Annotated in this window: 54 protein-coding genes and 5 tRNA genes (1 of these 59 running past the window's edge); 19 read left to right on the forward strand and 40 right to left on the reverse strand. The window is 72.8% G+C overall.

The annotated features are described in order from the left end of the window. Positions 1-101 precede the first annotated feature (101 nt). The 3 genes from ACZ6Y1_RS32845 to ACZ6Y1_RS32855 are packed head-to-tail and all read right to left on the reverse strand — an operon-like array spanning position 102 to position 2,881. Positions 102-944 (reverse strand): GNAT family N-acetyltransferase, encoded by an 843-nt coding sequence (locus ACZ6Y1_RS32845; RefSeq protein WP_469638509.1) that lies wholly within the window; start codon positions 942-944, stop codon positions 102-104. Positions 945-987: 43 nt separating this feature from the next. After that, the gene (locus ACZ6Y1_RS32850; RefSeq protein WP_469638512.1) at positions 988-1,809 is read right to left on the reverse strand and encodes an aminotransferase class IV; all 822 of its coding nucleotides are present in this window, start codon (positions 1,807-1,809) and stop codon (positions 988-990) included. Positions 1,810-1,822: 13 nt separating this feature from the next. Further along, positions 1,823-2,881 (reverse strand): chorismate-binding protein, encoded by a 1,059-nt coding sequence (locus ACZ6Y1_RS32855; protein ID WP_469638516.1) that lies wholly within the window; start codon positions 2,879-2,881, stop codon positions 1,823-1,825. A gap of 180 nt (positions 2,882-3,061) precedes the next feature. Between ACZ6Y1_RS32855 and ACZ6Y1_RS32860 the strand changes: the two genes are divergently transcribed. From ACZ6Y1_RS32860 to ACZ6Y1_RS32880, 5 genes are all read left to right on the forward strand, one after another. Next, a tRNA-Gly gene (locus tag ACZ6Y1_RS32860) sits at positions 3,062-3,134 on the forward strand. 41 nt (positions 3,135-3,175) lie between these two features. After that, positions 3,176-3,249: transfer RNA gene (locus tag ACZ6Y1_RS32865), tRNA-Cys, on the forward strand. Position 3,250: 1 nt separating this feature from the next. Further along, positions 3,251-3,322, forward strand: a tRNA-Val gene (locus ACZ6Y1_RS32870). A 34-nt stretch (positions 3,323-3,356) separates the two neighbouring features. After that, positions 3,357-3,428, forward strand: a tRNA-Val gene (locus ACZ6Y1_RS32875). Between the two features lie 52 nt (positions 3,429-3,480). Next, a tRNA-Val gene (locus ACZ6Y1_RS32880) sits at positions 3,481-3,552 on the forward strand. Positions 3,553-3,609: 57 nt separating this feature from the next. Here the strand turns inward: ACZ6Y1_RS32880 and ACZ6Y1_RS32885 are convergent. The 3 genes from ACZ6Y1_RS32885 to ACZ6Y1_RS32895 form a co-directional block, all read right to left on the reverse strand. Next, positions 3,610-3,915: a TFIIB-type zinc ribbon-containing protein gene (locus ACZ6Y1_RS32885; RefSeq protein ID WP_469638518.1), complete on the reverse strand. Its 306-nt coding sequence runs from the start codon at positions 3,913-3,915 to the stop codon at positions 3,610-3,612. Between the two features lie 73 nt (positions 3,916-3,988). Then, on the reverse strand, positions 3,989-4,930 hold the full coding sequence (locus ACZ6Y1_RS32890) for an aminoglycoside phosphotransferase family protein (RefSeq protein ID WP_469638520.1): 942 nt from the start codon (positions 4,928-4,930) through the stop codon (positions 3,989-3,991). A gap of 224 nt (positions 4,931-5,154) precedes the next feature. Continuing rightward, on the reverse strand, positions 5,155-5,340 hold the full coding sequence (locus ACZ6Y1_RS32895; protein WP_037797219.1) for a hypothetical protein: 186 nt from the start codon (positions 5,338-5,340) through the stop codon (positions 5,155-5,157). A gap of 565 nt (positions 5,341-5,905) precedes the next feature. Between ACZ6Y1_RS32895 and ACZ6Y1_RS32900 the strand changes: the two genes are divergently transcribed. Then, positions 5,906-7,105, forward strand: a complete 1,200-nt coding sequence (locus tag ACZ6Y1_RS32900; protein ID WP_469638523.1) for a serine/threonine-protein kinase — start codon at positions 5,906-5,908, stop codon at positions 7,103-7,105. 10 nt (positions 7,106-7,115) lie between these two features. On the opposite strand, the gene ACZ6Y1_RS32905 is transcribed toward ACZ6Y1_RS32900, so the two are convergent. The 8 genes from ACZ6Y1_RS32905 to ACZ6Y1_RS32940 form a co-directional block, all read right to left on the reverse strand. After that, positions 7,116-7,928 (reverse strand): TrmH family RNA methyltransferase, encoded by an 813-nt coding sequence (locus tag ACZ6Y1_RS32905; RefSeq protein ID WP_469638526.1) that lies wholly within the window; start codon positions 7,926-7,928, stop codon positions 7,116-7,118. A 42-nt stretch (positions 7,929-7,970) separates the two neighbouring features. After that, on the reverse strand, positions 7,971-9,203 hold the full coding sequence (gene cobA / locus ACZ6Y1_RS32910; protein WP_469638528.1) for a uroporphyrinogen-III C-methyltransferase: 1,233 nt from the start codon (positions 9,201-9,203) through the stop codon (positions 7,971-7,973). A 349-nt stretch (positions 9,204-9,552) separates the two neighbouring features. Further along, positions 9,553-12,714: a nicotinate-nucleotide--dimethylbenzimidazole phosphoribosyltransferase gene (gene cobT / locus ACZ6Y1_RS32915; protein ID WP_469638531.1), complete on the reverse strand. Its 3,162-nt coding sequence runs from the start codon at positions 12,712-12,714 to the stop codon at positions 9,553-9,555. A 228-nt stretch (positions 12,715-12,942) separates the two neighbouring features. Then, positions 12,943-14,145: a precorrin-6y C5,15-methyltransferase (decarboxylating) subunit CbiE gene (gene cbiE / locus ACZ6Y1_RS32920; protein ID WP_469638534.1), complete on the reverse strand. Its 1,203-nt coding sequence runs from the start codon at positions 14,143-14,145 to the stop codon at positions 12,943-12,945. A 100-nt stretch (positions 14,146-14,245) separates the two neighbouring features. Then, a complete protein-coding gene (locus ACZ6Y1_RS32925) occupies positions 14,246-14,926 on the reverse strand; it encodes a GNAT family N-acetyltransferase (RefSeq protein WP_469638537.1) in 681 nt (226 codons plus the stop codon). A gap of 158 nt (positions 14,927-15,084) precedes the next feature. After that, on the reverse strand, positions 15,085-15,948 hold the full coding sequence (locus tag ACZ6Y1_RS32930) for a MetQ/NlpA family ABC transporter substrate-binding protein (protein WP_469638540.1): 864 nt from the start codon (positions 15,946-15,948) through the stop codon (positions 15,085-15,087). Between the two features lie 92 nt (positions 15,949-16,040). After that, positions 16,041-16,709 carry a methionine ABC transporter permease gene (locus ACZ6Y1_RS32935; RefSeq protein WP_469638543.1) on the reverse strand — a complete coding sequence of 223 codons (669 nt, stop codon included), beginning with the start codon at positions 16,707-16,709 and terminating at the stop codon, positions 16,041-16,043. After that, positions 16,706-17,770: a methionine ABC transporter ATP-binding protein gene (locus tag ACZ6Y1_RS32940; RefSeq protein ID WP_469638546.1), complete on the reverse strand. Its 1,065-nt coding sequence runs from the start codon at positions 17,768-17,770 to the stop codon at positions 16,706-16,708. Before ACZ6Y1_RS32940 ends, ACZ6Y1_RS32935 begins: the two co-directional genes overlap by 4 nt. A gap of 691 nt (positions 17,771-18,461) precedes the next feature. Here ACZ6Y1_RS32940 and ACZ6Y1_RS32945 point away from each other — a divergent pair. Next, entirely contained in the window at positions 18,462-18,830 is a 369-nt protein-coding gene (locus ACZ6Y1_RS32945; RefSeq protein WP_384587812.1) for a hypothetical protein, read from the forward strand. Next, positions 18,802-19,239: a hypothetical protein gene (locus tag ACZ6Y1_RS32950; protein WP_469638549.1), complete on the forward strand. Its 438-nt coding sequence runs from the start codon at positions 18,802-18,804 to the stop codon at positions 19,237-19,239. The genes ACZ6Y1_RS32945 and ACZ6Y1_RS32950 overlap by 29 nt, the downstream gene beginning before the upstream one ends. Positions 19,240-19,254: 15 nt before the next feature. Here ACZ6Y1_RS32950 and ACZ6Y1_RS32955 read toward each other — a convergent pair whose 3' ends face one another. From ACZ6Y1_RS32955 to ACZ6Y1_RS32965, 3 genes are all read right to left on the reverse strand, one after another. Beyond that, positions 19,255-19,761 carry a GNAT family N-acetyltransferase gene (locus ACZ6Y1_RS32955; RefSeq protein WP_469638551.1) on the reverse strand — a complete coding sequence of 169 codons (507 nt, stop codon included), beginning with the start codon at positions 19,759-19,761 and terminating at the stop codon, positions 19,255-19,257. 37 nt (positions 19,762-19,798) lie between these two features. Beyond that, positions 19,799-20,308, reverse strand: coding sequence for an RNA polymerase sigma factor (locus ACZ6Y1_RS32960; protein ID WP_469638556.1), 510 nt, complete (start codon positions 20,306-20,308; stop codon positions 19,799-19,801). Positions 20,309-20,381: 73 nt separating this feature from the next. Continuing rightward, the gene (locus ACZ6Y1_RS32965) at positions 20,382-21,539 is read right to left on the reverse strand and encodes a glycerophosphodiester phosphodiesterase (protein ID WP_469638559.1); all 1,158 of its coding nucleotides are present in this window, start codon (positions 21,537-21,539) and stop codon (positions 20,382-20,384) included. Positions 21,540-21,815: 276 nt separating this feature from the next. Here ACZ6Y1_RS32965 and ACZ6Y1_RS32970 point away from each other — a divergent pair, with 276 nt between their 5' ends. Then, positions 21,816-22,445, forward strand: a complete 630-nt coding sequence (locus tag ACZ6Y1_RS32970) for a lysophospholipid acyltransferase family protein (RefSeq protein ID WP_385363911.1) — start codon at positions 21,816-21,818, stop codon at positions 22,443-22,445. Positions 22,446-22,448: 3 nt separating this feature from the next. Here the strand turns inward: ACZ6Y1_RS32970 and ACZ6Y1_RS32975 are convergent, their stop codons facing one another. The 3 genes from ACZ6Y1_RS32975 to ACZ6Y1_RS32985 form a co-directional block, all read right to left on the reverse strand. Then, positions 22,449-23,924: a membrane-associated oxidoreductase gene (locus ACZ6Y1_RS32975; protein WP_469638564.1), complete on the reverse strand. Its 1,476-nt coding sequence runs from the start codon at positions 23,922-23,924 to the stop codon at positions 22,449-22,451. Positions 23,925-23,993: 69 nt separating this feature from the next. Further along, positions 23,994-25,544, reverse strand: a complete 1,551-nt coding sequence (locus tag ACZ6Y1_RS32980) for an MFS transporter (RefSeq protein ID WP_469638566.1) — start codon at positions 25,542-25,544, stop codon at positions 23,994-23,996. After that, positions 25,544-26,092, reverse strand: a complete 549-nt coding sequence (locus ACZ6Y1_RS32985; protein ID WP_469638569.1) for a TetR/AcrR family transcriptional regulator — start codon at positions 26,090-26,092, stop codon at positions 25,544-25,546. Before ACZ6Y1_RS32985 ends, ACZ6Y1_RS32980 begins: the two co-directional genes overlap by 1 nt. Before the next feature lie 90 nt (positions 26,093-26,182). On the opposite strand from ACZ6Y1_RS32985, the gene ACZ6Y1_RS32990 reads away from it, so the two are divergent. Continuing rightward, the gene (locus tag ACZ6Y1_RS32990; RefSeq protein WP_469638572.1) at positions 26,183-26,692 is read left to right on the forward strand and encodes an HAD domain-containing protein; all 510 of its coding nucleotides are present in this window, start codon (positions 26,183-26,185) and stop codon (positions 26,690-26,692) included. A gap of 55 nt (positions 26,693-26,747) precedes the next feature. Here the strand turns inward: ACZ6Y1_RS32990 and argH are convergent, their stop codons facing one another. Continuing rightward, on the reverse strand, positions 26,748-28,175 hold the full coding sequence (gene argH / locus ACZ6Y1_RS32995; protein ID WP_469638575.1) for an argininosuccinate lyase: 1,428 nt from the start codon (positions 28,173-28,175) through the stop codon (positions 26,748-26,750). Positions 28,176-28,466: 291 nt separating this feature from the next. On the opposite strand from argH, the gene ACZ6Y1_RS33000 reads away from it, so the two are divergent. Genes ACZ6Y1_RS33000 through ACZ6Y1_RS33010 form a run of 3 tightly spaced genes read left to right on the forward strand, consistent with a single transcriptional unit; the run spans position 28,467 to position 31,175 of the window. After that, complete coding sequence (locus tag ACZ6Y1_RS33000) at positions 28,467-29,843, forward strand: hypothetical protein (RefSeq protein ID WP_469638577.1); 1,377 nt, start codon at positions 28,467-28,469, stop codon at positions 29,841-29,843. 48 nt (positions 29,844-29,891) lie between these two features. Beyond that, positions 29,892-30,473 (forward strand): pyridoxamine 5'-phosphate oxidase family protein, encoded by a 582-nt coding sequence (locus tag ACZ6Y1_RS33005; protein WP_469638580.1) that lies wholly within the window; start codon positions 29,892-29,894, stop codon positions 30,471-30,473. A 6-nt stretch (positions 30,474-30,479) separates the two neighbouring features. Beyond that, on the forward strand, positions 30,480-31,175 hold the full coding sequence (locus ACZ6Y1_RS33010; RefSeq protein WP_469638779.1) for a L,D-transpeptidase family protein: 696 nt from the start codon (positions 30,480-30,482) through the stop codon (positions 31,173-31,175). 33 nt (positions 31,176-31,208) lie between these two features. Here ACZ6Y1_RS33010 and ACZ6Y1_RS33015 read toward each other — a convergent pair whose 3' ends face one another. From ACZ6Y1_RS33015 to argC, 5 genes are read right to left on the reverse strand one after another with little or no spacing between them, the layout of a single operon-like run. Continuing rightward, complete coding sequence (locus tag ACZ6Y1_RS33015) at positions 31,209-31,772, reverse strand: arginine repressor (protein WP_469638583.1); 564 nt, start codon at positions 31,770-31,772, stop codon at positions 31,209-31,211. Positions 31,773-31,779: 7 nt separating this feature from the next. Then, the gene (locus ACZ6Y1_RS33020; RefSeq protein WP_469638586.1) at positions 31,780-32,976 is read right to left on the reverse strand and encodes an acetylornithine transaminase; all 1,197 of its coding nucleotides are present in this window, start codon (positions 32,974-32,976) and stop codon (positions 31,780-31,782) included. After that, complete coding sequence (gene argB / locus ACZ6Y1_RS33025; protein WP_469638589.1) at positions 32,973-33,881, reverse strand: acetylglutamate kinase; 909 nt, start codon at positions 33,879-33,881, stop codon at positions 32,973-32,975. Before argB ends, ACZ6Y1_RS33020 begins: the two co-directional genes overlap by 4 nt. Then, positions 33,878-35,050, reverse strand: coding sequence for a bifunctional glutamate N-acetyltransferase/amino-acid acetyltransferase ArgJ (argJ, locus tag ACZ6Y1_RS33030; RefSeq protein WP_469638593.1), 1,173 nt, complete (start codon positions 35,048-35,050; stop codon positions 33,878-33,880). The genes argB and argJ overlap by 4 nt, the downstream gene beginning before the upstream one ends. Then, entirely contained in the window at positions 35,047-36,075 is a 1,029-nt protein-coding gene (gene argC, locus ACZ6Y1_RS33035; RefSeq protein ID WP_469638596.1) for an N-acetyl-gamma-glutamyl-phosphate reductase, read from the reverse strand. Before argC ends, argJ begins: the two co-directional genes overlap by 4 nt. An 85-nt stretch (positions 36,076-36,160) precedes the next feature. On the opposite strand from argC, the gene ACZ6Y1_RS33040 reads away from it, so the two are divergent. Both ACZ6Y1_RS33040 and ACZ6Y1_RS33045 read left to right on the forward strand, forming a co-directional pair. After that, on the forward strand, positions 36,161-36,607 hold the full coding sequence (locus ACZ6Y1_RS33040) for a helix-turn-helix transcriptional regulator (protein WP_469638599.1): 447 nt from the start codon (positions 36,161-36,163) through the stop codon (positions 36,605-36,607). Positions 36,608-36,617: 10 nt separating this feature from the next. Next, on the forward strand, positions 36,618-37,037 hold the full coding sequence (locus ACZ6Y1_RS33045) for a VOC family protein (protein WP_469638602.1): 420 nt from the start codon (positions 36,618-36,620) through the stop codon (positions 37,035-37,037). 3 nt (positions 37,038-37,040) lie between these two features. Here the strand turns inward: ACZ6Y1_RS33045 and ACZ6Y1_RS33050 are convergent, their stop codons facing one another. Genes ACZ6Y1_RS33050 through ACZ6Y1_RS33060 form a run of 3 tightly spaced genes read right to left on the reverse strand, consistent with a single transcriptional unit; the run spans position 37,041 to position 39,889 of the window. Next, complete coding sequence (locus tag ACZ6Y1_RS33050; protein WP_469638605.1) at positions 37,041-37,793, reverse strand: N-acetyltransferase; 753 nt, start codon at positions 37,791-37,793, stop codon at positions 37,041-37,043. Between the two features lie 31 nt (positions 37,794-37,824). Continuing rightward, entirely contained in the window at positions 37,825-38,409 is a 585-nt protein-coding gene (locus ACZ6Y1_RS33055) for a histidine phosphatase family protein (protein WP_469638608.1), read from the reverse strand. Positions 38,410-38,440: 31 nt separating this feature from the next. Continuing rightward, on the reverse strand, positions 38,441-39,889 hold the full coding sequence (locus tag ACZ6Y1_RS33060; RefSeq protein ID WP_469638611.1) for an aminotransferase-like domain-containing protein: 1,449 nt from the start codon (positions 39,887-39,889) through the stop codon (positions 38,441-38,443). Between ACZ6Y1_RS33060 and ACZ6Y1_RS33065 the strand changes: the two genes are divergently transcribed. Beyond that, positions 39,888-40,805 (forward strand): DMT family transporter, encoded by a 918-nt coding sequence (locus ACZ6Y1_RS33065; RefSeq protein WP_469638614.1) that lies wholly within the window; start codon positions 39,888-39,890, stop codon positions 40,803-40,805. The two genes, ACZ6Y1_RS33060 and ACZ6Y1_RS33065, sit on opposite strands and share 2 nt — an antisense overlap. A 57-nt stretch (positions 40,806-40,862) precedes the next feature. Next, positions 40,863-41,060 (forward strand): DUF1918 domain-containing protein, encoded by a 198-nt coding sequence (locus ACZ6Y1_RS33070; protein WP_376659210.1) that lies wholly within the window; start codon positions 40,863-40,865, stop codon positions 41,058-41,060. 1 nt (position 41,061) lies between these two features. Here the strand turns inward: ACZ6Y1_RS33070 and ACZ6Y1_RS33075 are convergent, their stop codons facing one another. Then, the gene (locus ACZ6Y1_RS33075; RefSeq protein ID WP_469638619.1) at positions 41,062-42,318 is read right to left on the reverse strand and encodes a glycoside hydrolase family 10-like protein; all 1,257 of its coding nucleotides are present in this window, start codon (positions 42,316-42,318) and stop codon (positions 41,062-41,064) included. Positions 42,319-42,456: 138 nt separating this feature from the next. Here ACZ6Y1_RS33075 and ACZ6Y1_RS33080 point away from each other — a divergent pair, with 138 nt between their 5' ends. Continuing rightward, on the forward strand, positions 42,457-43,350 hold the full coding sequence (locus ACZ6Y1_RS33080; RefSeq protein WP_376659208.1) for a 3-hydroxybutyryl-CoA dehydrogenase: 894 nt from the start codon (positions 42,457-42,459) through the stop codon (positions 43,348-43,350). A 12-nt stretch (positions 43,351-43,362) separates the two neighbouring features. Here the strand turns inward: ACZ6Y1_RS33080 and ACZ6Y1_RS33085 are convergent, their stop codons facing one another. From ACZ6Y1_RS33085 to infC, 9 genes are all read right to left on the reverse strand, one after another. Beyond that, entirely contained in the window at positions 43,363-43,902 is a 540-nt protein-coding gene (locus ACZ6Y1_RS33085; RefSeq protein WP_376659207.1) for an NUDIX hydrolase, read from the reverse strand. A gap of 54 nt (positions 43,903-43,956) precedes the next feature. Further along, the gene (locus ACZ6Y1_RS33090) at positions 43,957-45,297 is read right to left on the reverse strand and encodes a transcriptional regulator (RefSeq protein WP_469638624.1); all 1,341 of its coding nucleotides are present in this window, start codon (positions 45,295-45,297) and stop codon (positions 43,957-43,959) included. A gap of 566 nt (positions 45,298-45,863) precedes the next feature. Next, positions 45,864-48,392 (reverse strand): phenylalanine--tRNA ligase subunit beta, encoded by a 2,529-nt coding sequence (pheT, locus tag ACZ6Y1_RS33095; RefSeq protein ID WP_469638627.1) that lies wholly within the window; start codon positions 48,390-48,392, stop codon positions 45,864-45,866. Next, positions 48,392-49,519: a phenylalanine--tRNA ligase subunit alpha gene (pheS, locus tag ACZ6Y1_RS33100; protein WP_469638630.1), complete on the reverse strand. Its 1,128-nt coding sequence runs from the start codon at positions 49,517-49,519 to the stop codon at positions 48,392-48,394. Before pheS ends, pheT begins: the two co-directional genes overlap by 1 nt. Positions 49,520-49,666: 147 nt before the next feature. Next, positions 49,667-50,848 carry a sensor histidine kinase gene (locus tag ACZ6Y1_RS33105; RefSeq protein WP_469638782.1) on the reverse strand — a complete coding sequence of 394 codons (1,182 nt, stop codon included), beginning with the start codon at positions 50,846-50,848 and terminating at the stop codon, positions 49,667-49,669. A gap of 244 nt (positions 50,849-51,092) precedes the next feature. Further along, positions 51,093-51,953, reverse strand: coding sequence for a TrmH family RNA methyltransferase (locus ACZ6Y1_RS33110; RefSeq protein ID WP_469638633.1), 861 nt, complete (start codon positions 51,951-51,953; stop codon positions 51,093-51,095). A 120-nt stretch (positions 51,954-52,073) separates the two neighbouring features. After that, the gene (gene rplT / locus ACZ6Y1_RS33115) at positions 52,074-52,460 is read right to left on the reverse strand and encodes a 50S ribosomal protein L20 (RefSeq protein WP_030157251.1); all 387 of its coding nucleotides are present in this window, start codon (positions 52,458-52,460) and stop codon (positions 52,074-52,076) included. Between the two features lie 104 nt (positions 52,461-52,564). Beyond that, positions 52,565-52,759: a 50S ribosomal protein L35 gene (gene rpmI / locus ACZ6Y1_RS33120; RefSeq protein WP_030012385.1), complete on the reverse strand. Its 195-nt coding sequence runs from the start codon at positions 52,757-52,759 to the stop codon at positions 52,565-52,567. 105 nt (positions 52,760-52,864) lie between these two features. Further along, the gene (infC, locus tag ACZ6Y1_RS33125; RefSeq protein WP_469638638.1) at positions 52,865-53,578 is read right to left on the reverse strand and encodes a translation initiation factor IF-3; all 714 of its coding nucleotides are present in this window, start codon (positions 53,576-53,578) and stop codon (positions 52,865-52,867) included. Between the two features lie 327 nt (positions 53,579-53,905). Between infC and ACZ6Y1_RS33130 the strand changes: the two genes are divergently transcribed. Next, complete coding sequence (locus tag ACZ6Y1_RS33130; protein WP_376662463.1) at positions 53,906-54,268, forward strand: DUF1844 domain-containing protein; 363 nt, start codon at positions 53,906-53,908, stop codon at positions 54,266-54,268. A gap of 94 nt (positions 54,269-54,362) precedes the next feature. Here ACZ6Y1_RS33130 and ACZ6Y1_RS33135 read toward each other — a convergent pair whose 3' ends face one another. Beyond that, on the reverse strand, positions 54,363-54,473 hold the 3' end of the coding sequence (locus tag ACZ6Y1_RS33135) for an SseB family protein (RefSeq protein WP_469638785.1). It continues 630 nt past the right edge of the window; 111 of the gene's 741 nt are visible here — the last part of the coding sequence; its start codon lies beyond the right edge, outside the window; the stop codon is at positions 54,363-54,365.

Below are 54,473 nucleotides of genomic sequence, written 5' to 3' on the forward strand. Positions count from 1 at the left end.
CTCGTACTGGGCGTACTCGGGGCTTCGGCCGGTGCGGCGAGAGTGCGTGCCGGGCGCCGTGGGCGCCGTGCGGGACTTTCGCAACACCCCCTAGCCCGGTCCTAGATCAGTTCCTTCCTGGCGTTCACGGTGCTGTCCCGGTAGCCGAGCGACGCGTAGAGGCCCCTCGCCGCGGTGTTGTCCTCGTGGACGTGCAGTCCCAGCAGGCGGGCGCCCGAGGCCAGCGCGGCGCGCTCGGCCAGCAGCATGAGGGTCCGGCCGTGTCCGCGCCCGCGGTGCTCGGGGGCCACGGCCACGTCCCACACGTACGGAACGGGCCCCACGCCGGGCAGGTCCCGCTCGCCCAGCCACAGGGTGCCGAGGACGGTGCCGTCGGGTGCCTGGAGGACGAGGAAGGCCGTGCCGGGGGTGTCCCGCCCGGCCGGGAGCAGCTCGGTGTGTTCGGCGCGGGAGGCGGCGAGGGCCTGCTCGGCGGTGACGCCGGGGCCGGTGAGGTGGTGGCTGTATTCCACGACGGCCCGCTCCTGCCAGGCGTCGTACTCGGCCTGGGTCATCGGACGTCCGGAGGCGCCCGGCGGGAGCGCGGGCGGCAGCTCCGGCAGCTCCTTGACCTGGACGCGGCCGGTCACCCGGTAGCCCAGGGTCTCGGCCATCCGCAGCGCGGGCCCCGCGTCGGCGGGCACCGACACGGCGATGCCCGTGCAGCCCCAGGACCGCAGCACTTCCTCGGCGGCGAGCACGGCGACCGTGCCGCGGCCGCGCCGCCGGTCGGGCTCGTCGATCCACAGCCCCCGGATCACGCCGGTCCCGGCCTGGGCGGCCGCACGCGTGGCCAGCTCGACGCTGCCCACGCGCCGGCTGTTCACCCGCACCTCGTAGGCCCGGGAGCGGGTGCCGTCACTGTTGCGCTGGAGCGGCTGCGCGGGCCGCAGGGTAGTGGTCATCACTTGGTGTTCTACCTGTCCCGCGGCCCCGCGTCACCGGGATTCACGGATCGAGATCCGCACCGGCCTTCGCGTCGAAGATCCGCATGGCCTCGGCCGTGACGGGGCCGGGGCCCGTGCCCAGCTCGCGCCCGTCGATCCGTACGACCGCCTGGACGTCGCGCAGCGAGGAGGTCAGGAAGACCTCCTCGGCCTGTTCCAGGACCTCGAACGGCAGGTCGGTCTCCTTGGCGCCGGCCCATTCGACGACGAGGGCGCGGGTGATCCCGGCCAGGCAGCCGGAGGCCAGGGGCGGGGTGTGCAGCTGCCCGTCGAGGACGGCGAAGACGTTGGAGCCGGTGCCCTCGCAGAGCCGGCCGACGGTGTTGGCCAGGAGGGCCTCGGAGGCCCCGGCCCGGTGGGCGGCGGCCAGCGCCACCACGTTCTCGGCGTACGAGGTGCTCTTCAGGCCGGCGACCGCGGAGCGCTCGTTGCGGACCCAGGGCACCGTGACGACGGCCGTGGTGTCGGGGCGGCGCGCGGACGCGGCGAGGGCCACGATCAGGGTGGGGCCGCCGTCGCCGCGGTCGGAGCCGAGCGGGGAGACGCCCCCGGTGTAGGTGACGCGCAGCCGCCCGTGTTCCACCGGGTTCGCCCCGAGCACGGCGGCGCAGGCGCGGCGCACCTCGTCGTGGTCGGGGTCCGGCAGGCCGAGGCCCCGGGCCGAGCGGGTCAGCCGCTCCAGGTGGCGGGTGAGCGCGAAGGCGCTGCCCCGCTCCGCCTTGAGCGTCTCGAAGACCCCGTCCCCCACGGTCAGCCCGTGGTCGAAGACGGACACCCTCGCGCTGTCCACGTCCCGAAGTGCTCCGTCGAGCCAGATGCTCACCGTGCGGCTCCTCTCACGATCCCGTTCGGCCTGTCGCCTGATGCGTCCCCGACGCTACCCGGAGCAGCCGGACGGCCTTGAGCTCGGTCTCCGCCCATTCGCGGTCGGGGTCGGAGCCCCAGGTGATGCCCGCGCCGGTGCCGAAGAGGAGGCGGGGGCCGCCGGGGGCTTCGCGGTCGATCCAGAAGGTGCGGATGCCGACGGCGAGCTCGGCGGTGCCCCGGTCGGCGTCGACCCAGCCGATCCCGCCGCAGTACGGACCCCTGGGGGCGGTCTCCAGGGCCTCGATGATGCGCAGGGCGGAGGACTTGGGGGCTCCGGTGACGGAGCCGGGCGGGAAGGTGGCCGCGAGGAGCTCGGGCCAGCCCGCGCCGTCGGCGAGTTCTCCGCTGACGGTGGAGACGAGGTGGACCAGGCCCGGGTGCTCCTCGACGGCGCACAGCTCGGGGACGGTGACCGAGCCGGTGGCGCAGACCCGGCCGAGATCGTTGCGTACGAGGTCCACGATCATCACGTTCTCGGCGTGGTCCTTGGGGAGCAGGTCGGCCGCGGTGCGTCCGGTGCCCTTGATGGGGCCGGATTCGATGTGGCGGCCGGCCCGGCGCAGGAACAGCTCCGGGGAGGCGGTGGCGATCTCCACGCCGTGCGCGGGCAGCCGAATCGTTCCTGCGTAGGGAGCGGGGTTGCCGCGCGCCAGGAGTGCCGTGAGGGCGTCGACGTCCGCGCCCGCGGGGTCGGGCAGCGGAGCGGACATCACGCGGCAGAGGTTGGCCTGGTAGACCTCGCCGGCCGCGATGTGCTCGCGGATCCGGCGGACGCCGGCCACGTACGCGGTCCGGTCCAGGGAGGAGGTCCACCGGTCGGCGTCGGGGCCCTGCCAGGCGCCGGGGACGGGCGGGGGAACGGGGTCGGGGCGTATGTCCCCGAAGCGCGCGCAGACGAGCCGCCCTTCGAAGTCGGCGGACACCGCCCAGAAGCCGGTGGAGTCGAGGGCACCGGGGTCGCTGGTGACGTCTCGGAGGTCGGTCGCGAGGAGGCCGCCGAAGCGGGCCATGGGAGGCAGGTCGTGCACGGCTGCGAGTCTATGACCGGTGACGCGACGGCGCCGGGGAGGTGACGGCCGCGTGACCGCTGGTGATCGAGCGGCAGCACGCTGCGGAAACGCGTTTTTGAGCTGGCCCGGGAATCCGCTAGAGTTCAACACGTCGCCAGGGAGCGAAGGGGAAAAACCCCGGAGCGAACACGGTGACCTGCGGACGTAGCTCAGTTGGTAGAGCACCACCTTGCCAAGGTGGATGTCGCGAGTTCGAGTCTCGTCGTCCGCTCGAAGTGGGGGTCTTCTTCCCGAGAACCCCTGCAGCTCCATGGTGGAGTGGCCGAGAGGCGAGGCAACGGCCTGCAAAGCCGTCTACACGGGTTCAAATCCCGTCTCCACCTCCAAGGACGATTAGCTCAGCGGGAGAGCGCTTCCCTGACACGGAAGAGGTCACTGGTTCAATCCCAGTATCGTCCACTGGTCCGCAAGGACCTGGTCCGCAAGGATCCCCGCGCGATTAGCTCAGCGGGAGAGCGCTTCCCTGACACGGAAGAGGTCACTGGTTCAATCCCAGTATCGCGCACGCAGTACCACGCACCACCTGCTTGACCTGCGGCTTACCAGCCGTGGTTCCCGCGCGATTAGCTCAGCGGGAGAGCGCTTCCCTGACACGGAAGAGGTCACTGGTTCAATCCCAGTATCGCGCACAGTCCGAAAGCCCCGGCCGTCTCGACGGCCGGGGCTTTCGCGTTGTCCGGAGGGCCTCAGGAGGAGAACAGCATCCGGCCGAATCCGCCGCGGTGGTGGTGGCCGTGGCCGTGGTGGCCTCCGTGGTGCGGGGCGCCCCAGGCGGGGGCGGCGGCCACGTGCTGGGGCGGGTACGGGGCGGGCGGCGCCGCGGGCGGCGGGACCTGGCCGTACTGCTGGGCGGTGTACTGGGACTCCAGGCGGGTCAGCGCCTCCAGTTCGCCGTAGTCGAGGAAGATGCCGCGACAGCCGCTGCACTGCTCTATCTGGACACCGTTGCGGTTGTAGGTGTGCATCATCGCGTGACACTTCGGACACTGCATGGGCGGTTCAACTCCTCGGCGTAGACCTGGCCACCGGATGACCGGATGCGTGCCCGGTGGCGCGGAGCCCACCCTACGACGGAGGCTGTCGTTCCAAACCGGCCCGGAGCGCCGCTATTCGGCCGCAGGCGTCCACCATCAGCCGCTCCCCCTCGTCGAGCCCGCGCCGCCCCTCCGCGGCCTTGGCCAGCGCGAGGGCCGCCGTCTGGACGGTGAGCGCACGGGCGGCCAGGTCGAGTTCCGGCCAGGGATCGGTGCCGGGCGGGCCCGCGGCCGGGCCGCCGGCGGCCCGGTATGCGTCGAGGAAGCGCTGCCAGGCCCCGGAGTCGAGCAGCCCGGCGGCGAACCAGGCGGCCGGGCGGCCCAGGTCCCAGGAGGGGGTGCCGAGGCCGAGGTCGTCCACGTCGATGAGGAACCAGGGGCCCTGCGGGGCGGGGTAGCGGACCAGCTGCCCCAGGTGCAGGTCGCCGTGGCACAGCGTCCCGCCGGGCGGCGCCTGCGCCTCCCCGCGCGCCCAGGCCGGCAGCGTTCCCGCGGCGGCCCGTACGGAGCGCACCTCGCCCGGGTCCGGGCCCGCGGGCAGCTGCTCGGCCCTCCGCAGCCGGTCCAGGGCGCGGGCGAGCTTGGCGGGGCCGCGCATCGGCGGCAGGGGGCCGGGGAGCGCGGCGAGGGGCGTCCGGTGCAGGGCGGCCAGGAGTGCGGCGGTGGCCTCCCAGGGCGCCTCGTGGGGGCGCTGCGGGTCGACGGGGGCCCCGTACGGCCACAGGGAGACGGGCCGGTCCTGCACCCGGCCGGGGACGGGGAGCAGCGGGGGCAGCAGTACGCCGCCCAGTGACTGGTGGCCGGCGATCCGAAGGCGTACGGCGAGGGCCTCGTGGTCGGCGTCACCGGCGTGGGCCTTGGCCACGACCTCCCCGCAGCGGACCACGGTGCCGTCGTCCCGGTCCGCGAGGAGGGCGTACGGGAGCGGCTGGGCGGTGCAGGCGGCGAGTGCCTCGGGCAGCGAGTCGGTCATGGGAACCCCGGGGTGGCTGGTGCAACAGCGGCCTCGTGGGGATCGTACGCCGGACCGGCCGGGACGGGGCGGGACGAACGGAATGAAAAGGGTGCTGCCCGTCCGACTCCCCAGTCGTACGGGCAGCACCCTTCACCTGCCGTCCGCCGCCGCTCCCCCGTCCCCACGGGGTTCGACAGGCCGATGTCCCGGTCCGGGCCGCTCTCCCGGACCCGGGGCGCCGCTCAGCGCCCCAGCATCACGCCAACGGACGACGCCTGTGCCGCCACCTGGTCGAAGCCTCCGAAGAGGAAGAGCAGGAGGGCGGCCAGGGGGAGGACCATGGCCGCGGCCACCAGAGGGTGGCGGGTACCGGACTCATGGCCGTTGAACGCGAATGCCTTGCGTCCCTGCCGTGCGATGTCCGCCATGGTCCTCTCCCTGTCGATTCGGGCAGCGGCGGGCTTTCGACCTCGGGGGACGAGAGCACCTGCCCGCCGCTTGACCTCAACCCTAGGCGCGCGGAGGGTCCGTGGCCTCATGCCCTCGTACCCTTTGGCGGGCCTCCAGGAGGATGACGGGCCGTGCCCGGCGTACTCCCCTGGGTGGAGACCGTCCCCCGTGAGTGGGGGTCTTCCCGGAGGGGATGACCGGAGCGTAGTGACTTCGCTCACTTCCGTCACTCCTTGCACACGGATGTCCCTCCACCGGCCGTAGGCAAGATCGACTCGGTGCGGGGACCGCTCGCGTGCGCCCCGGCGGGGCGGGGTGGCACCGAATGGCGGGTCGGCCACCTCAATCCCGTTGGCCCGCAAGCGCTTTGGGGACGGGCCGGAACGGGCGGGCGAGCCGGGGCCGGCTCCCTGAGGATCCCTCAAGTGTGGTGCGCCGCACTGACGATCGAATCCCTCGGCGAGGGCGCGGCCTCTGAGCGCGCATGCCGGATGGTCCGTAAGCTGTGCCACGTCAACAGGACGACCGGCCAGCGGGGTGGACATGGCGATGATGCGGCTCCGGCGCGAGGACCCGCGTGTCGTCGGCTCGTTCAGGCTGCACCGACGGCTCGGAGCCGGCGGCATGGGTGTGGTCTACCTGGGGTCGGACCGGCGGGGGCAGCGCGTCGCGCTCAAGGTGATCCGGCCGGACCTGGCCGAGGACCAGGAGTTCCGCTCGCGGTTCGCCCGCGAGGTGTCCGCCGCCCGGCGGATCCGGGGCGGGTGCACGGCACGGCTGGTGGCGGCGGACCTGGAGGCCGAGCGGCCCTGGTTCGCCACCCAGTACGTCCCGGGGCCCTCGCTGCACGACAAGGTGACCGAGGAGGGCCCGCTCACGGCCTCCCAGATCGCGGCGATCGGCGCCGCCCTGTCCGAGGGTCTGGTCGCCGTGCACGAGGCGGGGGTCGTCCACCGAGACCTCAAGCCCTCCAACATCCTGCTCTCCCCCAAGGGCCCGCGGATCATCGACTTCGGGATCGCGTGGGCCACCGGGGCGAGCACGCTCACCCATGTGGGCACGGCCGTCGGCTCCCCCGGCTTCCTCGCGCCCGAGCAGGTGCGCGGAGCCGCCGTCACCCCCGCCACAGACGTCTTCGCCCTCGGCGCCACCCTGGCCTACGCGGCGACCGCCGACTCGCCCTTCGGGCACGGCAGTTCCGAGGTCATGCTGTACCGCGTGGTGCACGAGGAGCCCCACCTCCACGGGGTCCCGGACGCGCTCGCGCCGCTCGTACAGGCCTGCCTCGCCAAGGATCCCGAGGACCGGCCCAGCACGCTCCAGCTGTCGATGCGGCTCAAGGAGATCGCGGCCCGCGAGGCTCAGGGCCTTCCCGAGGCCCGCCCGCCGGCCCAGCGCGCCCGGACCGACCGGCCGACGGGGCGGCTGCCCGAGCCGGCCGAACCGTACGCCGACCAGCGCGCGGAACGACGTACCGGGGGCGGGACCGTGCCCCGGGGCAAGGGCGGGGTCCCGAGCGGCCCGCACTCGCGGCCCTCGTCGCCCCGTCACCCGCAGGGCTCGGGCGGCCCGTCCTCGCGGCCGACCGCGGGACGCACGGGGGGCCGCCCCGCGCCCCGGACCACCGGGACGGGACGGCGCCCTTCGCGGCCGGACCCGCGGCTGATGCGGCAGCGGCTGATCGTGTTCGTCGTGGTGACGCTGATCGTGGCGCTGGGCATCGCGGCGGCCCAGAAGCTGTAGCCGGGAGCGGTCAGGTGCGGCCGCCGGCCACCGCGTAGAAGGCGACGGCGGCCGCGGCGCCCACGTTCAGCGAGTCCACGCCGTGCGCCATGGGGATCCGTACCCACTCGTCGGCCGCGACCAGCGCCTGCGTGGAGAGGCCGTCGCCCTCGGCGCCGAGCATCAGCGCGACCCGCTCCAGGGAGTGCGGGGCAGCCACGTCGATCGGCGAGGCCTTCTGGTGCGGGGTGAGGGCGAGCAGCTTGAAACCGGCCTCGCGCACGGAGTCCAGGCCCTTGGGCCAGGTGTCGAGACGGGCGTAGGGGACGGAGAAGACCGCACCCATGGAGACCTTCACGGAACGGCGGTAGAGCGGATCCGCGCAGTCCGGCGACAGCAGCACCGCGTCCATGCCGAGGGCCGCGGCGCTGCGGAAGATGGCACCGATGTTGGTGTGGTCGTTGACCGCTTCCATGATGACCACGCGCCGGGTCGTGGCCAGCAGTTCGTCGGCCGTGGGCAGCGGCTTGCGCTGCATGGAGGCGAGGGCGCCGCGGTGCACGTGGTAGCCGGTGACGCGTTCGGCCAGCTCGGGGGTGACGGCGTAGACCGGGGCCGGGAGCTCGTCGATGACGTCGCGCATGACGTCGACCCACTTGGAGGAGAGCAGCATCGACCGCATCTCGTAACCGGCGTCCTTGGCACGTCTGATGACCTTCTCGCCCTCGGCGATGAAAAGGCCTTCCGCGGGCTCGCGCCGGCGCCGGAGTTCGACGTCGGTCAGGCCCGTGTAGTCGCGCAGGCGCGGGTCGTCGGGGTCTTCGACGGTGATGAGATCAGCCACAGGGTGATACTGCCTTGTCCTGGGTGCGGTGCCAACGGCCTGTCAGGCGTTGGTGGCGGGAAGCGGGTCGCCGGGGGCGTTGACCCGGACGACGTCGCCGATCACGATGACGGCCGGCGGGCGGACCTCCTGCGCGCGGACCCGCTCGCCGACGGTGGCGAGGGTGGCGTCCACCCGGCGCTGGGCGGCGGTGGTGCCCTCCTGGACGACCGCGACCGGGGTCTCGGGCGAACGGCCGTGGCGGACCAGGGCCTCGGCGATCAGACCGATCTTGTCGACGCCCATGAGGACGACGAGCGTGCCGGTGAGCTTGGCGAGGGCGGCCCAGTCCACGAGCGAGCGCGGGTCGTCGGGGCCGACGTGGCCGCTGACCACCGTGAACTCGTGGGCGACGCCCCGGTGGGTGACCGGGATGCCGGCGGCGCTCGGGACCGAGATGGAGCTGGAGATGCCCGGCACGACCGTGCAGGGGATGCCGTGCTCGGCGAGGGCCTGGAGCTCCTCCATGCCGCGGCCGAATACGTACGGGTCGCCGCCCTTGAGGCGCACCACGGCCTTGCCGGCCTTGGCGTGCTCGATCAGGGCGTTGTTGATGGCCTCCTGGGCCATGTAGCGGCCGTACGGGATCTTGGCCGCGTCGATGACCTCGACGTGCGGGGGCAGCTCGTCGAGGAGGTCGCGGGGGCCGAGCCGGTCGGCGATGACCACGTCGGCCTCGGCGAGGAGGCGGCGGCCGCGCACGGTGATGAGGTCGGGGTCTCCGGGGCCGCCGCCGACGAGAGCGACGCCGGGGGTGTGCGGGCGGGCGGCGGTCAGGGAGCCGTCGCGCAGGCCCTCCACGACGGCGTCGCGGACCGCGGCGGAGCGGCGGGGGTCGTTGCCGCTCAGGACGGCGACGGTGACGCCCTCGACACGGCCGGTGGCCGGGGTCCAGGCGGTGGCCGTGTCGGCGTCGTCGGCACGGACGCACCAGACCCGCTCGCGCTCGGCCTCGGCGGAGGCGGCGTCGTTGGCGGCGCGGTCGCGGGTGGCGATCAGGGCGTACCAGGCGCCGGCGAGGTCGCCGTCCTCGTAGCGGCGGCGCTCCCAGCGGATCTCGCCGGTCTCGGCCATGGCGTCCACGGAGGGGGTGGCGGAGGGGGAGATCAGGAGGACGTCGGCGCCGGCCGCGACGAGCGCGGGGAGGCGCCGCTGGGCGACCTGGCCGCCGCCGATGACGACGACGCGGCGGCCGGCGAGTCGGAGACCGACGGGGTACGCGGGGTGTTCGGCCATGGCGGTGCGGCTCCTGATGCGGCGGTGGTTCTGTCTTGCCGCTGCGGCTTTGGAGCGGCGGGGAGGTGGGTGCGGGCTGCGTGTGCGGTGTGCGTGTGCCGGTGTACGTGCTGACGTGCGGGTTCTTGCTGCGGGTCCACCATACGGCCCGGCCGGGGCGGGGGCGCGGGGCGGGCCCTGCGGGCGGCTTGTCCCCCACCCCGCCCCTTCCCGGAACCGGGGCTCCGCCCCTGACCCCGGACGGGCGCTCCGCGCCCGTGCGCTCGAACGCCGCGCGGGCTGGAGATGCCGGGCAGCGGCATTCCGGCCCCGCCGGCGTTTGAGGCGCGGGGTCAGGGGGCCCGCGGGGCTACTTCTCCGTCACGCCCGCCGAGTCGAAGGTGGCCACCTCGTGCATCGCGCGGGCCGCGCTCTGGACCAGCGGGAGGGCCAGCAGGGCGCCCGTGCCCTCGCCGAGGCGGAGGTCCAGGTCGACCAGCGGGCGCAGGCCCAGCTTGTTCAGCGCCGCGACGTGACCCGGCTCGGCGCTCCGGTGGCCCGCGATGCACGCGGACAGGGACTCGGGGGCGATGGCGCGGGCCACCAGGGCGGCGGCGCCGGCGCTGACGCCGTCCAGGATCACCGGGGTGCGCAGGGACGCGCCGCCGAGGAGCAGGCCGACGATCGCCGCGTGCTCCAGGCCGCCGATCGCCGCCAGGACGCCGATCGGGTCCGCCGGGTCCGGCTGGTGCAGCTCCAGGGCACGGCGTACGACCTCGACCTTGCGGGCGTGGGTCTCGTCGTTGATGCCCGTGCCGCGGCCGGTGACCTCGGCGGGGTCCACGCCCGTGAAGACCGAGATGAGGGCGGCGGAGACCGTGGTGTTCGCGATGCCCATCTCGCCGGTGAGGAGGGCCTTGTTGCCGGCGGCGACCAGGTCGCGGGCCGTCTCGATGCCGACCTCGATGGCCGCGACGGCTTCCTCGCGGGTCATCGCCGGGCCGGTGGACAGGTCCGCCGTGCCCGGGCGGACCTTGCGCGGGAGCAGGCCCGGCGTGGCCGGGAGGTCGCCCTTGACGCCCACGTCGATCACGCAGACCTCCGCGCCGACCTGGTTGGCGAAGGCGTTGCAGACCGCGCCGCCGCCGAGGAAGTTGGCCACCATCTGGGTGGTGACCTCCTGCGGCCACGGCGTGACGCCCTGGGCGTGGACACCGTGGTCGCCCGCGAAGATCGCGACGGCCGCGGGCTCGGGGATCGGCGGCGGGCAGACCCGGGAGAGGCCCGCCAGCTGCGCGGAGATGATCTCCAGCATGCCGAGCGCCCCGGCGGGCTTCGTCATGCGCTTCTGCCGCTCCCAGGCCTCGCCGAGCGCCTTCGCGTCGAGCGGGCGAATGCTGGCTACCGTCTCGGAGAGCAGGTCGTGCGGCTCTTCGCCGGGCAGCGCGCGGCGTCCGTACGTCTCCTCGTGCACGACCCAGGAGAGCGGGCGGCGCTGGGACCAGCCGGCCTGCGCCAGCTCGGGCTCGTCGGGGAACTCGTCGACGTAGCCGACGCACAGGTACGCGACGACCTCCAGGTGCTCCGGCAGGCCGAGCGCGCGGACCATCTCGCGCTCGTCGAAGAAGCTGACCCAGCCGACGCCGAGGCCTTCGGCGCGCGCGGCGAGCCAGAGGTTCTCGACGGCGAGGGCCGAGGAGTACGGGGCCATCTGCGGCTGGGTGTGCCGGCCGAGGGTGTGGCGGCCGCCGCGGGTGGGGTCGGCGGTGACGACGATGTTCACCGGGGTGTCGAGGATCGCCTCGATCTTGAGTTCCTTGAACTGCTTGGCCCGGGCCTTGGGCAGCGAGTTCGCGTAGGCCTCGCGCTGGCGCTGGGCGAGCTCGTGCATCGTCCGGCGGGTCTCGGCGGAGCGGATGACGACGAAGTCCCAGGGCTGGGAGTGGCCGACGCTGGGCGCGGTGTGGGCCGCCTCCAGGACGCGGAGCAGCACCTCGTGCGGGATGGGGTCGGTGCGGAAGCCCTTGCGGATGTCGCGGCGCTCGCGCATCACGCGCAGGACGGCCTCGCGCTCGGCGTCGTCGTACGCGGGGGCCGGTTCGCCTGCCGGTTCGCCTGCGGCGGGCTCGGCGGGCTCGGCGGGCTCGACTGCGGCGGGCTGGGCCGGGTCGACTGCCGCGGGCTCGGCGGGTTCGCCGGGCTCGACTGCGGCGGGCTGGGCGGCCTCGGGCTGCTGGGCGGCGGCCGCGACCGGCTCGGCCGGGGCCGGCTGCTCGGGCTGGGGCGCCGCGGCCACGGCCGGGTCGACCGCGGCGGGCTCGGCGGCCTCGGGCTGCGGGGCGGCGGCTTCGGCGGCTTCGGGCTGGACGGGCGGCTCGGCCTGGACGGGCTCGGGGGCGACTGCCTCGGCGGGTGCGAGGGACTCGGCCTGCGGCGCCGCGTCGGCCACCGCCGGCTCGGGCGCCTCCGCCGGGGCCGGGGCGGCCTCGACGGGCAGCGGCTCCGCCGGTACGGCGGCCAGGGGCGGGGCCTCGGCCGGAGCCTGCGCGGCGGGCGTGCCGGCGACCGCGGGCAGCGGCTGGAGGAGCTCGGTCGGCACCGGCACGGCCGCCGGGGCCTGCACCGGCTCCGGCTCGACGGCCTGGAGGGCCTCGTTCGGGACGGCTTCGGCCGGGGCGGCTTCGGCCGGCGCGGGCGCGGCGGGCTGGGCCGGGGCCTCGGCCGGGACGGGTGACTGCCCCGACTCGGCCGGCAGGGCCTCGGACCCGTCCGGGAGTTCCACCGCCGGCGGGGCCGCCGGGAACGGCACGGGTTCGGCCGGGTGCGCGGGGGCTGCCTGCGCCGGCTCCTGCGCGATGAAGGGCTGCGGTGCGGGGGCCTGGGCGGCGTCGGCCACCGGCTGCGGCTCGGCGAGTGGCGCTTCCGGGGTCCACGGGGCGCCGGCCTGCGGCGGGATCTCGGCCGCCTGGGGGGCGGGGGCCGCCGGGAGGTCGAGGTACTCGGGGCCCATGGTCGGCGGGCCGGGCTGGTGCAGGGGCGCGGGCGCCGAGGCCGGGCCGCGGTCGGCGAGGGAGCGTACGACCCCGCCGGTGGCCTCGGGCACGGGCGGGCCCATGTGCAGCGGGCGCCGGACCGGGGCCGGGGCGGCGGGCTGCGGGACGTTCAGTCCGCCGAGGTCGAGCGCGCCGGAGTCACGGCCGCCCGCCTCGTGCACGCCGGCGCCGTAGGAGGGGTACTCGGGGTAGGCGGCCGGCTCGGTGAACACAGGCGCCTCGGTGTACTGCGCCTCGGTGCCGTAGGCCGGGAACTCGGGTGCCGGCGGGACGACCTGGGGGTCGCTCCACGCACCCTGGCCGCTCGGCATCAGCAGCAGTTCCTCCTCCTGCTCCGCCGGGTCGTCCACGAGGTCCTGGAAGGCGTAGCCGGGGGGAACCGGTGCCGGGATCTGGACCGGAGCGGGGATGCCCTGCTGATCCACCATGCCCGCGTTGTCCGGGTGACCCTCGCCCGGGACCTGGCCGGTGTCAGTCATGCGTACCCCTCGCCCATCGGTTGTGCCTCTTCGATCGCCCGGCGTCCACGTGACGAACGAACGGTCCGCGCGACAACCAGTAAGCATTGTCGCGCCCGTTAGCCGTCGTGGCGGCCATAACCGCCGCGGTCCTCTGTGGACTGCGCCACGTCGCCGTGCGGGCTGTGCCGCGATGCCCGAATCGTCCTGGGCGGTACGACGATCGGCCAGCCTACCCCGGCCTCCGGGTCAGCGGTTCACCGGGCGCCGGCCTGCCAGCAGGAACACCACGGAACGGTCCTGTTCGGCCCAGGTCCGGGTGTCCAGGCCCACGGACTGGAGCAGTGCGCACTCGACGGCGTACCCGTGTTCGGCGAGTACCCGGCCGATGGCTTCCGCCTCGTCGCGGGTGGACGCGTGGCTGACGATCCGTTCGGGACGCCGGTCGGCGACGGCCTCGACGACTTCGGCACCGCCTCCGCCGACGCGGACGACGTCCGGCTCGGGCAGGTCCTCCAGTACGTGGGGCGCCCGGCCGGGGACGACCTGGACCTGTACGCCTCGCGTGCGGGCGGCGGCAGTTACGTGTTCGCAGGCGTCCGGGTCCGCGTCGACGGCGATGACGGCCGCGCCGAAGGCGGCGGCGTCCACGGCCACCGCGCCGGTGCCGGCTCCGATGTCCCAGACGAGGTCGCCGGGGCGCGGGCCGAGCCGGGCGAGTTGGGCGGCCCGCAGCTGTGCGGACTGCCCCTCCCCCGCTTCGGCCTGCGGCCGGGCCCAGCCGCGTTCGCCGGCCTGGGCGGATCGCTGCCCGAGCAGCCAGCCGGGTTCGGCTTCGGGGGCCTGACCCGCGCCGCCGATGACGATGACGACGTTCGGGTCGCGCCAGTTGTGGTCGGCGGCCCTGTCGGAGGTGAGGACGCTCACCTGTTCGCGGTCGGTGCCGAGTTCCTCGCAGACGACGAAGGTGCGGTGGACCCCGTCGAGGAGCAGGGCGAGTTCGGCGGGCCCGGCGCCGGGCGAAGTGAGGACGGCGACCTTGGGGTTTGCCCGGCAGACGTTGACGGCGCGGCGCAGGGTGCGGCGGTGGGCGACGACGACCTGTGCGTCGTCCCAGGGCATGCCGGCGCGGGCGAAGGCGGCGGCGACGGAGGACACGGCCGGTACGACCTCCACCTCCAGGCCGTGCTCGGGCGCGCGGAGGGTGCGTACGACGCCGAAGAAGCCGGGGTCGCCGTCGGCGAGGACGACGGCGGTGCCGCGGTGGCCCGCGATGCGGCGGGCGGCGAGGCCGAGGCTGCCGAGGCGGATGCGCTCCGCGGTGGGCGGGACTTCGGGGAGTGCGAGGTGGTGGGCCGCGCCGGCCACCAGGGTGGCGGCGGAGAGCGCGGACCGGGCGGCCGCGGTCAGGGGGGAGCCGTCCCAGCCGATCACCGTGACCCGGTCGGACATCGTCGTCAGTCTCCTGGTGTGGGGGCAGGCTCGTGCGTCTTCGTCGGGGGGGCGGTGCCGGGGCCGGGGCCGGGGCCGGTGAGACCACCCGGCCGGCCGGTCAGCTCCAGTCGGCGCCGACGGCGTAACCGTTCGCGCCCGCCCGCTGCCCGAAGGCGTAACCGTCCTCGTACCCGTAGGCGGTGTCGTACGCGTCGTTCTCGTCGAGGTCCTCGGGAAGGAGGCTCCAGACGATGAGGTCGGTGCGGGTGTCCGTCCAGGTGCCGTCCGGGTTCTGCGTGCGCACTATCCACGCGTTGCGCAGGACGCCCTCGCTGATGCAGCCGATCTTCTGGGCCACCTGCTGGGAGGCGGTGTTGTCGGCCGCGGTGCGCAGTTCGAGGCGTTCGAAGCCCTGGTCGCGGAAGAGCCACTGGGCGACGGCGAGTACGGACTCGCTGGCGTAGCCCTCGCCGCGGGCCCAGGGGGCGGTGACGTATCCGACCTCGGTGGCGCGGGTGCGCCAGTTGGTGTTCCGGAGGTGGACGATGCCGACGAGGCGCTGGGTGAGGAACTCGGTGACGGCGAAGACGATGCCGTGGCCCCCGGTGCGTTCGGCGTGGGACTGCCGGGTGGCCCACGCGTGCGCGTGCGCGGGGGTGTAGGGGTGCGGTGCGGTGGTCCAGGCGGTGACGCTCTCGTCGTTCATCATCTCGGTGAGCGCGGTGACGTCGTCTTCCTCGAAGGGGCGCAGCACCAGCCGGTCCGTGCTGATGGTGACGTCCGGGAAGGTGGTAGTCATGCGCAGCTCCATCGCCTTTGCTGGACCGTTTGCGTGGGTCGTAGGCCACAGCATGCAGCATGGGCGTCACGAAGCGCATGGCCGGGTTGCCCGGAAGCGGGCAGAAGTCGGCCCCGCACGCCCTCCCGGGGCTGCGGGGCCGGATCACAGCCGGGTGATCAGGACTTCGGGGCACCGAAGGCCGGGATGACCGAGCCCTGGTACTTCTCCTCGATGAACTTCTTGACCTCGTCGGTGTTCAGGAGCTTGGCGAGCTTCTGGATCCGCGGGTCGTCCTGCTTGCCCTCCTTGACCGCGAGGAAGTTGGCGTAGGGGTTGCCCTCTGCCTTCTCCAGGACCAGTGCGTCCTTGGCGGGCGACAGCTTGGCCTCGATGGCGTAGTTGCCGTTGATGACGGCGGCGTCCACGTCGTTCAGGGCGCGCGGGACCGTGGCGGCCTCCAGCTCCTTGAACTCCAGGCCCTTCTTGTCGGTGATGTCGGACAGCTTGGCGCTGGTGCCGACGCCCTCCTTGAGGGTGATCAGGTTGTTGGCGGCGAGCAGCTGGAGGGCGCGGCCCTCGTTGGTGGTGTCGTTGGGTACGGCCACGGTCTGGCCGGCCTTGATGTCCGAGAGGGCCTTGACCTTCTTGGAGTAGAGGCCGAGGGGCTCCAGGTGCACGTTCACGACGGGCACGATGTGTGTGCCGTTCTTCTTGTTGAAGTCGTCGAGGTACGGCTTGTGCTGGAAGAAGTTGCCGTCGACCTGGCCCTGCTCGGTGGCGGTGTTCGGCAGGACGTAGTCCGTGAACTCCTTGACCTCCAGCTTGAGGCCCTCCTTGGCGGCGAGCTTGTCCTTGACGAAGTTCAGGATGTCGGCGTGCGGGCTCGGGGAGGCCGCGATGACGAGGGGCTTGGTCTCGTCGGTCTTGCCCCCGTCGGCCTTGGCGGTGGACGGGTCGGAGGAGCTGCCGCAGGCGGTGAGGCCGAGCGCGAGCGCGGAGGCGGTGGCGGCCAGGGCGGTGATCTTGACGTTCTTACGCACGAAGAGTGCCTTTCTGACAATTTTTCAGGGATGTGGCCCAAGCACGACAAGTGCGGGCTCTGAGGGGAAAGTCTGTTCGGGCGGTCAGACGGTCAGGCCGTGCGGCCGCGGCGGGCCAGGAGCCGGACCACTCCGTCGCCGATCAGCTGGATCACGGTGACGAGGAGGATCAGCACCACGACGGTGGCGACCATGAAGCCGGTCTCGAAGCGCTGGAAGCCGTAGGTGATGGCCTTGGAGCCGAGCCCTTCGCCGCCGACCGCACCGGCCATCGCCGAGTAGCCGACCAGCGTGATGACGGTGGTGGTGACCCCGGCGACCAGGGAGGGCAGGGCCTGGGGCAGGAGCACCTTGCCGACCAGGGTGGGGATGCCGCCGCCCATGGACTCGACGGCTTCGATCAGGCCGTGGTCCACCTCGCGGACGGCGGTCTCGACGAGCCGGGCGAAGAAGGGGATCGCGCCGATGGAGAGCGGGACGATCATGGCGGTGGGGCCGATGAAGGTCCCGACGACCGCGGTGGTGACCGGGATCAGGAAGATCAGCAGGATGATGAACGGGAGCGAGCGCCCCATGTTCACGATCACGCCCAGGACCTTGTTGAGGGGCCGGTTCCGCAGGAGGCCTCCCTTGTCCGTGAGGACGAGCAGGATGCCGATGGGCAGACCGCCGAGGACGGTCACCAGGGTCGACCACAGCACCATGTAGAGGGTGTCGTAGGTGCCCTGGGTGAGCAGGGGCTGCATCTCGGACCAGGTCACTTGGCACCATCCTCGACCAGCGCGGCGAGTTCGTCGTTCAGGGCGTCGGCGGCGGCGTCCGCCCCGACGAGTTCGACCTGGAGGCCCTGCTCGCGCAGGAAGCCCACCGGGACGACGTTCTCCTCGTAGCGGCCGGGGAGCTCGATGCGCATCCGGCCGATCTGCTTGCCCGCGACGGTGTCCATCGCGGCGCCGAGGATCGAGATGTCGACGTTGTAGGTGCGCGAGAGCTGGGAGATGACCGGCTGGGTGGCGGCGTCGCCGTGGAAGGTGACGTCGACGACGGTGCGGTCGGGGCCGGTCGCGGTTCCGGTGACGGGGAAGAGTTCGGCGGCGAGCTCGGAGCCGGGGGTGGCGAGGAGCTCGGAGACGGTGCCGGATTCGACGATCCGGCCCCGCTTCATCAGGGCGGCCGAGTCGCAGACGGACTTGACCACGTCCATCTCGTGCGTGATGAGCAGGACGGTGAGGCCGAGCTGGCGGTTGAGGTCGCGCAGCAGCTGCAGGACGGAGCGGGTGGTCTCCGGGTCCAGGGCGCTGGTGGCCTCGTCGGAGAGCAGCACCTTGGGGTCGCCGGCGAGGGCGCGGGCGATGCCGACGCGCTGCTTCTGGCCGCCGGAGAGCTGGGACGGGTAGGCCTTGGCCTTGTCGGCGAGGCCGACCAGGTCGAGGAGTTCGAGGGCCTTGCGGGCGCGCTCACGGCCGGAGACGCCCAGGATCTCCAGGGGCAGCTCGATGTTGGCCTGGACCGTGCGCGAGGACAGCAGGTTGAAGTGCTGGAAGACCATGCCGATGCGGCTGCGGGCCCGGCGCAGTTCCCTGCCGGCTCGCCGGCCGCGGCCGGCGAGCGCGGTGAGGTCGACGCCGTCGACGGTCACGGTGCCGCTGGTGGGCCGCTCCAGCAGGTTGACGCAGCGGATCAGGGAGGACTTGCCGGCGCCGCTCTGGCCGATGACTCCGTAGACCTCGCCCTCGCGGACGTGCAGGTCGACGCCGTCCAGGGCGGTGACCTCGCGGTCACGGGATGGGTAGACCTTCGTGAGGCCCGATGTGGTGATCACAGGAATTCCGTCGCTGTCGAGTGCACGGCGCGTGCGGGTGCCGTGTACGGGGCAAACATCTGGGGACGCGATACGGGCTGAAACCGGGATGAATCGGCGGTCTCGACGCGTGCGCGGGGCAGGAGCGGTCCGGGATGCGTGGACGGGCTCGGCCGGTCTCGCTTCGGGGCGCGAGGCTTGCGGAGGGGGCCCTCAGAAGGCGCACATTCGACACATACAACGAGCACCGGGCGTCGTGGTCGCCTCGGTCGCAAGGGCGCGGCTGCTCGTCGTGGTCATGGGCCCCAGTAAAGCAGACATGTCGCTTCACCGATCAACAGTGTCCGTATAGCGGACGGATTTCGATCGTATTCCGGACATCACCGGTCGGGGCTCGGCGTCCGTCCCGCTGGTCAGGAGCCCGCTGCCGACCTGCACGGACAGGGCGGGCAGGTCCCGGACGGCCGGATCCGCGTCGAGTGCGGCGGCCGTGCGCCTTGTGGTCAAGGCCACGCTCCGCCGGACGACGCCGCAGGCGCCCACCGGCCCGGGCGCGATACCGGTCTCGCCCGGCCGGCCCTCGGCGGGCCCCGGATGGCGGGCCGTCGCAGTCGGACGGGAGCGCTTCGGCGTGCGGCTTCACGCCCTGCGGCAAAGCCGGGGAAAGAGGGGCGCGCGCATCGGGTCTTTCGGCCCGTAATACCCTCGCAGCATGCTCGACGCCCTGACGGTCGCCATCGGCGTGGCCGCACTCGCCCTCGCCGCCTGGTGCGGTCACGCCGCGTGGCGGGACACGCCGACCAAGGACTGGCACTTCATCGGCATGGCCGTGGTGACCCTGCTGGTCCTGGCCCAGCTGGTCATAGGACTGGTGCAGCTCGCCCGGGGCGAGAAGCCCGACGAGGGCAACGTGATCTTCGTGGCCTACCTGATCGGCGCGTTCGCCGCGGTCCCGGCCGCCGGGATGCTGTCGCTCACCGAGCGGACCAAGTGGGGTTCGGTGACGGTGGCCGCGGGCGCGTTCGTCCTCGCCGTCCTCGAAGTACGGCTCTATGACATCTGGGGGACCCCCGGTGCCTGACACGACGACCACGGCCGGACCGGCGGCGCGCAAGCGGCTGGTCTCCGGCCCCGGAACGCTGCTCGTATGGCTGTACGGGGTGATGGTGGTGGGCGCGCTCTCGCGCTCGGCCTACCAGATCTCGACCCAGTTCGACCGGGCACCGCTCGCGATCTCGCTCTCCGCGGTGGCAGCGGTCGTATACGCGTTCATCACGTACTCGCTCGTGCGCGGCGGGGAAGCGGCCCGCCGGGCGGCGCTGGTGTGCTGCGCCGCCGAGCTGACCGGCGTACTGGTCGTGGGCACGTGGACCCTGGTCCGCCCGGAGGCGTTCCCCGAGCCGACGGTGTGGTCGTCCTTCGGCATGGGCTACCTGTTCATCCCGGTGATCCTTCCGGTCACCGGGATGCTGTGGCTGCGCAGGCGCTGAACGGGGACCGTACGGCTACGCGCTGACGGTGAACTCGGCCGGGTCCTTGGTCTCCTTCTCCAGGATCACCAGCCGTACGCCGTCCGAGGCGGTGCGGCCGCCGACCTGGGTGTAGCCCGCCTTGCGGTAGAGCCGCAGGTTGGACTCGCTCTTGTGGCCGGTGTGCAGGCGGAAGCGGGTGGTGGCGCCGCCGCCCGAGAGGGCCTCTTCCACCGCGCGCAGCAGCCGGCCGCCGAGTCCGTGGCCCTGCAGGCGCGGGTGGACGCAGAGCTTCGCGATCCTGCCGGTGCCGTCCTCGTCCACCGTGCCGCGGACCGTGCCGACCACCTCGTCGCCGAGACGGGCCACCAGGACGGTGTCCGTCGCCAGCTCCCCCTTGAGGGAGTCCAGGGACTGGGTGAGCGGCTGGATGAGGTAGTTGCCGTACAGCGCGGCCTCGCTCTGGAAGGCGAGGTACTGCAGCTTGAAGATCTGCTCGGCATCCTCGGCGGCCGCCGCCGAAATGGTCACGCTCATGCCCATGTGCGCATGCCTCCCGCTCACCTGCTGGCCCGATGGTCTACCGCTCCTTTCCCCACAGGCCAGGAGCCGCAACCTCTGCAGCCAGCATTCTGCGCAGACATCCCAGGCAACGGGAACGGACGGGCCCTAAACTTCCTTGTGAGATACCCAACTCTCCTGCGATTTCACGGTAGGTGAGGTCCCTGGGCGAAAGAAGTGCCCTCATCAGTTCGGGACACCGTCCCGGCAATCGGGCGACGGCCGACCGCAGGACCCGGTTCTCCTCCCCGTGCAGGAGGGCGTCCTCCGGTCCGGAGGCGGCCGGCGGACCCTGCGGACGGTCGTAGGGGATCTCCCGGCGGGCGCGGCGCCGGGCGCGGCGGGCCTCCGCGCGCACCGCCCGGCGGAGCCAGCGGGCCGGCTCGGCGGGTCCGGGGGTGCGTCCCCCCTGCTCCAGCAGTCTGACCCAGACGGCCTGTTCCAGGTCGGCCGCGTCCACTCCGGTGCCCGGCGCCTCCGCGGCCGCCTCGGCGGAGAGCAGGGGGCCCAGTTCGTTCAGCAGGTCCATGCCGGGCGGGACGAGTGGGCCGGGCCCGGTGGTTTCCCCACCGGGCCCGGCCCACTCGTACGGGAAGCTCCGTTCAGCGGTTGACGGGGCGTCGGCCGGGCCGGAAGGCCTCCGCCGCGAGCACCCCGGTGTCCGGATTGTCGGTGAAGATGCCGTCGATGCCCTGTTCGAAGTACGTCTTGAAAGCGCCGAAGGCGTCCCCGTACGCGGTGGGGTCGGTGCCCTTGCGGTACTCGGCGGGCAGGAAGCTGTTCTCGTTGCGCGCGGTGTAGGGGTGCAGCACGAGTCCCTGGGCGTGCGCGTCCGCGACCAGGGTGGTCGGGGCGCCGAGCCTGCCGTCCGCGCCGCGCGGGAGGATCAGGTCCATGGTGGGGCCGATGCCCTGGGCGAAGCCGGCGATCCACTTCAGGCCCTCGGGCTTGACCAGGTCCGCGACCGTGCGGGGGTCCTTGGCCTGTTCGAAGTCCCAGGGGCGGCTGCCCGCCGCGGACAGCAGCACCACGCGGGGCGCGGAGACCAGCCGGGAGAGCCGCTGGATGCTGGAGGGCTCGAAGGACTGGAGGAACACGGGCGCGCCCCGGCCGTCGCGCCCGTAGCGGCGCAGCAGCTTGGCGAGGGGCTCCTCCAGGCCGAGGCCGAGGCCCCGGAAGTAGCTGGGGTGCTTCGTCTCGACGTGCAGCCAGACCCTGCGGCCGCGCCGCCTGCCCTCGCGGTCGGCCCAGCGCAGCACTTCCTCGAAGGTGGGCACGGTCCACCGGCCGTCGTAGAGGGTGTTGCGCTGGCGCACGGCGGGGATGCGTTCCTTCGCGCGCAGGGTCTGCAGCTCGGCGAGGGTGAAGTCCTCGGTGAACCAGCCCGTCACGGAGACCCCGTCGACGGTCTTGGTGGTGCGCCGGGAGGTGAACTCGGGGTGGTCGGCGACGTCGGTGGTCCCGCCGATCTCGTTCTCGTGACGGCACACCAGGTGGCCGTCGCGGGTGGGTACCAGGTCCTGCTCGATGACGTCGGCGCCGAGGTCGAGGGCGAGCTGGTACGAGCCGATGGTGTGCTCGGGCCGGTATCCGCTGGCCCCGCGGTGGCCGATGACGGCCGGGTGGGGGAGGTCGTCCCTGTGCTCGGCCCCGCTCCCGGACGCCCGGGCGGATCCCGCCGAGAGTCCGGCGACACCCGTCCCGGCCGCCAGTACGGCCGCCCCCAGGACCGTGCGCCGCGCTGCCCCACCCTGCGTCATGAGTGCCACTCCCCGCTCGTCGAAAGGCCCGGAATTGCGTGCCGATGGTAGGCAAGCGGAGGTGTCCGGGGGACCGGCGCGCGGGGAACATGGCGGAAACGTGCGTCAACACTGCGTATCCGATGCGTGAACCCGATGTGCGATCAGCGCCGGGCCGCGAGTATCGTCCTCACCTGCGCTACCGCCGTAGGGTGGGATTCGCGCGATCCGCTTTTCGATGCCGGAGGGCCCACGTTGTTCCGTACGCGCCTCATCAAAGCCACTGTCGGACCGGTCATGCGCCTGATGTTCCGCACCCGTGTGGAGGGCGTCGAGAACATCCCCGGCTCCGGACCGGTGATCCTGGCGGGCAACCACCTCACCTTCATCGACTCGATGATCCTGCCCCTGGTGTGCGACCGCACGGTCCACTTCATCGGCAAGGACGAGTACGTGACGGGCAAGGGGCTCAAGGGCCGGCTCATGGCGTGGTTCTTCACCGGCGCCGGCATGATCCCCGTCGACCGCGACGGGGCCAACGGCGGGGTCGCCGCCCTGATGACCGGCCGCCGCATCCTGGAGGAGGGCCGGATCTTCGGCATCTACCCCGAGGGCACCCGCTCCCCCGACGGCCGGCTCTACCGCGGCCGCACCGGCATCGCCCGCCTGACGCTGATGACCGGCGCCCCGGTGGTCCCGTTCGCGATGATCGGCACCGACAAGCTCCAGCCCGGCGGCGCCGGCATGCCGCGCCCGGGCCGGGTCACCGTCCGGTTCGGCGAGCCGATGGAGTTCTCCCGCTACGAGGGCATGGACCGCGACCGGTACGTGCTGCGCGCCGTCACCGACTCGGTGATGGCCGAGGTCATGCGGCTCTCGGGCCAGGAGTACGTGGACATGTACGCCACCAAAGCGAAGGCGGCGTAGCACCTACTGCCGCTGGAGTGACCGGCTGACGCCCGCCAGCGTGGTCGTGGCGAGGACCCAGCCGGTCACGATCAGCAGGTACGACAGCCACTGGTACCAGCCGGCGGGCGCGAACGCCTGTTCCTGGCCGAAGCCGATGATCGGCAGCATCAGGTCGATCGTGTAGAAGACCGGATTGAACTCCGGCGCCTCCCCCGCCTTCAGCTCCCTCGGCGGGTGGGTCCCGTACGCGAGCGACCCGATCAGCAGCAGCGCCAGCAGCCAGCCCGCCGCGCGCAGCGGCCGGAAGCCGTACCCGACGGTGGCGTCCTGGAGCAGCCCCCAGAACCGGGCGGGCCGTGGCAGGGTGCGGCGGTGCCTGCGCAGTTTGGCGAGCTGCACGGTCCGGGCGGCCGCCTCGTCGCCGGCCGTGCGGTAGGCCGCGGCGAGCTGCTCGTAGGCGTACGGGAGGTAGCCGGACTCCTCCCGCTCCAGGGCGGGGAGCCGCTCCTCGGCGGGCAGGTGCGGGGCCAGGGTGCGGTAGCTGAGCCCGTCGATGCGGATCTGCTCGGGCCAGGTCCCGGCCGGCACATGCAGGAGGTCGAACTGCGAGCGGCGCAGGTTCACCCCGCCCTCGATCCTCTGACAACCTCGCAGCCACACCTCACCGATCACGCAGCTGGAGGCGCGCAGAGCGACCCCTCCGGGGTTGGCGAGGCGGGCGTGGGCGAGGTTGAGCTGGCCCGGTATACGGGCGCCCGTGAGGTTGACCCGGCCGCTCAGCTCGGCCCGCATGGCCCGCAGGTCGGTGCCGACGGTCAGGGTCTCGGCGTGCAGGGCCGTGGCGCCGGGGGCCAGCAGGCGGGCGTCGTCGAGATTGATCTGGCCGCCGACGACGGCACCGTTGACGCGTGTCTGGCCGTGGACGGTGAGTTCCGTGGCGATGACGTCGGTGCCGATGCCGGCGTGGTTGATCTGCAGCGGCGACTCCGCCGTCTCCTCAGCGGCGTCGGGTGTGCCGATCACCGCCCGTTGGAGGAACAGGCCGCCGGATATCTGGGCTCCGGCCAGGCGGACCGGACCGGTGATCCGGCAGCAGGCCATCCGCAGCTCGACTTCTACGCGGAGGGTCCCGGCGGTCAGCCCCGGCAGGACCGAGTCGGTGAGGTTGAGCGTGCGCAACCGGGCGCCGAAGAGCATGGGTTTGCGTTCGAACCAGCAACTGCGGAGCCGCATGGGGGCGTCGATCACGGAGTACTTGAGGTCCAGCTTGCCACTGATGCGGGCGCCCTTGACGTCGAGACCGGCGATCTTGCCGGGCGCCGACGGGCTGGTGGCCAGGAGGGCCTGGAGCATCTCGGCGCGTACGGTCCGCTCGGGCCCCCACGAGGCCCCGTCGGTGGGTTCCTCGTCGGGGCTCTCGCGGAAGTCGACGGCCTCACCGCGCGTGAAGGCGTCCCATACGCGGCGTTCGGCCGGGGTCAGATCGTTGATCTCCATCGCGGGGATGGTGTCCCGGGTTTCGACGGACTGTCAACTCCCGGCGGGGCAGCACCCCTTGGGCGGGCGTCAGTGCTGGACTCCCTCCTGGAGCTCCTGGCCCCTCAGCAGGAACCAGGCGGCGACGGCGGTGGCCAGCAGGACGGCCGCGCCGACGCCCGAGGCGAACCGCAGGCCGTCCACGAAGGCCACCTGGGCGGCCTCGACCATCGGGCCGGCGGTGGCCGGGTCCAGGCTCTTGGCCACCTCGACGGCTCCGCCGAGGGACTCGTGGGCCGCGTCGGCCGCCGGGCCCGCGACGGACTCCGGGGCGGTGAAGCCCTGGTAGACACCGGTGACGATGGAGCCGAGCAGGGCGATACCGAGGGCGGCGCCGAGCTCGTACGCCGTCTCGGAGACGGCGGAGGCGGAACCGGCCTGCTCCTTGGGCACGCTGGAGAGGATCACATCGGCGGTGACGGTGAAGGAGAACCCGGCGCCGAGGCCGACGACGAGCAGGGCCGCGCCGAGCAGCGGGAAGCCGGTCTCCTTGTGGAGCAGGGTCAGCGCGCCCAGGGCCAGGCCGATGGCGGCGAGGCCGCCCGTCACGACGGCGCGGACCGAGTACCTGCGGGCGTAGCGGCCCGCGACGAGGCCCGTGACCACCGCGCCGATGGCGGCCGGCAGTTCGGCGAGGCCGGCTTCGAGCGGGTCGCGGCCCTGGACGAGCTGGAGGAACTGCGAGAGGAAGAAGACGAGCCCGGAGAGGCCGAAGACGGTGAGCAGGTCGGCGAGGACCGCGCCGGAGAAGCCGCGGTGCCGGAAGAGCCGCATGTCGAGCAGCGGGGACGGCAGGGTGAACTGGCGCCGGACGAAGGCGTACAGGGCGGCCGCGCCGAGCACCGCGGTGGCCACGACCTCCCGGGTCAGGCCGTGGGTGGCGGCTTCCTTGACGGCGTAGACGACACCGATGACACCGACCAGGGAGAGGCCGACGCTGACGAGGTCCCAGGGACCGGCGACCGGGTTCCTGGATTCGGGGAGCAGCTTGATCCCGACGACGACCAGGACGATCATCACGGGGAGGTTGATGAGGAAGACCGAGCCCCAGTAGAAGTGCTGGAGCAGGGCTCCGCCCACGACCGGACCGACGGCGGCGCCGGCGGAGGCGGTCGCGCCCCAGATGCCGATGGCGAGGCTGCGCTCCTTGGGGTCGTGGAAGATGTTGCGGATCAGCGCGAGGGTGGAGGGCATCAGGGTCGCGCCGGCCACACCGAGCAGGGCCCGGGTGACGATCATCATCTCGGGGCTGGTGGCGCAGGCGTTGAGGACCGAGAGTGCGCCGAAGGCGGTGGCGCCGGCGAGGAGCAGCTTCTTGCGGCCGATCCGGTCACCGAGGCTGCCCATCGACACCAGGAGTCCGGCGATGACGAAGGAGTAGATGTCGCCGATCCACAGCAGCTGGGTGCCGGACGGCTTGAGGTCCTCGGAGAGCGAGGGGGTGGCGAGGCCGAGCACGGTGGCGTCCACCGCGACCAGCAGCACGGCCAGCACGAGCACCGAGAGCGCCAGCCAGCGCCCCCGGCCCCCGCTGCGCACCCCCGTCTCCTCGATCAGGCTCGACTGCTTGGTGCTGCTCATCACTCCACGCTCCGTTTGACGCCACCGAGCAGCAGCTCGATGATCATGTACTGGAAGTCCTTGGCGGCGACCCGGCCGTCCATGACGGCCCAGGCGCAGGTGCCGATGAGGCCGTAGAGGGCCTCGGTGAGCCAGGCGGGGCTCAGGTCGATGCGGATGTCGCCCTCTTCCTGGCCGCGCCGGAAGAGCGCGCCGACCCGGGCGTCGAGCCGTGCCCAGCCCTCGTTGACCTGGTCGCCCTCGAACAGCTGGTTCTCGGTGACGAGGAAGGCCAGCAGTTCGGCGTTGGGCTCCGATTCGGCGACGAGCCTGCGCAGTGCGTCGATCGCGCTGCCCTCGTCGAGGCGGGCGTTGTCGAACGCCACCTCGAACTCCCGGATGCCGAGCTCTTCGAGGGCCCGTACGAGGGCGTCGCGCCCGGCGAAGTGCCGGTGGAGGGTCGCGCGCCCGATTCCGGCGGCGCGGGCGACCTCGTCCATCGTGGCGGTCGATTTCCGGGAGAGCAGGGCCGCCGCGTCGCGGAGCACCTGGTCACGATCCATGGCCATGAGACAAGCGTACCCCAAATGAGACTCCTACGTCTCATTCCGAAGAAAAATCAGGCTGCCCCAGGGCTGCCGGAGAGGAAGGATGCGCGGATGAGACCCCTGCTGCTGATCGACGTCGACGGGCCGCTGAACCCGTACGCCGCCAGGGCCCAGCGCCGCCCCGAGGGCTACACCACCCACCGGATGCGCCCCACCGGCTGGAGGGAGGCCGAGAGCGCCAAGCCCCTGCGGGTCTGGCTCAACCCCGCCCACGGGGCGGAGCTGCTCGCGCTGGCGGACTTGTACGAGCTCGTGTGGGCCACGACGTGGAAGGACGAGGCGAACGACTGGATCGGGCCGCACCTGGGCCTGCCGAGGCTCCCTTTCATCGACTGGCCGGTGATGCACGGACGGGCGCCGCGCGGCACGTTCTGGAAGACGCAGTACGTCCTGGAGTACGCCGGGAGGCGGCCCTTCGCCTGGATCGACGACGACATCACGGCGATGGACCACGAGTACGTCGACCAGCGCCATCCGGCACGGGCGCTGCTCATGCGGATCGACGAGCGGATCGGTCTGACCCGCCCCGACTTCGACGCGCTGGCGGACTGGGCCGCGTGAACGCCGGAAGGGCGGTCGGAGCGTGTGCTCCGGCCGCCCCCTCGGGGTCGTGCCGCTACTGCTTGTGGGCCGCCCAGGCGTGCTGGATGACCAGGTCCGCCTTCAGCTCGGTGAGCTGGAGGGCGACGGCGGACGGGGCGGTGCCGCCGCGGCCGTTGCGGGAGGCGAGGGCGCCGGGGACGTTGAGGACGGTGCGGACCTCGGGGGTCAGGTGCTCCGAGATCTTGGCGAACTGCTCGTCGGTGAGCTCGTCCAGCTCGATGCCGAGCCCCTCGCACTCCTTGACGCACTCGCCGGCCACCTCGTGCGCGACCCGGAACGGGACGCCCTGCTTGACCAGCCACTCAGCGATGTCGGTGGCCAGCGAGAAGCCCGCCGGAGCCAGCTCCTCCATCCGCTCCCGGTTGACCGTGAGGGTGGCCATCATGCCGGTGAAGGCGGGGAGCAGGACCTCGAGGGTGTCGCAGGAGTCGAAGACCGGCTCCTTGTCCTCCTGGAGGTCGCGGTTGTAGGCCAGGGGCAGCGCCTTGAGGGTCGCGAGGAGACCCGTCAGGTTGCCGATGAGGCGGCCCGACTTGCCGCGCGCCAGCTCGGCGATGTCCGGGTTCTTCTTCTGCGGCATGATCGACGACCCGGTGGAGAAGGCGTCGTGCAGCGTCACGAAGGAGAACTCCTTCGTGTTCCAGATGATGATCTCCTCCGCGATCCTGGAGAGGTTGATCCCGATCATCGCGGTGATGAAGGCGAACTCGGCGACGAAGTCGCGCGAGGCCGTGCCGTCGATGGAGTTGCCGACCGAGCCCCGCTCGAAGCCCAGGTCCGCGGCGACCGCCTCCGGGTCCAGTCCGAGGGAGGAGCCGGCCAGGGCGCCCGAGCCGTAGGGGGAGACCGCGGTCCGGGTGTCCCACTGGCGCAGCCGCTCCGCGTCCCGGGACAGGGACTGCACGTGGGCGAGCACGTGGTGGGCGAAGAGCACGGGCTGGGCGTGCTGGAGGTGGGTGCGGCCCGGCATCGCCACGTCCGCGTGGGTCTCGGCGAGGCCCACCAGCGCGTCCTGGAGGTCGGCGATCAGGCCGCCGATGATCCGGGCGTGGTCGCGCAGGTACATCCGGAAGAGGGTGGCCACCTGGTCGTTGCGGGACCGGCCGGCCCTCAGCTTGCCGCCGAGGTCCGGGCCGAGCCGCTCCAGCAGGCCGCGCTCCAGCGCGGTGTGCACGTCCTCGTCGGCGATGGTGCCGGTGAAGGAGCCGTCGGCCACATCGGCTTCGAGCCGGTCCAGCCCGGCGATCATGCGGTCGAGTTCGTCGGCGGTGAGCAGCCCCGCCTTGTGGAGCACTCGGGCGTGCGCGCGGGATCCGGCGATGTCGTACGGCGCGAGGCGCCAGTCGAAGTGGACCGACGCGGACAGCTTCGCGAGGGCCTCGGCCGGGCCGTCGGCGAACCGGCCGCCCCAGAGCCGGACGTCACCGTTGTTGCTGCTCACAGCTACTGCTCCTCAAGACTGCATGGCTTTGACCACGTGTAAGGCTTCGGACGTGCAACCGCCTCCCCGCCGCGGAGGTAACGGGGAGGCGGTCAGGTACAGCTGGACAAGGCCGGCCGAGGCCGGCACCAGGTTCCGCCTTACAGCGCGTCCTGCAGGCATAACTATGCATTACTCCGTATGTTTCGTCAATCAAGCCCCGCCGTGTGCTCTGACCGCCCCGGATATCGGCGGCAGCGGGTACGGCGGGCCCCCTACGATCAGCGGGCACCGCACATCGGGGGAGGGCACGTGGTGGGCGTACGACAGGACATCGAGGAAGGCCGCTCCGTGGCGGCGGCGCTGCTGACACGGGAGTACCCGCTGCCCGTCGCCGGCCGGTTCGCCTCGAACGGGCCGGCGGCCTGGACGGCCTTCGACGAGGAGGTCAGGCTCCTGCACTCCCGCACGTACGGGCCGCTGCGCCGCGACCGGATCGAGGCCCGGCTGTGCGACCCCGACGGGCGGGTCCGCGCGTCCGCGCTGGCCGCGTGGCGCCACCCGCCCCCGCAGCTCGTGCTGATCCGGTGCGCCGACTGGGCCCAGCCGGTGCGGGAGCGCGCCCGGCGGGTGCTCGGCAGGCTGGTGGCCAAGGACCCCGAACACCTCCTGGCCCAACTCGCACCGCTCGTCCTGCGGCTCGGTGCGCGCGAGCACGGCGCCTGGGCGGTGGAGCAGCTGGAGGCCGCGCTGAGCGGCCGGTACTCCGTTCTCGCCGCGTGGTGGCGCCCCGGGCAGCCCTCGACGACGTGGAGCTGGAACTCCCTGACCACCGAGCAGCGCGACGGGATCCTGGGCCGCCTGCGCGCGAGCTCCGATCTGCCGACCCGGCGCTTCGCCGTGCGCGTGTCGCTGGAGAGCGGCCGTTTCGGCCTGCGGGAGCAGGCCCTGCTCGCGGCCGCCGAGACCGATCCCCTGACGGCCCGCATGTGGGCGGACGCCGTGCTCGCGGCCATGGCAGCCGACGGGGCGGACGACGCGGCGATCGACGCCCTGCTCACCGCCCGCGTCCCGATGGTCCGCTCCGGCGGGGTGACCGCCCTGCGCGGGGCCGGCCGGGCCGCCGAGGCCGGAGCGCACCTCACCGACCGCTCGGAGCTGGTCCGGGCGTGCGCCCGCTGGCTGGTCCGCCAGGCCGGCGGCGACCCGTACGCCCGCTACCGCGAGCTGGTCACGGACCCGGAGCGGGTGACCCCGTACGCGGTGGCCGGTTTCGCCGAGTGCGCGGGCCGCGAGGACGGGCCGCTGGTCCGGGCCCTGCTGCGGCACCCCTCCGGCGCGGTGCGGGCCGCGGCCGTGGCCGGGCTGCGCCGCCTGGACACCACCCACTTCGAGCTCCTGCTGCGGCCGCTGCTCGACGACCCGTGTCCGGGGGTGGCCCGCGAGGTCGCCCGGAGCCTGCTCCCGTACGCCCACCGGCTGCCTCCCGAATGGCTGGCCGAACGCACGGCGCGCGACCTGCCGCCGCACACCCGCCGCGCCGCGTTCCGGCTGCTGCGGGTCCAGGGGGGCCTCCCCGCCCTGCGAGCCGCCGTCGGTCTGCTGGACGTGCGGGACGCCGGCCTGCGCGAGCTCGCCAAGGACACCCTGCGGGGTTGGGACTGGAAGGACACCCTGAAGCCCGGTTAGGGGTGCTGGACCGCCGGCCGCGCCAGCCCGTAACCGATAATCGCGATCATGGGAAAACTCTACGAACGGATAGACGGCAGGCTCCGAAAGTTCATCGAGGAGCAGCCGATCTTCTTCACGGCGACCGCACCGCTCGCCGGTGACGGTCACATCAACCTGTCCCCCAAGGGCCGTGCCGGGACCCTCGTCGTCATCGACGAGCAGACCCTCGCGTACCTCGACTTCGGCGGCAGCGGCGCCGAGACCATCGCCCACCTCCGTGAGAACGGCCGGATCACCCTGATGTGGTGCGCGTTCTCCGGGCCGCCGAACATCGTGCGCATCCACGGCGAGGGCGAGGCCGTCTTCCGCGACGACCCGCGCTGGGAGGAGCTGGTCGCCCTGTTCGGCGACGCCGACGGGCCCGCCGCCCGGGCGGTCGTCCTCGTCCACGCCCGCCGGATAGCCGACGTGTGCGGGTACGCCGTCCCCTTCATGGAGTACCAGGGCGAGCGGACCCTGCACGCGGAGTACTTCGGCCGCAAGACGGACGAGGAGTTCAACGCGTACTGCGAGAAGAAGGAATTCATCGGGACGAGCCTCGACGGCCTGCCTGCGCTCCCCCTGCCGCTTCCGCCCCGTACCGTCTGAGATGTGCTGCGTACCGCTCTCGTCACGGGCTCACTGATCGTCACGGCCCTGCTGCCCCAAGGCCTTCCGGACCGCCCCCCGCTGCCCGCCAGGCTCGCGGGGACCGGCGGCGGCAGCCAGCTGATCACCGCCGTCGCGCCCGCCGCCGGCTCCACCGCCGGGCGGCTCACCTGGTGGGACCGGCGGGCGGGGCGCTGGTACGAGGCCGGGAGCGCGCCCGCCCGCTTCGGGGCGAACGGCCTGGCCGAGGGGGCGACCCGTACGCAGGGCACCAGCACCACGCCGACGGGGCTCTACGCGTTGCCGTACGCCTTCGGGATCCGCCGCGCCCCCGCCGGAACCTCCTACGGTTACCGGCGGGTGACGGACCGTTCGTGGTGGTGCCAGGACAACGCGTCCACCGCCTACAACCGCTGGGTGGAGCCGCTGCCCGCGGACTGCGCTCCCGGCGAGGCCGAGCACCTGGTGACGTACGAGAAGCAGTACGCGCACGCGCTGCTCATCGCCTTCAACTACGACGAGCCGGTGCGCGGCCGGGGCGCGGGGATCTTCCTGCACGTCAACGGCAAGGGCGCGACGGCCGGTTGCGTGTCCGTGCCGGAGCGGGCGATGCGCGAGATCCTGCGCTGGGCGGACCCGCGGCGCCGGCCGCACATCGCGATCGGCACCGCGTCGGGGGCCCTGGCCGTGACCCGGTACTGAGGACCGGGCACGCGGCCGGACGGGCCCCGGGGGTCAGCCCTCCTTCTGCGCCAGGCGCAGGAGGTGGTCGGCGAGCGCCTGGCCGCCCTCCGGGTCGCGGCTGATGAGCATCAGGGTGTCGTCCCCCGCGATCGTGCCGAGGATCGCCCGCAGTTCGGCCTGGTCGATCGCCGAGGCGAGGAACTGGGCCGCGCCCGGCGGGGTGCGCAGGACGACGAGGTTGGCGGAGGCCTCCGCCGAGATCAGCAGTTCCCCGGAGAGGCGCCGCATGCGCTCCTCCTTCGCCGACTCCCCCAGCGGCGCCTGCGGGGTGCGGAAGCCGCCCTCGCTGGGCACCGCGTAGATCAGCTCGCCGCCGGTGTTGCGGATCTTCACCGCGCCCAGCTCGTCGAGGTCGCGGGAGAGCGTCGCCTGGGTGACGCTCAGCCCGTCGTCGGCGAGCAGCTTGGCCAGTTGGCTCTGGGAGCGGACCGGCTGCCGGTTGAGGATGTCCACGATCCGGCGGTGGCGGGCGGTTCGGGTCTGCGGGACGGCCGGGCCTCCCCCGGACTCCGTCTGGGGGGACCCCCGGTGCTCGTTGTCCTGCGGCTGACTCATCGTCGTCTCATTCTCCGGATCCGTCCCCATGGGCTGCGTCGAGGATGCCGGGCAGTGCCCGGAGGAACGCGTCCGCCTCGGCCTCCGTGAGCACGAACGGCGGCATGAGCCGTACGACGTCGGGGGCGGGCGCGTTGACCAGGAAGCCGGCGTCCTGAGCCGCCTGCTGCACCCGGGGTGCGAGCGGCTCGGTCAGCACGATACCCAGCAGGAGCCCGGACCCGCGGACGTGGGAGACGAGCGGGTGGGCGGAGGCCTCGATTCCGGAGCGCAGCCGTTCGCCCCGCTCCTTGACCCGGTCCAGCAGCCCGTCGGCGGCGATGGTGTCGATGACCGCGAGGCCGGCCGCACAGGCGACCGGGTTGCCGCCGAAGGTGGTGCCGTGCTGACCGGGCTGGAGCAGGTCGGCGGCGGCGCCGAAGGCCGCGACCGCGCCGATCGGCAGGCCGCCGCCGAGCCCCTTGGCGAGCGTGACGAGGTCGGGCTCCACGCCCTCGTGGGCCTGGTGCTCGAACCACTGGCCGCAGCGGCCGATGCCGGTCTGCACCTCGTCGAGCACGAGCAGGGTGCCGGTGGCCCGGGTGATCTCCCGGGCGGCCGTCAGGTACCCGGCGGGGGGCACGACGACGCCGTTCTCGCCCTGGATGGGCTCGATGACGACGATCGCGGTCTCCTCGGTGACGGCGGCCCGCAGGGCCTCGACGTCTCCGTACGGGACGTGTGTGACGTCGCCGGGCAGCGGCAGGAAGGGCTCCTGCTTCTTCGGCTGGCCGGTGAGCGCGAGGGCGCCCATGGTCCGGCCGTGGAAGCCGCCGTCGGTGGCGACCATGTGGGTCCGCCCGGTCAGTCGGCCGATCTTGAAGGCCGCTTCCACCGCCTCCGCACCGGAGTTGCAGAAGAACACCTTGCCGGGGCGGCCGAAGAGCTGGAGCAGCCGCTCGCCGAGCGCGATGACCGGCTCGGAGGCGAAGAGGTTGGAGACGTGCCCGAGGCTCTGGATCTGCGCGGTGACGGCCTCGACGACCGCCGGGTGGGCGTGGCCGAGGGCGTTGACCGCGATGCCGCCGACGAAGTCGGTGTACTGCTTGCCGTCCGCGTCCCAGACCTGGGCGCCCTCGCCGCGTACGAGGGCCAGAGCCGGGGTGCCGTAGTTGTTGGTCAGGGCACCCTGCCAGCGGGTGCGGTAGTCCTCGTTGCCGGTCACTGCGCTCCCCCTTGTTTTCCGTCCGGCACGACCATCGTGCCGATTCCCTCGTCCGTGAAGATCTCCAGCAGGATCGAGTGCTGGACCCGCCCGTCGATCACGCGGGCGGTGCCGACGCCGCCGCGCACCGCGTGCAGGCAGCCCTCCATCTTGGGCACCATGCCGCTGGACAGCTCGGGCAGCAGCTTCTCCAGCTCGCTGACGGTGAGCCGGCTGATGACCTCGTCGCTGTTGGGCCAGTCCGCGTAGAGGCCCTCGACGTCGGTGAGGACCATCAGCGTCTCGGCGCCGAGTGCGGCGGCGAGCGCGGCGGCGGCCGTGTCGGCGTTCACGTTGTAGACGTGGTGGTCGTCGGCGCTGCGCGCGATGGAGGAGATGACCGGGATCCGGCCGTCCGCCAGCAGCGCCTCGATCGCGCCCGTGTCTATGGCGGTGATCTCGCCGACCCGCCCGATGTCGACGAGTTCGCCGTCGATCTCGGGGCTGTGCTTGACGGCGGTGATGGTGTGCGCGTCCTCGCCGGTCAGGCCGACGGCGAGCGGTCCGTGCTGGTTGAGCAGCCCGACCAGCTCGCGCTGGACCCGGCCCGCCAGGACCATCCGTACGACGTCCATGGCGTCGGGCGTGGTGACGCGCAGGCCGGCCTTGAACTCGCTGACCAGGCCTTCCTTGTCGAGCTGGGCGTTGATCTGGGGGCCGCCGCCGTGCACCACGACGGGCTTGAGGCCGGCCTGCCGCAGGAAGACCACGTCCTGGGCGAAGGCCGCCTTGAGCTCCTCGTCGATCATGGCGTTGCCGCCGAACTTGATGACGACGATCTTGCCGTTGTGCCGGGTGAGCCACGGGAGGGCCTCGATCAGGATCTCCGCCTTGGGCAGTGCCGTGTGCTTGCGTGCGGTGCTCATGAGGAGTACGCCGAGTTCTCGTGGACGTAGTCGGCGGTCAGGTCGTTGGCCCAGATGACCGCGGACTCGGAGCCGGTGGACAGGTCCGCGGTGATGCGGACCTCGCGGTCCTTCATGCTGACCAGGTCACGGTCCTCGCCGACCGAGCCGTTCTTGCAGACCCAGACGTCGTTGATGGCCACGTTGAGCCGGTCCGGGTCGAACGCGGCCTTGGTGGTGCCGATGGCGGAGAGCACCCGGCCCCAGTTCGGGTCCTCGCCGTGGATGGCGCACTTGAGCAGGTTGTTGCGGGCGATGGAGCGGCCGACCTCGACCGCGTCGTCCTCGGTGGCCGCGCCGATGACCTCGATGCGGATGTCCTTGCTGGCGCCTTCGGCGTCGCCGATGAGCTGGCGGGCCAGGTCGTCGCAGACGGTCCGTACGGCCTCCGCGAACTCCTCGTACGCCGGGACCTGGCCGGACGCGCCGGAGGCGAGCAGCAGCACGGTGTCGTTGGTCGACATGCAGCCGTCGGAGTCGACCCGGTCGAAGGTGGTGCGGGTGGCGGCGCGCAGGGCCCTGTCGAGGGTGGCGCTGTCCAGGTCGGCGTCGGTGGTGAGGACGACGAGCATGGTGGCGAGGCCCGGGGCGAGCATGCCCGCGCCCTTGGCCATGCCGCCGACGGTCCAGCCGTCCCGGGAGACGGTGGCCGTCTTGTGCACGGTGTCGGTGGTCTTGATGGCGATGGCCGCGGCCTCGCCGCCGTCCGCGGTCAGGGCGGCCGCGGCGGTCTCGACGCCGGGCAGCAGCTTGTCCATGGGGAGCAGTACACCGATCAGCCCGGTGGAGGCGACCGCGACCTCGCCCGCGTTGACGTCCGAGCCGAGCCCCGCCTGATTCAGCACGGCGGCGACCTTCTCGGCGGTGGCGTGGGTGTCCTGGAAGCCCTTGGGGCCGGTGCAGGCGTTGGCGCCGCCGGAGTTCAGGACGACCGCGGAGACGGCGCCGCCGCGCAGGACCTGCTCGGACCAGAGCACGGGCGCGGCCTTGACCCGGTTCGAGGTGAAGACGCCCGCGGCGGACAGCCGCGGCCCGTTGTTGACCACGAGGGCCAGGTCGGGATTGCCGTTCGCCTTGATCCCGGCGGCGATGCCCGCCGCCGTGAATCCCTGTGCTGCCGTGACGCTCAAGGTGCCACTCCGATCGTGGAAAGACCCAGGCTCTCGTGGAGGCCGAGGGCGATGTTCATGCTCTGTACCGCGCCGCCGGCGGTCCCCTTGGTCAGGTTGTCGATGGCGCTGATCGCGATGATGCGGCCGGCGGACCCGTCGTACGCGACCTGCACGTGGACGGCGTTCGAACCCTGGACGGACTTGGTGGTGGGCCACCGGCCCTCGGGGAGCAGCTGGACGAAGGGCTCGTCCGCGTAGGCCTTCTCGTAGGCGGCGCGAAGCGATTCCGCGGTGGTGCCGGGGAGGGCCTTGGCGGAGCAGGTCGCGAGGATCCCGCGCGCCATGGGGACGAGGTGGGGCGTGAAGGAGACGGATACCCGCTCCCCGGCGAGCGGGGTCAGGTTCTGCACCATCTCGGGGGTGTGCCGGTGGGCGCCGCCGACTCCGTAGGGGGTGACGGTGCCCATCACCTCGGAGCCGAGGAGGTTGGTCTTGAGGGCCTTGCCCGCGCCGGAGGTGCCGGTGGCGGCGACGATCACGGCCTCGGGCTCGGCCAGCCGCGCCTGGTAGGCGGGGAAGAGCGCGAGGGAGACGGCCGTGGGGAAGCAGCCCGGCACGGCGACGCGCTTGGCGCCGGTGAGGGCGGCGCGGGCACCCGGCAGCTCGGGCAGGCCGTAGGGCCAGGTCCCGGCATGCGTGCCGCCGTAGAACGCGTCCCAGTCGGCGGAGTCCCGGAGCCGGTGGTCGGCGCCCATGTCGATGACGAGTACGTCCTCGCCGAGCTGGGCGGCGACGGCGGCGGACTGTCCGTGCGGGAGCGCCAGGAACACGACGTCGTGGCCGGCGAGCACCTCGGGGGTGGTCGCCTCCAGGGTCCGGCCGGCGAGCGGGCCGAGGTGCGGCTGCAGGTTGCCGAAGAGCTCACCCGCGTTGGAGTGGCCGGTCAGGGCGCCGATCTCGACCTCGGGGTGCGCGAGGAGCAGGCGCAGGACCTCACCGCCCGCGTATCCACTCGCTCCGGCCACCGCTACACGTACCACCATCGGACCCTCCTCATCGATGGCATGACTATACGTATCGCCGCACGTTTATGCAAAGATCTTCCGGGCTCGTGCGATCCTGAGGAACGTGACATCCCTGGAGGACCTCGTACGGCTGCGCCGCGCGCGCGACATGATGGACCGGGACTACGCGCAGCCGCTGGACGTCCCGGCCCTGGCCGGGGTCGCCCTGATGTCGGCCGGGCACTTCTCCCGCAGCTTCCGCGCCGCCTACGGCGAGACGCCTTACAGCTACCTTATGACCCGCCGCATCGAGCGGGCCAAGGCTCTGCTGCGCCGGGGCGACCTGAGCGTGACGGAGGTCTGCTTCGCGGTCGGGTGCACGTCGCTGGGGTCGTTCAGCTCGCGCTTCACCGAGCTGGTCGGCGAGAGCCCGAGCGCGTACCGGGCGCGTGAGCACGGGGCGGGCGCGGCCATTCCCGCGTGCGTGGCCAAGGTCCGTACGCGCCCGGTGCGGGCGCCCGGCGGGACGGCCGTCGGGACAGCGGGAGCGGAATCCGGCGCCGTCTCGTAGGTTCGGAGCCATGAACAGCATCAAGCTCTCGCAGTGCTTCATCGCCGTCGACGACCACGACAAGGCGCTCGCCTTCTACCGCGACGTGCTCGGCATGGAGGTCCGCAACGACGTCGGCTTCGAGGGGATGCGCTGGGTGACCGTCGGGTCGCCCGAGCAGCCGGACGTGGAGATCGTCCTCGAACCGCCGCTCGCGGACCCCAACGCCTCGCCCGCGGACCGGCAGGCGATGGCGGAGCTGCTGGCCAAGGGGCTGCTGCGCGGAGTGATCTTCCAGACGGACGACGTGGACGCCACCTTCGAGAAGATCCGCGCCGCGGGCGGCGAGGTCCTCCAGGAACCGGCCGACCAGCCCTACGGGGTGCGCGACTGCGCCTTCCGCGACCCGTCGGGCAACATGCTCCGCTTCAACCAGCCGCGCACCCGCTAGGGCTCACCGGACCAGCGGGTGGCGGACCCAGACGTTCGGCTCCACGTAGACCGCGTAGCCCTGCTCCGGGACGCAGTGGACCGGGGTGAGGGCGCCCGGGACGCGGACCGGGCCCGGCTCGTCGAAGGGCAGGCCGGTCCACTGGCGCCACTCGTCGAGCGAGCCGTTGACCGTCATCGACAGCGGGGCGACCGAGTCGACGACCCCGCCCGCACGGACGTGGACGCGCAGCCAGGGGTCGCACGGGAGCCCGTCCGCGCGCGTCCGGTACGCGTACTCGTGGATCGAGGTGTCCGGCTCGGCGGCCTTCCCGGACGGCCGGACGGGGGCCACGGCCTCGGCGAATCCCCGGGCGCGGGCGTTCTCGCGCATGGCGGCGAGCATCCGGCCGGACAGGCCCTCGCCCTGCCGCTCGACCGCGACGCTGATCTCGATCGCGCTGACGGTGTCGGGCTCGATCCCGCGCCGCCGGTCGGAGAAGGCCCACATCAGGATGCGGTCCCAGCCCTGGGCGGGCAGCACCCCGTCGCGGCCCGGCGCGTGCTGCGCGAACGGCAGGCTGAAGCCCCGGGCGACCACCGCGTCGCCGTCGGTGGCGATCAGGACGTACTCGGGGAACTCGGCGACCATCCGCGGGTACAGCAGCCAGGCCAGCGCGTCGTGCTGGGCGAACTCCGGCCAGGTGTCCTTCATGTCCCACAGGCGGCCCGCGAGTTCGGGGCGTTCGGCCAGCGTGGTGATCTCGATGTTGCTCATCCGGGCAGGCTAGACCGCCCGTAGGCGGCCCTCAACCGCATTGTGCGGGGGCCTGGAGCGAGAGGTGCCAGCGCCCGGACCAGCCGGTGAGGGTCATCGTGGAGAGCGGGCGGACGTCCACGTTCCAGTAGGTCAGCGGGGGCGCCTTCAGCGCGTAGACCAGGGCCGCCCGGACCACCGAGGGCTCCGCCACCGCCACGATCGCGCCCCCGTCGTCCGCGGGCCTGGTGTCGAGCCAGCCGCCGATCCGGGAGATGAACGCGAGCAGGGACTCCCCGCCGTGCGGCGCCGCCCGCGGGTCGGTGAGCCACAGGTCCACCGCACCCGGCTCGTGGGCGGTCACCTCGGCCAGGGTCAGCCCCCGCCAACGGCCCATGTCGCACTCGCGCAGCGCCGGCTGGGCGAGCGGCGCGTACCCGAGGGCCTGGCCGGTGGCCCGGCTGCGCGGGCTCGGCGAGCAGTAGCGCAGCTCGGCCGCGCCCAGCCGGGCGAGGTCGGGCGCGGCGCTCGCCACCGCGTTCCAGCCCGGACCGTCCAGGGGGCGGTCGTCGTCGAAGCGCTCGGCGAGCAGCGAGGAACCACGGGCTGCGGCGACGAGCGAGACCCGAACATGCATGCGGCGATGGTGGGCCCCGCGCCGCACGGGGTCAAGCGTCCTGACCGACCCCGCCGCGCGGCAGGGCCGCGCGCAGCCGCCGGACCGCCTCGACCAGCTCCCCGGGGCCGGACACCCCGGCGAAACTCAGCCTGACGTGCGGCCCCGGTGGTTCCGCGCAGAAGTAGGGGCGCCCCGGCGACACCGCGACCCCCGCGCGCATGGCCTCCGCCGCGAAGGCGGTGTCGTCGCCGCTCCCCGGCGGCCGTACCCACAACTGGTAGCCGCCGGTGGGCAGGTGCGCCGCCGTCAGTCCGGGCAGTTCCCGGCGCAGCGCTCCGGCGAGGACGTCCCGGCGGTGGCGCAGATCGGCGGCGACGGCGCGCAGGTGGCGGGGCCAGGCGGGGGCGCCAACGAGTTCCAGCGCGGCCTCCTGGAGCGGCCGGGCCACGAAGAAGCTGTCGACGACCTGGATGGCGCGCAGCCGGTCCACGACGGGACCGCGGGCCGCGACGGCGCCCACCCGCAGGCTGGGCGAGGTGGGCTTGGTCAGCGACCGGACGTGCACCACCACCCCGTCGGCGTCCTCGGCGGCCAGGGTCGCGGGCAGCGGCCCGTGGTCCTCGTGGGCCAGGTAGCGGGCGTAGTCGTCCTCCACGACGAAGGCGCCCGCGGCGCGCGCGATGCGCAGCACCTCGGGCCGCCGCTCGGCGGCCAGCACGGACCCGGTCGGGTTCTGGAACAGCGGCTGGCAGACGAACACCCGTGCGCCCGTGGCCTCGAAGGCGGCGGCCAGCAGTTCCGGCCGCACCCCGTCCGCGTCCACCGGGACGGGCACCGGCCGACATCCGGAGGCCCGGGCGATGGCCAGCAGCCCGGGGTAGGTGGGCGACTCCACGAGGATCGGCGCCCCCGGCGGGGCGAGCGCCCGCAGGGCGGCGGCCAGCGCGCTCTGCCCGCCCGCGGTGATCAGCACGTCAGCGGCGACGACCGCGCCGCCGATCTCCCGGGCGAACCAGTCGCGCAGCTCGGGCAGCCCCTCGACAGGAGGCCGCCCCCAGGCCCCGGGGCGCCGCCCGGCCCGGGCCAGCGCGGCCGCCATGGCCCGCTCGGGCTGGAGGGAGGGGTGCAGGTAGCCGCCGTTGAGCTCGATGACCCCGGCCGGCGGCGTGGCCAGCGAGACGAGGACCCCGCCGGCGTCGACGGACCGGGGCACGATCTCCCCGGCCCCCTCGGCGCTGAGGGCGACCTCCTGCCACGAGGTGTCCCCGGCCGCGGGCAGCGCCGTACGGGGCCGGGCGCGGAAGACCCCGGAGCCGGGGCGGGTGACGACCAGGCCCTCGGCGGCGAGTTGCGCCAGGGCCCGCGAGACGGTGACCGGGCTGACCCGGTAGCGCTCGACGAGAGCCCGGCTCGACGGGAGCTTTCCACCTACCGAGTAGCGGTTGAGCTCGGACCGCAGCGCATCCGCCAACTCCGCCACACTGCTACGCTCATACATGACAGCACACAATAGCGCTACCCACCCGGCCACGATAGCGGTTACGAGCCCCCTCTCCGGCTCGCCGAGCCGCGGCACGGTCCTGGCCTCGCTCGGCGTCCTCGCCTTCTCGCTGACCTTCCCCGCCACGGCGTGGGGGCTGCGGAGCTTCGGGCCGTGGTCGCTGGTCTCCCTGCGCAGCGTGCTCGCGGCACTCCTCGCGGCAGGGTTCCTGCTCGCCCTGCGCGTGCCGCTCCCCCGCCGCGAGCACCGGGTGGGCCTCGCCGTCGTCGCCGCGGGGGTGGTGGTCGGCTTCCCGATGCTGACCACGCTCGCCCTGCAGACCTCCACGACCTCGCACGCCGCCGTCGTGGTCGGCCTGCTGCCGCTGACCACCGCCGCGCTGTCCGCGCTGCGCACCGGCGCCCGGCCCTCGCGCACGTTCTGGATCGCCGCTGTCGCCGGTGCCGCGGTCGTGCTGGGCTTCACCCTCGGCCAGAGCGGAGGCGCCCTCTCGCTCGGCGACGGCTACCTGTTCGCCGCGCTGCTGGTCTGCGCGGCGGGGTACACCGAGGGCGGGCGCCTCGCCCGGCTGATGCCGGGCTGGCAGGTGATCGGCTGGGCCCTGGTGCTGTGCCTGCCGCTGAGCCTGGCCGGTTCCGCGCTCGGTCTCGCGTACGAGCCGGTGCACCTCACCGGCCAGGGGCTCGCGGGCCTGATCTGGGCCGCGGCGGGCTCCACCTTCCTCGGGCTGTACGTCTGGTACCGCGGCATGGCCGAGATCGGCGCCCCGCGCGCCAGCCAGCTCCAGCTCGCGCAGCCGCTGCTGACGCTGGTCTGGTCGGTCGCGCTGCTCGGCGAGCACCTCTCCCCGGCCGCCCCGGCAGCCGCCTGCGGGGTCCTGGTCTGCATCGCGGTGACCCAGCGGGTCAAATGACCCCGAGTCGACCTAAACTGCTAGCACCGGATCGGAGCGCCACCGAGGAGGTCAGTTATGCGAGCGACCGAGGGCGACCAGCTGGTGCAGCACGGCCGCGTCGTGGGACAGCACGACAAGATCGGTGAGATCACTCAGGTACTCGGGGAGAACGGCACCCCTCCCTACCGGGTCCGCTTCCAGGACGGTCACGAAGCAGTCATGTCGCCGGGCCCCGACTGCGTCGTGAAGCACCCGGCGGAGCCCGCACACTGACTCAAGGAAGCGCCACCGCCGTCGGGTAGTGATCGGCGACCACCCTGCTCATGGCCCCGTTGGGGTCCGCGGCCACGTTCTTGGCCGAGAACCAGACGTGGCCGCGGACCTGTGCGTGTTTCCGTGCGAACGTCACGTGCCGCGACATCTCGCGGGGATCGCGCCAGGCCGCGGTGGGGCTGTCGGGGTCGCACCGGTAGAGCGCCTCCCCCACGTACAGCTGGACGTTCGTGCCGGCCACGGTCCGCGCCCACCACGGGACGAGGGCCGCGTAGTCGGCGGTCGGGTGGCCGATGTGCCAGTACGCCTGGGGCACGACGTAGTCGATCCAGCCCTCCCTGACCCACTTGCGGGTGTCCGCGTACAGGTCGTCGTACGTACCGAGGCCCCGCGTGGGTGAGCCCTGGGGGTCGACGTCGGAGTTGCGCCAGATCCCGAACGGGCTGATGCCGAACCGGACCGCGGGCCGCAGCGCGCGCAGCCGTTCCGACATCTCCCGGACCAGGGTGTCGGTGTTGTTCCGGCGCCAGGCGGCGCGCGAGGGGAAGTCCCCGCCGTGCTCCTCGTAGGCCTCGTCGTCGTCGAAGTACTCCCCCTCCACCGGATACGGGTAGAAGTAGTCGTCCCAGTGCACCCCGTCGACGGGGTACCGGGTGACGGCGTCGAGCATGGCCTCCTGCACGAAGCGGCGCACCTCCGGCATGCCCGGGTTGTAGAAGAGCTTCCCGCCGTACTCGACGGTCCAGTCGGGGTTGCGCCGGGCCGGGTGGCCGTCCGCCAGCAGGTCGGGATCGGTGTGGTTGGCCACCCGGTACGGGTTGAACCAGGCGTGCAGCCGCAGCCCGCGCGCGTGCGCCTCGGTGACGGCCGTGCCCAGCGGGTCCCAGCCGGGATCCTCCCCCTGCTCCCCGGTCAGCCACTGCGACCAGGGCTCCAGCCGCGAGGGCCACAGCGCGTCGGCGGCCGGCCTCACCTGCAGGATCACGACGTTGAGCCGCCGCTTGACGGCGGTGTCGAGCAGGGAGATCAGCTCGGACCGCTGCCGCCCGGCGGACAGCCCGGCCCGGGAGGGCCAGTCCACGTTCGAGACGGTGGCGATCCACATTCCCCGGAACTCGGCCGCGGCCGCCCGGGCCGGGCTCCGGCCGGCCGGCGGCGCCGAGGTCCCCGGCGCGGCCGCGGCGCCCGGCCCGGCCGTGGCCGCCGCGATCACCCCCACCGCTCCCGCCAGCAGTTCCCGTCGGCCGATGCGCGCCATGTGACAGCTCCGTTTCACTGAGTGACATTGGACGGTGTGACCCAGCATGCCCGCCCCGGCCCCCCGCCCGGCGCAAGGTCGGGAGTAACGTCGGGGGGCGTGGCGGGCGCCGGAATCGTACGGGGGACCCGCCGACGGATGAGCAGCGAAAGGCACGAAGTGACTGACCTCCCTTCCGACATCACACGGGTCGGCGTAGTGGGCTGTGGCCAGATGGGCGCGGGTATCGCGGAGGTGTGCGCCCGCAGCGGCCTTGAGGTCAAGGTCGCCGAGACCACGGGCGAGGCCCTGGAGATCGGACGTACCCGCCTGTACAACTCGCTGACCAAGGCCGCCGAACGCGGCAAGATCACGGAGGAGGAGCGGGACGCCACCCTGGCCCGCCTCACCTTCACCACCGACCTCGGCGAGTTCGCCGACCGCGACCTCGTCATCGAGGCCGTCGTCGAGAACGAGCAGGTCAAGACGGAGATCTTCCAGATCCTCGACCAGGTGATCACGCGCCCGGACGCGATCCTGGCCTCCAACACCTCCTCGATCCCGCTGGTCAAGCTGGCCGTCGCGACTTCGCGGCCCGACCAGGTCATCGGCATCCACTTCTTCAACCCGGCCCCGGTGCAGAAGCTCGTCGAGCTGATCCCGGCGCTGACCACGGGCGACGAGACCGTCAAGCGCGCCGAGGCCCTGGTGCGGGACGTGCTGGGCAAGCACGCCGTCCGCGCCCAGGACCGGTCCGGTTTCGTGGTGAACGCGCTCCTCGTCCCGTACCTGCTGTCGGCGATCCGGATGTTCGAGTCCGGCATCGCGAGCCGCGAGGACATCGACAACGGCATGGAGCTCGGCTGCGCCCACCCGATGGGCCCGCTGAAGCTGTCGGACCTGATCGGCCTGGACACCATCGTCTCCATCGCCGACTCCATGTACGCCGAGTACAAGGAGCCGCTGTACGCCGCTCCCCCGCTGCTCCAGCGCATGGTCGACGCGGGCCGCCTGGGCCGCAAGACGGGCTCCGGTTTCTACCCGTACGGCTGACCCCGCCCGCTCCTAGGGCCGGCCGCCCAGCCTGAGGTGGTGCAGGAGCAGCAGCCCGGCCGCCATGTTGGCGGCCGGGATCTCCCCGCGCGCGATCATGTCCGGCACGAGCTTCAGCGGGACCCACTCGCGCCGTGAGGACTCGAAGTCGTCCTCGGGATGGCCGACGTACGTGGCCCCGTCCGCCCAGTACAGGTGGTGGCGGGCGTCGGTCAGCCCGTTGGACGGCTCCACGGTCATCAGGTGGTGGAGCGGGCCGGGCCGCCAGCCCGACTCCTCCTCCATCTCGCGGGCCGCCGCCGATTCGACGCACTCCCCGTCCTCGACCACCCCGGCGGGCAGCTCCCAGCCCCAGCTGTCGGTGATGAAGCGGTGCCGCCACAGCAGCAGCACCTCGTTCGCCTCGTTGACCGCCGTCGCGACGGCCACCGGGCGCAGCCGGATCACGAAGTGGTCCAGGTGCCGGCCGTCGGGAAGCTCCACGTCCGCGAGGTTCACGTCGAACCAGCGGTTCTTGTACACGGTCTGCTCACTCAGGTTCGTCCACTGCACGGTCCTGCCGCCTTCCGTTCGGAATTGGTGGCAACATCGCAGCAGTTCGAGCCGTCACAGGGGAACGCGCAGCGCCCCGTCGATGAGCTCCGCGGTCTCCTCCGCGCCCGAGCAGCCGCTGGTCAGCAGCTGCTCGCGGACCGCCCGCAACCGGTCCCGCAGGCGCAGCGACTCCATCCCCCTGGCCCGGTGGGCCATTTCGGCCGCGGCCGCCACCGCCCGGTCGGCCTCGCCCTGGCGCAGCTGGATCTCGCACAGCATCGCCAGCCGGTGCACGCGCCCCCGGTCGTGCGCGGGGGTGCCGACGGCCGCGGTGGCCTGCTCGTGGGCCGCGGCCAGGTCCCCCAGGCTCAGCAGCGCCTCGGCCACCTGTACGTTGACCAGCCCGGGCTGCACGTAGCCCGTCTCGTCCGGCTCGCTGCCCGGCCGGATCCGCTCGGCGGCGGCCTCGGCGTGCCGGATGCACTCCAACGCGGCCATCGTGTCCCCGAGTTGGGCGTACGCCTTGGCCTGCATCGCGTACAGGTCGGAGGCGAGCGCCGGGGTGGTGTGCCGGCCCGCGGCGCGCAGCGCGGCCTCGGCGAAGGCGACGGCCTGGCGGTATTCGCGCAGGTGCAGGCACTGGTTGACGATCAGCGCGATGACGTACGCCCCGAGTCCCCGGTCCCCGCTCGCCTTCGCCAGCCGCAGCGCCTGGTGGAAGTAGCGCTGCGCGAGCCCGTGCGCGTCCGAGTCGTACGCGCAGATCCCCGCGACGGCCACGAGGGAACCGGTGGCCCGGTGCAGGCGGCGGCCGAGGCCGTCGGAGTAACTCCCGCGCAGCATCGGCGCGGTCTCGGTGCCGAGGAAGCGCACGATCCGGTCCCGGGTCGCCACCCCGCCGGCCCGGCGGTACATCAGCTCGTAGTGCGCGCGGGCCGCCTTCAGGACCTCGATGTGCTCGGGCCCGATCCGGTCGGGGCCGTCCCTCGACACGTCGGCGTCCTCGGGTGGGTTCTCCCACTCCCACACCGGGATGACCGCGGGGGTCCCGGTGACCGCCTGCGCGGCGAGCAGGTGCGGGCGCGCCTGCCCGTCCGACCGCCACAGGGCCGCCGCCCGGTCCACGAACCCGCTCAGCGGCGAGGCCCCCGGCGGTGCGGCCTGCCCGGACACCCCGAGCCCGATGTCGTCCAGCCCCACGGGCCGGCGCAGCCGGCCGCCGAGCACCTCGCAGATCAGGTCGGGCACTTGACCGCGCGGGCGCTGGCCCTTCAACCACCGGGTGACGGCCGTGTGTTCGTAGCGCAGGGCGAGACCGCGGGTGCGGCCGGCCTGGTTCACGTACGCCGCGAGTCCGGCATGGGACATGCCCGCCTCGGAGAGGAGGGCGTCGAGCAGGACATTGGGCTGCATGGGCCGCTCCAAGGGCTCGTCGCTCCCAGGTTAGTGGGTGCGGGGTTCACACGGGGTGTGAACCAAGTACGCGCATAAATGCGATACGCACTCTGCCGCAGGGGCCGCCGGGGGCGCTTCACTTAAGGGCCTCGCCAAAGAGGCAGCCCGGGTCGTCGGCTCCCCCTCGTACAGTGCGACGACCCGTCACAGCGCCGCCCGTTCTGCTGTCTGCCCGACACTCCACGGCAGGCGGGCGGCGCCGTCCGGCTCCGCCGGTGCCAGGTTGGTCGCCCGGCCCGGCCGAGCCGGACCTCCCCCCTTCCCGGACCTCCCCCCTTCCCGGGGCTCCGCCCCGAACGACTGGGGCTCCGCCCCGGACCCCGCGCCTCAAACGCCGGCGAGGCTGCAATTGCCCTGCGGGCAATCCAGCCTCAGCCACATCCAGCCCCTCCGGCGTTTGAGGAGCGGGGGTTCGGGGGCAGCGCCCCCGACAGCGGCGCCGCAGGGGCGTACGGCGGTCACCGGAACGGGTGAGGGGCGTACCCGGAGAACCAGGTACGCCCCTCAAGACACAGCGGCAGCGGCTACGCGCCGCGGAGCACCGCCCCGGTCCGCTCGCCCGCGAGGGCAACGGCCGCGTCACGGGCCGCCGTGGACTCCTCCGCCGTCAGCGTGCGGTCCGCCGCGCGGAACCGCAGCGCGTAGGCCAGGGACTTCTTGCCCTCGCCCACCTGCGCACCGGTGAACACGTCGAACAGCCGCAGCGACTCCAGCAGCTCGCCCGCGCCCTTGCGCAGCGCGGCCTCCACCGCCGAGGCCGGGACCGACGCGTCCACGATCAGCGCCACGTCCTGGGTCGCCACCGGGAAGGAGGAGATCCGGGGCGCGCGCAGCGCCTCGCCCCCGGCCGCCGCGAGGCGGTCCAGGTCGAGCTCCATCGCGCAGGTACGGGCCGGCAGGCCCATCGCCTTGACCACGCGGGGGTGCAGTTCACCGGCGTGGCCGATGACCGTCTCCACCCCGTCCAGGGTGACGAGCAGCTCAGCGCACCGGCCCGGGTGCCACGGGCCGTACTGGCCCTGGCGGACCACCAGCTCCGCACCGGCCTCGACGGCCAGCGCACGCGCCGCCTGGACCGCGTCCGCCCAGTCGGCAGGACGGCCCTTGCCCCACCAGCCGGCCTGCTCGCGCGCACCGGCCAGCACGACCGCGGCGTACCGCGGCTGCGCGGGCAGGGCCGCGTTCAGGGTGGCGATCTCCTCGTCCGTGGGCCGCCGGTCGACGGGCAGCCGTACGGCGACACCCGGCCGGGCGCCGGCCCGGAAGACGGAACCCGTCTCGAAGAGCGCGAGGTCGTGGCTGCCCCGGCTGTCGTTGCGCCGCAGCGCGCCGAGCAGACCCGGCAGCAGCGTGGTGCGCAGCGCCGGCTCCTCGTCGGAGAGCGGGTTGACCAGCTTGACGACCTGGCGGCTCGCGTCGTGCGCCGGGAGCTGGAGCTGGTCGAAGACGCCCTCGCCGATGAACGGGTAACTCAGCGCCTCGACGTAGCCCGCGCCGGCCAGCGCGCGGCCCACCCGGCGGTGCAGCTGCTGCCGGGCGGTCAGACCGCGGCCGGACGGCACCTGCGGGAGGGTCGACGGGAGGTTGCCGTAGCCCTCCAGCCGGATGACCTCTTCGGCGAGGTCGTTGGGCGCGGCGAGGTCGGGCCGCCACGACGGGACGGTGACGACGAGCTCGTCCTGGCCGTAGACGTCGCAGCCGATCTCCTGGAGGCGGCGCACGACGGTCTCGCGGCCGTACTCCATGCCGGCGACCCGGTCCGGGTGGTCGGCGGCCATCGCGATGGTGCGCGGCGCGCCCGCGGCGGTGACCTCGGTGACGCCGGCCTCGGCGGTGCCGCCCGCGAGCAGCACGAGCAGGTCGACGGTCCGCTGTGCGGCCGCGGCGGCGGCCTGCGGGTCGACGCCCCGCTCGAAGCGCTTGGACGCCTCGGAGGACAGCTTCAGGCGGCGGGCGGTGCGCGAGATCGACACGGAGTCGAAGTGCGCGGCCTCGACGACCACCTCGGTGGTGCCGGTGACGACGCCCGTCTCGGGGTCCGTGACGGAGTCGGCGATCTCGGTGTTGGCGCCGCCCATGACACCGGCCAGGCCGATCGGGCCGCTGTCGTCGGTGATCACCAGGTCCTCGGCGTCGAGCGTGCGCTTGACCCCGTCGAGGGTGGTGAACTTCTCGCCCTGCTCGGCACGGCGGACGCCGATGGCGCCGTCGATCCGCGAGCGGTCGTAGGCGTGCAGCGGCTGGCCGAGTTCGAGCATCACGTAGTTGGTGATGTCCACGGCGAGCGAGATCGGGCGCATGCCCGCCTTCTGCAGGCGGCGGGTCAGCCAGATCGGGGAGCGCGCGTCGGGGTCGAGACCGGTGACGGTGCGCGCGGTGAAGCGGTCACAGCCGGACGGGTCGTCGATCTTGACCGGGTAGCCGTACGAGTTCGGCGCCGGGACGTCGAGCAGCGCCGGGTCGCGCAGCGGCAGGCCGTACGCGGTCGCCGCCTCGCGGGCGACACCGCGCATGGACATGCAGTAGCCGCGGTCCGGGGTGATGTCGATGTCGAGGACCTCGTCGACGAGCTGGAGCAACTCGATCGCGTCGGTGCCGACCTCGTGCTCGGGCGGCAGCACGATGATGCCGTGCCCGCCGTCGTCACCCATGCCGAGCTCGTCGCCGGAGCAGATCATGCCGTGCGAGGTGCGGCCGTACGTCTTGCGCGAGGCGATCGCGAAGTCGCCGGGCAGCACGGCGCCGGGCAGGACCACGACGACCTTGTCGCCGACGGTGAAGTTCCGGGCGCCGCAGACGATCTCCTGCGGCTCACCGGTGCCGTTGGCCTGGCCGACGTCGACCGTGCAGAAGCGGATCGGCTTGCGGAAGCCTTCGAGCTCCTCGATGGTCAGCACCTGGCCGACGACGAGGGGGCCCTTGAGGCCGGCGCCGAGCTGCTCGACGGTCTCGACCTCGAGGCCGGCGTCGACGAGCTTCGCCGCCACGTCACGGCCGGTCTCGCCCGCGGGGAGGTCGACGTACTCCCGCAGCCAGGAAAGCGGGACGCGCATCAGATCTCACTCCCGAACGGCCGGGTGAAGCGAACGTCACCTTCGACCATGTCTCGCATGTCTTCAACGTTGTGGCGGAACATCAGCATCCGCTCGATGCCGAACCCGAAGGCGAACCCGCTGTACTTCTCGGGGTCCACACCGCAGGCGACGAGCACCTTGGGGTTCACCATTCCGCAGCCGCCGAGCTCGATCCAGCCCTCGCTGGAACAGGTGCGGCACGGGCGGTCGGGGTTGCCCACCGACTCGCCGCGGCACACGTAGCACTGCATGTCCATCTCGGCGGACGGCTCGGTGAAGGGGAAGAAGTGCGGGCGCAGGCGCGTGGTGGTGCCCTCGCCGAACAGCTCCTGGACCATGTGGTCCATGGTGCCCTTGAGGTCCGCCATGGTCAGGCCCTCGTCCACGGCGAGCAGCTCGACCTGGTGGAAGACGGGGGTGTGCGTCGCGTCGAGCTCGTCGGTGCGGTACACGCGGCCCGGGCAGACGATGTAGACGGGGGGCTTGCGCTCCAGCAGCGAGCGCGCCTGCACCGGGGAGGTGTGGGTGCGCAGCACGACGCCGGACTCGTCGCCCTCGGTGCCCTCGGGGCCCTGGACGAAGAAGGTGTCCTGCATCTGGCGTGCCGGGTGGTCGGGCGTGAAGTTGAGGGCGTCGAAGTTGAACCACTCCGCCTCGACCTCGGGGCCCTCCGCGACCTCGTACCCCATGCCCACGAAGATGTCCGCGATGCGGTCCATCAGCGTGGTCAGCGGGTGGCGGGCGCCGGCCGGGACGCGGTCGTAAGGCAGCGTGACGTCCACGGCCTCCTCGACCAGCACCCGCTCGTCGCGCTCGGCCTCCAGCTGGACCGTGCGGGCCCCGAAGGCCTTGTTCACGGCGCCGCGGGCCTGCCCCATGCGCTTGCCGACCTCGGCCTTGGCCTGGGGCGGCAGGGCGCCGATCTCGCGGTTGGCGAGCGCCAGGGGCGAGCGGTCGCCCATGTGCGCGGTCTTCGCCTCCCGCAGCGCGTCGAGGTCGCCGGCGGCCGCGAAGGCGGCGAGCGCCTCGTCCCGCATGCGCTCGATCTCTTCCGGTTTCAGTGCCTCGACCTCGACAGGGTCGTACGACTTGTTCGGTGCCGACATCTCTTCCCGTACTTCCGATGGCTGGCTGGTGGTCCCGTGCGCGACTCGAGAAGTTCGTCACCAGGACACAAAGGTGCCAAAGGACGAGTCTAAAGGCCGCCGGGGGTGAAGGAGCCCGTGGGCCGCCCGGCAAGACTCTCCGCAGTGCTACTGCGTGAGGTACGCCGGGGCGCTCACGGGCAGGATAAATCGGAACTCGGCGCCGCCGCCCGGGCCGCGGCCGACGGTGATGGTGCCGCCGTGGGCCTCCACGATCCCCTTGACGATGTACAGGCCCAGGCCGGTGCCGCCGCGCTTGCTCCCCCGCCAGAAGCGGGTGAAGACGCGGCTCATCGACTCCTCGGGGATCCCGGGGCCTTCGTCGGTCACGGTGACGGCGGTTCCCTTCTCGTGCGGCATCACGTCGATGGTGACCGTTCCCTCGCCGTGGCGCACCGCATTTTCCAGGAGGTTGCCGAGGATCTGGTCGATCTTGTCCGGGTCGGCCCACAGGTCGGGCAGCGGGCGGCTGACGCTGACGACGAACCGCTCCGGTTCCTGGCCGTTGGCGGTCAGCGCCTGCACGTGGCGGCCGACGGCGGTGGCGATGTCCACCGGCTGGCGGCGGACCTCCAGGCGGCCGGAGTCGATCCGGGAGATGTCGAGGAGCTCGGCGATCAGGCGGGTGACCCGGTTGGCGTCGGCGTCGACGGTCTCCAGCATCAGCCGCTTCTGGTCGTCGGTGAACCGCTCCCATTTGGCGAGGAGCGTCGCGGTGAAGCCCTTGACGGAGGTCAGCGGCGAGCGCAGCTCGTGGGCGACGGTGGCGATCAGCTCGGCGTGGCTGCGCTCGGTGCGGCGGCGGGCCTCGGTGCCGCGCAGGGTGACGACCAGGCGGCGCAGCGGGCCCGTGGGGTGGGTGCGGACGTAGCTGGCCGATACGAGCACCTCGCGGCCGCCGGGCAGCAGCAGGTTCCGCTCGGGCTGCCCGCGCCGGGTGGCGAGGCCCCCGTACGGATCGGTCAGCGTCCACCAGCGGCGGCCTTCGAGGTCCTCCAGCGGGAGCGCACGGTCGATGCGGGTCCCGAGGACCTCGTGGGCCGCGATGTCGGTGATGCGGGCGGCGGCCCGGTTGAAGCAGATCACGCGGCCGGTGTCGTCGGCGACGACCAGCCCGTCGGGCAGCTCGTCGGGGTCGATCCCGAAGCCGGCCCCCTCGCCGGGGACGCCGGCCGGGGCGTCCGGGCGGGTGCCCCGCGGGGAGACGGCGGCTCCGGGGGCGGGGAGCGCGGCCGCCGTACGGGCGCCCGGTCCACGGCCGGCGAGGGCGTCGGCCCGGCCGGGGTCCATCGCCTGCGGCGGGACGGCGGGCAGTCCCTCCCGGGCGCCGGGGTGCCTGCGCCCGGGAGCCGGCGCGGCTTCGGCCCCGCCCCGGCCGGGTCCGCGGGCTTCGGAGGCGCCCAGGAACCGCTCCTCGGCCGCGTCCGCGGCTCCCGCGGCCCCCGTGGCTCCCGGTGAGCTGTTCGTACCGACGGTCATGTCCCCGTACCCCACATCTCCGAGTAGCGCCGTGGGCCCCCGGGCCGCCACATTACTAGCTGGGGGTCACGGAGCGGCACCCTCCGGGCGCCCGCTGTGCACGCGCGGAGGCGTAGAGGCACACGGCGGCGGCCGTCGCGAGGTTCAGACTCTCGGCCTTGCCGTGGATGGGGACCCGTACGACGGCGTCCGCGAGCGCCCGCGTCTCCTCGGGCAGGCCCCACGCCTCGTTGCCGAAGACCCAGGCGGAGGGGGTGCCCATGGTGCCGGCGTCGAGCTCGGCGTCCAGGTCGTCCTCGCCGGCCCCGTCGGCCGCGAGGATCCGTACGCCCGCCGCGCGCAGCCCCTCGACGGCCTGCTCCACCGGGACGCCGACCGCCACCGGCAGGTGGAAGAGGGAGCCCACGGAGGCCCGTACGGACTTGGGGTTGTACAGGTCCACGGAGGCGTCGGTCAGCACGACGGCGTCGGCGCCCGCGGCGTCGGCGCAGCGCAGCACCGTGCCGGCGTTGCCGGGGTCGCGGACGTGCGCGAGGACGGCGACGAGCTTGGGCCGGGCCCGCAGGATCTCCTCGAACGGCGAGTCGAGGAAGTGGCAGACACCGACGAGGCCCTGCGGGGTGACGGTCTGCGAGACCTCGGCGAGCACCTCGTCGGAGGCGTGGTGCACGCGCGCCCCGGCCTTGCGGGCGGCTTCGACGATGTCCGCGTAGCGCTCGGCGGCTTCGACGGTGGCGAACAGCTCGATCAGGGTCGACGTGCCCCCGGGCCCGCGGTGCTCGACGGCCTCGCGGACCGCCTGGGGGCCCTCGGCGATGAACCTGCGCTCCTTGGTGCGGAAGTTGCGCCGCGCCAGGCGCCTGGCGGCGGCCACCCGCGGGGATCGGGGGGAGATCAGCTCGTCGGGGTGACCCATGTGTCTGCGGTTCTCTTTCGGTGTTCCGTGGCGGTGTGGTGCCTGCAAAGCACACGGACCCGCAGGCGAATGCCTGCGGGTCCGTGGGGGCCGGCCGCGTGAGAGCGGGCCGGCTAGCCCTTAGGCAGCGACCTTGGGGGCGTTGACGTCGGCCGGGAGGGCCTTCTGCGCGACCTCGACCAGCGCGGCGAACGCGTTGGCGTCGTTGACGGCGAGCTCGGCGAGGATCTTGCGGTCCACCTCGATGTTCGCGGCCTTCAGACCCTGGATGAGGCGGTTGTACGTCATGCCGTTCTGGCGGGCAGCGGCGTTGATGCGCTGGATCCACAGCTGACGGAAGTCGCCCTTGCGCTTCTTGCGGTCGTTGAAGTTGTAGACCAGCGAGTGGGTGACCTGCTCCTTGGCCTTGCGGTACAGGCGCGAACGCTGACCGCGGTAGCCGGAGGCCGCCTCGAGGATCGCCCGGCGCTTCTTGTGGGCGTTTACTGCCCGCTTGACGCGTGCCACTTTTTACTCCTTGTAGCGGGGCCGTGGGTGTCTTCACACGGCCCGGAATTCGATGGGGTCCCGGTCTTGACGTGGGTCCGCTCCCGGCAGGGGGAGCGGAGACGTCAGATGCCGAGAAGCTTCTTGATCTTCGCGGCGTCGCCGGGGGCCATCTCCGCGTTGCCGGTCAGGCGGCGGGTGACACGGGACGACTTGTGCTCGAGCAGGTGGCGCTTGCCGGCGCGCTCACGGAGCACCTTGCCGGAGCCGGTGACCTTGAAGCGCTTCTTGGTACCGCTGTGCGTCTTGTTCTTCGGCATGGCGCCGTTATCTCCTCGTCGGTGGCGCTCCCCCGCCGGTCCGGAGGGACCGGCGAGCGGGAGCGTCATGTTGTGTCGGGTGATCCGAGACAGGCTGCCTCGGAATCAGGCCTCGGTGCTCGCCTCGTCGGCGGGCGCCTCGGTGACCTCGGATCCCTCGGTGGCGGTCGCCTCGGCCGGAGCGGTCTCCTCGGAAGGAGCCGCCTCGTCGGTGGCGACGACACCCTGGCGCTCGGCCTTGCGGGCGGCCTGCGCCTCGCGGGCTTCGGCCATGGCCTCGGTCTTCTTCTTGTGCGGACCGAGGACCATGATCATGTTTCGGCCGTCCTGCTTCGGGTTCGACTCGATGAAGCCGAGCTCCTCGACGTCCGAAGCGAGACGCTGCAGCAGCCGGTAGCCGAGTTCCGGCCGGGACTGCTCGCGACCACGGAACATGATCGTGATCTTGACCTTGTCGCCCTGCTTGAGGAACCGAACGACGTGACCCTTCTTGGTGTCATAGTCGTGCGGGTCGATCTTCGGCCGGAGCTTCATTTCCTTGATGACCGTGTGCGCCTGGTTCTTGCGCGCCTCACGGGCCTTCATGGCCGACTCGTACTTGAACTTGCCGTAGTCCATGAGCTTGCAGACCGGCGGGCGTGCGGAGGCCGCTACCTCGACCAGGTCGAGGTCGTACTCCTGTGCGAGCTCAAGCGCCTTGGCAAGCGGCACGATGCCGACCTGCTCGCCGCTGGGACCGACGAGTCGAACCTCGGGAACGCGAATCCGGTCGTTGATGCGGGGCTCGGTGCTGATGGATCCTCCTCGGTAGCACCACACGACTGCCTGGCAGACAGCCGCTGACGTGTAATTCCGTCAGACCGACCGCGGCGGGGAGAATCAAAAAAGCCCCGCCGGGCACAGGCAGGGGCTCCAAAGGGACCGGAGCACCATCGCGTGCGAACCGCGGGGCGCAGTATCGGGCAGCTTTCCATCGTCCGTACGGAACGATGGATGCCGCCTGACCGGTGACCTGCCTCCCCGGAGGGTGGTCAGGTGGGAGAATCGGAGCCTCCACTTGTGGGCCGGGCACGCAGGTGTCCGGCCGGTCGAACTACATACTAGCACCGTGCCTGACAACCCGCTCCACGGCCTATCGTGGTCCGCATGACTGACGCGACGCCTTCCGCTTCCACTCCCGATTACGACGACATGACCCGCGACATCGCGGAAGTACCGGCCGTCGAGGTCATCACCACGGTGGCCGTGCACCTGCTGAGCGCCGCGGCGGTCAACCTGGGCCTGGACAAGCCGGACTCCGAGCACAAGGACCTCGACGAGGCCCGCAAGCTGATCAACGCCTTGGCCGGCCTGGTGACCGCCAGCGCCACCGAGATCAGCTCCTTCCACGCCGCGCCGCTGCGCGACGGCCTCAAGTCGCTCCAGCTCGCCTTTCGCGAGGCCTCGATCGTCCCGGACGAGCCGGGCCAGGGTCCGGGCGAGAAGTTCACCGGCCCCGTCTACGCCTGATCGGCCCCGTCTCCACGCCTGGTCCCCGCACTCCCCCGCGCACGAGGGGCAGGGCCCGCCGGAACGTTCCGGCGGGCCCTGCCCCTTTCGTCGTTCAGCGGCTGAAGAGCGGCTGTCCCGGCGGGACCGGCCCGTCGGGCGGCAGCAGCGCCAGGTCCAGTCCACGCACCAGCCGGGCCCGCAGGGTCTCGTCCGCCGCCAGCGC

This window comes from Streptomyces sp. NPDC053432 (assembly GCF_055585365.1).

Coding starts and splice junctions, on each gene's coding strand:
- ACZ6Y1_RS32895 (WP_037797219.1), bottom strand. CDS start 5,340: ATGGCGGACATCGCACGGCAGGGACGCAAGGCATTCGCGTTCAACGGC.
- ACZ6Y1_RS33075 (WP_469638619.1), bottom strand. CDS start 42,318: ATGGCGCGCATCGGCCGACGGGAACTGCTGGCGGGAGCGGTGGGGGTG.
- ACZ6Y1_RS33060 (WP_469638611.1), bottom strand. CDS start 39,889: ATGTATGAGCGTAGCAGTGTGGCGGAGTTGGCGGATGCGCTGCGGTCC.
- ACZ6Y1_RS32845 (WP_469638509.1), bottom strand. CDS start 944: ATGACCACTACCCTGCGGCCCGCGCAGCCGCTCCAGCGCAACAGTGAC.
- ACZ6Y1_RS33045 (WP_469638602.1), top strand. CDS start 36,618: ATGAACAGCATCAAGCTCTCGCAGTGCTTCATCGCCGTCGACGACCAC.
- ACZ6Y1_RS32985 (WP_469638569.1), bottom strand. CDS start 26,092: ATGGCCATGGATCGTGACCAGGTGCTCCGCGACGCGGCGGCCCTGCTC.
- ACZ6Y1_RS32945 (WP_384587812.1), top strand. CDS start 18,462: ATGCTCGACGCCCTGACGGTCGCCATCGGCGTGGCCGCACTCGCCCTC.
- ACZ6Y1_RS33050 (WP_469638605.1), bottom strand. CDS start 37,793: ATGAGCAACATCGAGATCACCACGCTGGCCGAACGCCCCGAACTCGCG.
- ACZ6Y1_RS32925 (WP_469638537.1), bottom strand. CDS start 14,926: ATGACTACCACCTTCCCGGACGTCACCATCAGCACGGACCGGCTGGTG.
- ACZ6Y1_RS33055 (WP_469638608.1), bottom strand. CDS start 38,409: ATGCATGTTCGGGTCTCGCTCGTCGCCGCAGCCCGTGGTTCCTCGCTG.
- ACZ6Y1_RS32965 (WP_469638559.1), bottom strand. CDS start 21,539: ATGACGCAGGGTGGGGCAGCGCGGCGCACGGTCCTGGGGGCGGCCGTA.
- rpmI (WP_030012385.1), bottom strand. CDS start 52,759: ATGCCGAAGAACAAGACGCACAGCGGTACCAAGAAGCGCTTCAAGGTC.
- ACZ6Y1_RS33015 (WP_469638583.1), bottom strand. CDS start 31,772: ATGAGTCAGCCGCAGGACAACGAGCACCGGGGGTCCCCCCAGACGGAG.
- ACZ6Y1_RS32970 (WP_385363911.1), top strand. CDS start 21,816: ATGCGCCTGATGTTCCGCACCCGTGTGGAGGGCGTCGAGAACATCCCC.
- ACZ6Y1_RS33130 (WP_376662463.1), top strand. CDS start 53,906: ATGACTGACGCGACGCCTTCCGCTTCCACTCCCGATTACGACGACATG.
- ACZ6Y1_RS33005 (WP_469638580.1), top strand. CDS start 29,892: ATGGGAAAACTCTACGAACGGATAGACGGCAGGCTCCGAAAGTTCATC.
- ACZ6Y1_RS32900 (WP_469638523.1), top strand. CDS start 5,906: ATGGCGATGATGCGGCTCCGGCGCGAGGACCCGCGTGTCGTCGGCTCG.
- ACZ6Y1_RS33090 (WP_469638624.1), bottom strand. CDS start 45,297: ATGCAGCCCAATGTCCTGCTCGACGCCCTCCTCTCCGAGGCGGGCATG.
- ACZ6Y1_RS32990 (WP_469638572.1), top strand. CDS start 26,183: ATGAGACCCCTGCTGCTGATCGACGTCGACGGGCCGCTGAACCCGTAC.
- pheS (WP_469638630.1), bottom strand. CDS start 49,519: ATGTCGGCACCGAACAAGTCGTACGACCCTGTCGAGGTCGAGGCACTG.
- cbiE (WP_469638534.1), bottom strand. CDS start 14,145: ATGTCCGACCGGGTCACGGTGATCGGCTGGGACGGCTCCCCCCTGACC.
- ACZ6Y1_RS32975 (WP_469638564.1), bottom strand. CDS start 23,924: ATGGAGATCAACGATCTGACCCCGGCCGAACGCCGCGTATGGGACGCC.
- ACZ6Y1_RS32885 (WP_469638518.1), bottom strand. CDS start 3,915: ATGCAGTGTCCGAAGTGTCACGCGATGATGCACACCTACAACCGCAAC.
- ACZ6Y1_RS33070 (WP_376659210.1), top strand. CDS start 40,863: ATGCGAGCGACCGAGGGCGACCAGCTGGTGCAGCACGGCCGCGTCGTG.
- ACZ6Y1_RS33080 (WP_376659208.1), top strand. CDS start 42,457: ATGAGCAGCGAAAGGCACGAAGTGACTGACCTCCCTTCCGACATCACA.
- argC (WP_469638596.1), bottom strand. CDS start 36,075: ATGGTGGTACGTGTAGCGGTGGCCGGAGCGAGTGGATACGCGGGCGGT.
- argB (WP_469638589.1), bottom strand. CDS start 33,881: ATGAGCACCGCACGCAAGCACACGGCACTGCCCAAGGCGGAGATCCTG.
- ACZ6Y1_RS32890 (WP_469638520.1), bottom strand. CDS start 4,930: ATGACCGACTCGCTGCCCGAGGCACTCGCCGCCTGCACCGCCCAGCCG.
- ACZ6Y1_RS33105 (WP_469638782.1), bottom strand. CDS start 50,848: ATGGACCCCGGCCGGGCCGACGCCCTCGCCGGCCGTGGACCGGGCGCC.
- ACZ6Y1_RS33110 (WP_469638633.1), bottom strand. CDS start 51,953: ATGGGTCACCCCGACGAGCTGATCTCCCCCCGATCCCCGCGGGTGGCC.
- cobA (WP_469638528.1), bottom strand. CDS start 9,203: ATGGCCGAACACCCCGCGTACCCCGTCGGTCTCCGACTCGCCGGCCGC.
- ACZ6Y1_RS32955 (WP_469638551.1), bottom strand. CDS start 19,761: ATGGGCATGAGCGTGACCATTTCGGCGGCGGCCGCCGAGGATGCCGAG.
- ACZ6Y1_RS32980 (WP_469638566.1), bottom strand. CDS start 25,544: ATGAGCAGCACCAAGCAGTCGAGCCTGATCGAGGAGACGGGGGTGCGC.
- ACZ6Y1_RS33065 (WP_469638614.1), top strand. CDS start 39,888: ATGACAGCACACAATAGCGCTACCCACCCGGCCACGATAGCGGTTACG.
- ACZ6Y1_RS32960 (WP_469638556.1), bottom strand. CDS start 20,308: ATGGACCTGCTGAACGAACTGGGCCCCCTGCTCTCCGCCGAGGCGGCC.
- ACZ6Y1_RS32950 (WP_469638549.1), top strand. CDS start 18,802: ATGACATCTGGGGGACCCCCGGTGCCTGACACGACGACCACGGCCGGA.
- cobT (WP_469638531.1), bottom strand. CDS start 12,714: ATGACTGACACCGGCCAGGTCCCGGGCGAGGGTCACCCGGACAACGCG.
- pheT (WP_469638627.1), bottom strand. CDS start 48,392: ATGCGCGTCCCGCTTTCCTGGCTGCGGGAGTACGTCGACCTCCCCGCG.